We start from the raw sequence: 56,637 nt of genomic DNA, 5'->3' as shown, positions 1-56,637 counted from the left end.
CCGAGCTGGTCGAGCATGCGGCAGGCGGCGGCGGCAATGGCCGAAGCGCGGCCATCCCTTTGCCAGACGCCAGCGGGCGCGGCATCGACGAGAGCGATGGCGAGACCCGGGCGCGCCTGCTTCAACGACACGGCGCTGGCCAGGCCGACATAGCCGGCGCCGGCGACCAGAACATCGAGCCCGGACTTTGTTTTCGCGCTTGGCCTGGTTTTAGCGTCCGCCTTGCGTTCCATCATCTTCGCTCCTTGCGCGCCGGCCGGGTCTTCAACCCTTGACTGCATGTCCGTCCTGTCGGAAACCGCCATAACACTTCCGCGGCGAGGGCGAGAAATATGACGGCAGCCATGGACGAGCTTCTCGGCATTCTCGACCTCGAGAAGCTGGAACACAATCTGTATCGTGGTCGCAGCCCCCTGCTCGACTGGCAGCGCGTTTTCGGCGGCCAGACCATCGCGCAGGCGCTGGTCGCGGCGCAGCGAACCGTCGATCCCGATCGCCACGTGCATTCGCTGCACGGCTATTTCATGCGGCCCGGCGACACCAAGGTGCCGATCGTCTACGAGGTCGACCGCATCCGTGACGGCGGCTCCTTCACCACGAGGCGCGTGGTGGCGATCCAGCACGGCCAGGCGATCTTTTCGCTGGAAGCGTCGTTCCAGCAAGACGAGGTCGGTCTCGAGCACCAGGTGCCGATGCCGCAAGATATTCCGGGGCCAGACACCTTGCTGTCGCAGCGCGAATTGCTGGGCAAATTCGGCGAGGCTGTGCCCGAAGGCATCAAACGTTACTGGGACCGCGACCGGCCGATCGAGATGAAGCCGGTGATGCTGAAGCATTACACCAGCCGCGAAAAGCTGGAGCCGAAGCAGAACATCTGGATCCGCACCACCGGTCCGGTGCCGGCGGATCGCGCCATCCAGTCGGCGGTGCTCGCCTATCTCTCCGACATGACGCTGCTCGACACGTCGACCTTCGCGCATGGCCGCGCCATTTTCGATCGTGACATCCAGGCGGCGAGCCTCGACCATGCCATGTGGTTCCACCGCGGCCACGCGCTCGACGACTGGATGCTCTACACGCAGGACAGCCCGTCGACACAGGGCTCGCGCGGCTTCACGCGCGGGTCGCTGTTTGCCCGCGACGGCACGCTGATCGCCTCGGTTGCGCAGGAAGGGCTGATCCGGCTCAAGCGATCGCCTGCAGAGTAGGCATTTTGCGAAAATTGCCTAATTTTTAAGCAGATGCTTCGCCGCAGCTGTGGGCAGGTTGCATCGCGACACTTCCCAATCTCTTTGTTTACAACGGGTTAACCCCCTGCTTCGGCACTTGGCACGGAGCTTGAATCCTCGTGGGCACTCTCCGGCTCTTTGGGATCGGTGAAGTCGTACAAACGCGGGGGACCGCAACAGCAAAGGGTGAAACCTTATGAAAATCGTGATGGCAATCATCAAGCCGTTCAAGCTCGACGAGGTACGCGAAGCGCTTACCGCCGTCGGCATCCAGGGCCTGACCGTCACCGAAGTCAAAGGCTACGGGCGTCAGAAAGGGCATACGGAAATCTATCGCGGGGCGGAATACGCGGTCAGCTTCCTGCCGAAGATCAAGATCGAAGTCGCGGTTAGTGCCGACATGGTCGACAAGGCCGTCGAAGCCATCACCGCCGCCGCCAAGACCGGCCAGATCGGCGACGGCAAGATCTTCGTTTTCGGCATCGATCAGGCGGTGCGCATTCGCACCGGCGAAACAGACACCGACGCACTCTGAGCGGCGAACACGTATTCCAAATGGAGAGTTCAATGAATATTCCTTCCACCTTGAAGACGACGGGACGCGCCGCCCTCTTGGGCACGCTCGCTCTCGCGGCATTGGGCACGGTCGCCGCCTTCGCGCAGGAAGCGGCTCCCGCCGCCGCCGCGGCCGCGCCGGCTGCTGCCCCGACCCCGGTGCTCGACACCGGCAACACCGCCTGGATGCTGACCTCGACGGCGCTCGTGCTGATGATGACCGTCCCGGGTCTGGCGCTGTTCTACGGCGGCATGGTGCGCAAGAAGAACGTGCTCGCCACCATCATGCAGAGCTTTGCCATCACCTGTCTGGTGACGGTGCTGTGGTTCATGTTTGGCTATTCGCTGGCCTTCTCCGACGGCGGCGGCATGAACAGCTATCTCGGCGGCACCTCGAAATTCTTCCATAACGGCATCACCACTGCTTCGCTGTGGCTGCCAGGCGTCGCGAACATTCCTGAATTCGTCTTCTCGATGTTCCAGATGACCTTCGCCATCATCACCCCGGCGCTGATTGCCGGCGCCTTTGCCGAGCGCTTTAGATTCTCGGCGCTGCTGATCTTCATGGCGCTGTGGCTGCTCGTCGTCTACGTGCCGATCGCGCATTGGGTCTGGGGTGGCGGCTTCCTCGGCACGGCTGGCGTGCTCGACTTTGCCGGCGGCACGGTCGTCCACATCAATGCCGGTGTCGCGGGTCTCGTCTGCGCACTGGTTCTCGGCAAGCGCGAAGGCTACGGCACCACCAACATGGCGCCGCACAACCTAGTCTATTCGGTGATCGGTGCTTCGCTACTGTGGGTCGGCTGGTTCGGCTTCAACGCCGGTTCGGAACTGGCCGCGGACGGCCTTGCCGGCGCTGCCATGCTCAACACCCAGGTCGCTACCGCAGCCGCGGCGCTCGCCTGGATGTTTGCCGAATGGATCGTCGCCAAGAAGCCTTCGGTGCTCGGCATCATCTCGGGTGCGGTTGCCGGCCTCGTGGCGGTGACGCCTGCTTCCGGCTTCGTCAACCCGACCGGCGCCTTCATCGTCGGCATCGTTGCCGGCGTCGTGTGCTATCTCTCGGCGGTCAAGGTCAAGCACATGTTCGGCTATGACGACTCGCTCGATGCCTTCGGCGTACATGGCGTCGGCGGTGTGATCGGCGCCCTGCTCACCGGCGTGCTCGCCGACCCGGCGATCAACAGCCTCGGTGCAGGTGCTTCGCTCGGCAAGCAGATCTACGGCGTTGCCGTCACCATCGTGTGGACGGCTATTGCCACCTTCGTGATCCTCTACATCGTCAAGGCGCTGGTCGGCCTGCGTCCGACGACCCAGGAAGAGGTCGAAGGCCTCGACATCTCCCAGCATGGCGAAGTGGTGCCGTAAGGCCAGCTTAGCCGCGGGGCCGGTAGAACCTCCTCCCGCCGGCCCCAAGAATCCCGTCGTGACGCTCCCGAAAGGAGTTTCACGCATTGAGGCCCGGATCATTTCCGGGCCTCTTTTTTGGCAAACCGTTCCGGCAAGGCGTGTTTGGCGCAATCACGTGATCAAGATTTTTCAGGAACCGTCGACCGTATCGGTTCCGAACTGTGGGGACGATCGTCGTTCTGAACGGCCACCGTCAGGACCGCGGCGATCAGGATCCGCAGGCCGAGGTCCGGCATTCGAAGCGGCTCAACCGGTGGTAACGAGGTTTGATCACCTCAACCCCTTATAGTTAATGCGCCCTTAACCTTCCCGCCGATAGTCTGAGACCCGAATCTGCCGGAGTGCGCCACGCACCCGGCGAGTCCATGACAGACGGGGAAGAGCATGCGTTCAGGGGCTTCAGCACCGCTCGCGCTGGCCGATACGGGGCACGGCATCCAGGCGTTCGCGCGGCGTCAGGTCGGGCGGCTGGTCGGCGCCGGGCTGTTCGCGCTCACCGCCTTTGGCGTCGCCAGCCTTGCCACCTGGAACGTCGCCGATCCGAGCTTTTCCCACGCGACGAACAGCCCCGTCACCAACGCCATGGGCTATGCCGGTGCCGTGTTCTCCGACCTCGCCATGCAATTCTTCGGTCTTGCTGCCGTCGCGGCGCTGGTCCCGACGGTCATATGGGGGTTCCTGCTGTTTTCCGCGCGCGGCGTCGACAGGCTGCCCAAACGCGGGCTGTCCTGGTTCGGCTTCGCCCTGCTGGCCGCTGCAATGGCGGGCTGCGTGGTGCCGCCCAAGACCTGGCCACTGCCCACCGGCCTCGGCGGCGTGTTCGGCGACATGGTGCTGAAGATCCCCAGCATCGTCATCGGCGGCTATCCGACCGGGCTGATCGCCAGCATCATCGCCATCCTGCTGGCCGCACCCGCGCTGTGGCTCTTCGCCCATGGCTCGGCGCTGATCGGACGCAAGAACGGCTTTGCCGTCATGGAGGCCGGGCCCGCCGCCGATCCGCGTGAGGACGACCTTCTGTTCGACAATGACGAGGACGAAGGCGACGAGGGCATCCTGGCGCTCGGGGCAATTACTCATTGGTGGCTCTCGTTCCGCGCGTGGATGCACCGCCGCGCCGTGCGCCGCAGGCAGGAGCGCGACGAGTACGAGCCGGAGATGGAACAGCGCTCCACCGCCTGGCGGCGCGCCGCCGAACGGGTCGAATCGGCCGAGTTCGCCGAATTGCGAATGAGCCCGGATGGCCGCGCCCGCGTCGAGCCCGAATTCTTCGCCGCCATGGTCAATGACCGAGGCGCCTCGCTCGATCCCGACGATGCCGATATCTTCGAAGCCGACGACGACATGGATTTCGAGCCGGAACAGGAGCCCGTCAGGCGCGGTACCGCCAAGGTCCAGCCGTTCCGCTCCGATGCCGCCACCCGCGTCGAGGCACCGGCACCGCGCCCTGCTCCGGGCGCCCGCGTGCAGCGCGAGGCGCAGACATCGCTGATCGGCTCGGAAAAATTCGAAATGCCGTCGCTGCATTTCCTCTCCGAGCCGAAGAACGTGGTGCGCGACGCCAGCCTGTCCAAGGATGCGCTGGAGCAGAATGCGCGCTTGCTCGAAGGCGTACTGGAGGATTTCGGCGTCAAGGGTGAGATCATCGCCGTCCGTCCCGGTCCGGTGGTCACGCTCTATGAGCTCGAGCCGGCGCCCGGTATCAAATCGTCGCGCGTTATCGGCCTGTCCGACGACATCGCCCGCTCGATGAGCGCCATCGCCTGCCGCGTCGCCGTGGTGCCAGGCCGCAACGCCATCGGCATCGAACTGCCGAACGCCAAGCGCGAGACCGTATATCTGCGCGAGATTCTGGCCAGCCGTGATTTCGAGACGACCAAGGCCAAGCTGGCGCTGGCGCTGGGCAAGACCATCAATGGCGAGGCGGTCATCGTCGACATCGCCAAGATGCCGCACGTGCTGGTCGCCGGCACCACCGGCTCGGGCAAGTCGGTCGCCATCAACACCATGATCCTGTCGCTGCTCTACCGGCTGACGCCGCAGGATTGCCGGCTGATCATGATCGATCCGAAGATGCTGGAACTCTCGGTCTATGACGGCATCCCGCATCTGCTCACGCCCGTTGTCACCGATCCGAAGAAGGCGGTGGTGGCGCTGAAATGGACCGTGCGCGAGATGGAGGACCGCTACCGCAAGATGTCCAAGGTCGGAGTGCGCAACATCGACGGCTTCAATGCCCGCGTCAGCCAGGCCGACAAGAAAGGTGAAAAGATCTCACGCACCGTGCAGACCGGCTTCGACCGCCAGACCGGCGAGGCGATCTACGAGACCGAGAACCTCGATCTCGAGCCGATGCCCTATATCGTCGTCATTATCGACGAGATGGCCGACCTGATGATGGTCGCCGGCAAGGACATCGAGGGTGCCGTGCAGCGCCTGGCGCAGATGGCGCGCGCCGCCGGCATCCATGTCATCATGGCAACGCAGCGCCCGTCGGTCGACGTCATCACCGGCACCATCAAGGCCAATTTCCCGACCCGCATCTCCTTCCAGGTGACGTCGAAGATCGACAGCCGCACCATTCTGGGCGAGCAGGGCGCCGAGCAGCTGCTCGGCATGGGCGACATGCTCTACATGGCCGGCGGCGGCCGTATCCAGCGCGTGCACGGCCCGTTCGTCGCCGACGAAGAGGTCGAGAGGATCGTCGCGCATCTGAAGCTGCAGGGCGTGCCGGAATATCTCGACGCCATCACCGAGGATGACGGCGAGGACGACGACGAGCCGTCCGGCAAGGGCGGTTCCGGCGGCGGTGGCGGCAACAGCAATTTCGAGGATTCCGACGATCCTTACGATCAGGCGGTTTCCGTGGTGCTGCGCGACGGCAAGGCCTCGACGAGCTATATCCAGCGCCGGCTGGGCATCGGCTACAACCGCGCCGCCTCGATCATCGAGAAGATGGAGAAGGAAGGTATCGTCGGCCCGGCCAACCATGCCGGCAAGCGCGAGATCCTGGTGCCGACCGAAGAGGACAAGTTCTGACCAGAAGGCCTGACCCTTGTGACATCCCGGTCTCGCAACCTTGAACCTTTCAAGACGTTGAAGCGACTGAGGGACGCCCGACCCGCCAAACTTCAGCCTAACTGGGGGTCCAAGCACCAGAGCAACTCAGGAATCAGATGAGAGTGACCGACATGAGAAATGATCTTTCAGCACTCAGCAAATTTGCTCCCTCCCGGCGTCGGTTGCTGGGCCTCGGCTTGGCGTTCGCAGGGGCGGCAGTCTTCAACGCGGTGCCCGGCTTCCAGGTGCTGGCTTCGGCGCAGGCGGCCGTGCCGGCCGCGGCACAGAAGATCGCCGACCATTTTTCCTCGGTCAAATCGATGAGCGGCGAATTCGTTCAGTTCGGTCCCAAGGGCGAGCAAACCGGTGGCAAGTTCTTCCTCGAACGGCCGGGCAAGATTCGCTTCAACTATGACGGCTCTTCAAACTTCCGGGTGATTTCAGACGGCAAGTCGGTGGTCATCCTGAACAAGAGGCTCAACACGTCCGATCTCTATCCGCTGTCGAAGACGCCTTTGAAGCTGCTGCTCGACAACAGGATCGACCTCTCCGGCGACCGTGTCAAAAGCGTCAAGGAGGAGGATGACCTCACCACCATCCAGCTCGCCGACAAATCGGTGTTCGGCAATTCGAGGATCACGATGATGTTCGATCCGAAAACCTTCGATTTGCGACAGTGGACGATCACCGATGCGCAGGGCAAGGATACGACGGTGATGATCTTTAACACCAAGGAAGGCGTCAGCTTCGCGCCGGACACCTTTGCCATCGACTACACGGCGAACCGCGAACTCAACACCAACAAGCCGCGCTAGGACCAATCGCTCCAATAGCTGTGGAAAGCACCGGGCCGCGCCTTGTTGGGCGTTGCCCGGCTTGTCTTTGCGGCTTGTGGCTGGCAGTTTCCCAGACTGACTCCGTCAAAAGGCGTCTTCCCCGTCAGGGCCCACTGGTTCTGGCCGGCTGTACGCTGTCCTGGATTGCCAAATGCCCCTTTCCATCGCCACCTGGAACATCAACTCCGTTCGGCTGCGCATGCCGATCGTCGAACGCCTGCTTGTCGAGCATGCGCCCGACGTGCTCTGCCTGCAGGAAACCAAGGTTCCAGACGAGCTGTTTCCCGAAAAGGCCTTCCGCAAGCTCGGCTACGAGCACATCGCCTTCCATGGCCAGAAGGGCTATCACGGCGTCGCGACGGTAGCGCGGCGGCCGATCGAAGTGGTCGAGAAGCGACGCTTCTGCGAGATCGAGGACAGCCGGCATCTCTCGGTGAAGGTGCGGGCCGGCGGCAAGGCGATCCTGCTGCACAATTTCTACGTCCCGGCGGGCGGCGACGAACCGGATCCCGTCATCAACAGGAAGTTCAAGCACAAGCTCGATTTCGTCGCCGAGATGAATGCCATCCGGGCCGAGCATGACGAGGTGTCCGGCTCGGTGCTGGTCGGCGACCTCAACATCGCGCCGCTCGAACACGATGTCTGGTCGCACAAGCAATTGCTCAACGTGGTCAGCCACACACCGGTCGAGACGGAGAATTTCGAGGCCATGCGCCTCGCCGGCAACTGGGTCGACCTGATGCGGCTCAACGTGCCGCTTGAGCAGAAGCTCTACACCTGGTGGAGTTACCGCGCGCGGGATTGGGAAGCGTCGAACCGCGGCCGGCGGCTCGACCATGTCTGGTCGTCGCCAAATCTGGTGCCCAGCTTCTCCGGCTACGAGATCCTGCGCCTGGCGCGCGGCTGGGAGCGCCCGTCGGACCATGTGCCTGTCATCGCGCGGTTCGATCTGGATTAGGTGTGTCGATATTCAGGTGAGGCCTGCCTGACGCTGCGGCCAAACAAATTCAAACGGCGCGCCTCAAGTCCTTGTCTGTGTCAGTGTCCCGAAACTGCTGCGAAGGTAGGCCTTCTGTCTTGTCCGCGTGATCCAGCAGATTGGGATGGTCGCGGTGGCGCGTCGCCAGCATTCGCCGGGCCGCTTCTATGATCTTCGGCGCCGGGACATTGGCGACCAGGCCGGTTGGACTGGCATGGCGGGACTCGATCACGTCCACGTTGTTCGAAAGCGGCCTCCAACGGGCCATGTTGGCGCCGCCGCTGACGATAATCATCGGCGTCATCACCGTGGCCATGAGATGCGCGATACCGCCTTCGGCGCCAATGTAGAGATCGGCAAACTCTCCGAGCGCCAGCAGAACATCACTGACATCGACACCCTCGACCGTGCTGGTATCGAGAAGCCGCAGCTTCGGCACGCGTTGAGCCAGTTCAGCCATGTCCGGGCCGTCACCCGGGGTTTTCACATAGATAAGGTTCGCACCGTCGGCGATCATTCTGTCGGATACCGCGACAACCTGATCCGCGGTCAGTCGCTTGCCGCCGTCACCATGCGCCGCGATAATGATCAACGGAGCATGCTTGCCTTCCACCAGACCCCTGGCCGTCGCCCGCGCGGCCGGGGCGGGTTCCAGCCGGTGATCGAAAGGCAGCCGTCTGCCGGCAAGACGCTCGATGAGGCGGTGGTAGCGCCATGCATTGCGCTCGGGCCGTGCTTCGGGTTTCTGACCGGGGCGCCAGGAAAGTGCGAAGGCCGGAAAGTTGGCTTCATAGGCGATCCCGCGGCCGAGAAGCGAGCCCCAGGTCTGGATCAGCCAACGCCCCGAGATGCGAAAATCGACAACGGCCAACCGCTCCTTGCCCTTACGGTGGCTGGCCACGAGTTGCATCAGCGGCGTCCGGACATTGATGGCATCGACCAGATGGCCGGCATGGCGATTGAGGACATGTTCAAGGGTCGATGGCCCGGTGGTCCCGTAGACGATAAAGCTGTCGGGGAAAGCCGTTCTGGCGGCGCGCAGAGCCGGAATCCGGACCAGTCCGTCGCCGAACGCGTCGTTGCGGGCATACAGGATGATCGTCTCGTACCGAGCTGGCAGCATGCCTCGCTCCCCCGGGAGCCTGGTGGTGGCGGTGCCTGTTAAGCCGCCCGCCTTCGAGGGGTTCTGTAGGATTTCACCTCTGGCCTGTCAACGGAACCTCGGTCCTCGGGTCCGGGTAGCGGGATGACCGAACTGTCGGCTTTTCTCCCACTCGCCCCAGTGGCTGACAAAGGCATTATGAGCCTCGCCCCGTTCCGTCGCCATGAACAGCAGGTCATTTTCGGTAGCGCGTAAAAGCTGGAAGTCTATCTGCGCCTCCGCCTCAGCCGGAGAAGCGCGGCGCCAGCTTTTCGATGCGGCGGATCATCGCCTGGAAATCCTCCAGGATGCGCTGGTGCAACTGCACAGCCACTTCCGGGTATTCCTCCAGGATACGGCGGAACATCTTGCGGCTGAGCCGTATCACTTCCGAATCGATTTCGGCCGACGCGCTGGTCAGCCGGTTGGTGTCGGCGATCAATGCCAGTTCGCTCAGGATCGTGCCGGGGCCCGCCGTGCCTATCGGGATGCGTTCGCCATCATGCTCCCGATAGAGCACGATGCGGCCGCTGACCACGATATAGGCCGAATCGGCCTCGTCCTCCTCGCGGTAAAGCTTGTGGTTGGCACCCAGCCGGGTGTTCTCGGCGCCAAAGGCGAGCAGGCGCAATTGTTCCTGCGTGAAGCCCTCGAAGAGCCTCACGGCGGACAGGATGCGGATGTCGTCATCCAGCGCCATCTAGCTGTGTCCCCGAACGGTCAGTCCAATCCCTCCTTTGCGGGCAGATCCAGAAACCCCCTCCAACTGGATCGTACCCGAAAGCGGCCCCGCCCCGGCCGCTCATTGGATAATGAAATGTTTAAGGAACCAGCTTGTAGCCACCGCTTTCTGTCACAAGAATTTCAGCATTGGAAGGATCGCGCTCGATCTTCTGACGCAGCCGGTAGACATGGGTCTCCAGCGTGTGCGTGGTGACGCCGGAATTGTAGCCCCACACTTCCTCGAGCAGCACGTCGCGCGTCACCACCTTCTGGTCGGCGCGATAGAGATATTTGATGATCGAGGCCTCCTTCTCCGTCAGTCGCACCTTGGCGCCGCGCGGGTCGATCAGCAGTTTCTGGCTGGGCTTGAAGGTGTAGGGCCCAACCGAGAAGGTGGCGTCCTCGCTCTGCTCATGCTGGCGCAATTGCGCGCGGATGCGGGCGAGCAGCACGGCGAAGCGGAACGGCTTCGTCACATAGTCGTTGGCGCCGGCTTCAAGACCAAGAATCGTATCCGAATCGGTATCGTGGCCGGTGAGCATGATGATGGGCGCCTTGTAGCCGCCCTTGCGCAGGATCTTCACCGCTTCGCGGCCATCCATGTCGGGCAGCCCGACATCCATGATGAGCAGATCGATGAGGCCGCCGCGCGCGGCGGCGACACCTTTTGCCGCCGTCGATTCCTGCAGCACGTCGAATTCCTCGTAAAGGGACAATTGCTCGACCAGTGTGGCGCGCAAGTCGTCATCGTCGTCGACGATCAGAATGGTGCGTGAAGTCATGGATCAATCCGTTGTTTTGAAAAGAAAATTCAGTTGACCGCTGCCTGTTTATGCGGAAGCTGACCGGCACAACAGCCGATCACAGTGATTTGTTCCGTGGCACGATCATACAAGAAAAAACACGATCGCAATGCAGCCGGCGCAATTTTGCGAAAAGGGCTGCGCGTGCTCACCGTGCGCGCCAGGCCCGGCCATCCAAGCCAGGGCCTGCTGCAGGCCGGAAAAACGGTGTTTGCCTGCGCGCTGGGGCGGGGCGGTATCTCGGCCGACAAGCGCGAAGGCGACGGCGCGACGCCGCTGGCCTCGATGCGGATCCTATCGGGATATTTCCGGGGAGATCAGTTCTCCGGCGGCCGCAAGACCCGTCTGGCGATGACGGCGATCGGGCCTGATCTGGGCTGGTGCGAAGTGCCTGACGACCGCAACTATAACAGGCCGGTCAAGATTCCCTACGGCGCCAGCCACGAACGCATGCGGCGCGACGACCGGCTCTATGACGCCTGCCTGGTGCTCGACTGGAACCTGGCGCCACGCAGGCGCGGTCGCGGCAGCGCCATCTTTTTCCATCTGGCGCGCCCCGGCTTCACGCCGACGCAAGGCTGTGTGGCCGTGACGGCTCGAACGATGGCGCGGCTTCTGCCGCTGCTGTCGGATCGGACGGTGGTGAGGGTGGTGAGGTAGGGAGTAGGGAGTAGGGAGTAGGGAGTAGGGGCTACCCCGTCTGCGCTGACTTAATTTTCCCTACTGCCTACTGCCTACTGCCTATTCCCTGACCTTCGCGGCTGCTGCCAGCCGATGTCGAGAAGGCCGAGGCGGCCCATCTCGCGGTCCATGGCACGTGCGATGTCCTTGCGCCTTGCGCCAATGTCGCGCAGTTGCCGATCCGACAGGTCTTCGACGTTCTGGCGTGGGAGATTGATCGCGATCCGGGCGTGGCGCAGCCAGTCAAGGGCCTCGATCAGCCAGGCCGGACGGGGTGTCGATGAATTCAAAACGATGATGGACATGATGTGATCCGTTCTCTCCGGATATCAAATCCGGCTTGATGATGCCTCGATGGCTGGATCATGCCAGATTGAAATCGCTATGAGAAACGAGTAGTTTTCTCTTGATCATCAAGTTTTCTTTGAGGATACCATGGCTCGCCTGCTGCCCGGAACTCGCGCCTTGAGGACGCTGGAAGCAGCGGCCCGGCACCTCAATTTCACCCGTGCCGCCGATGAGCTGGGCCTGACGCCGGCCGCCGTCAGCCACCAGATCAAGGAAATCGAGGATCAGCTCGGGCTGGTGCTGTTTACGCGCACCAGCCGCACCATCCGGCTGACCGAGGCGGGCACGGTGCTGTTCGAGGCCTCGAACGATGCGCTCGACCTGCTTGGCCGCGCCGTTTCACGGGCGCAAAAGCTGACGCGCGGCACCGCGCTGCTGAAAGTGACTCTTGATGCACAGTTCGCGTCAAAATGGCTGATGCGGCGCGTCGACGATTTTCGCAAGCATCAGCCCCATATCGAGCTGAGATTCGACATCGCCTATGAAGTGCGGGATTTCGAACTCGACGACATCGATGTCGGCATCCGTTTTGGCGCCGGAAAATACCCGGGCCTTCGCGCCCACCGGCTCTTCGACAACATCCTCATTCCGGTATGCAGCCCGAGCCTGTTGACTTCCGGTCCGCCGTTGCGCGAGCCGCGCGATCTTTTCAATCACACGCTTGCCCATATCGAATGGTCGCGACAAGGCGTGACATGGCCGAACTGGCGCATGTGGATGGCGGCGGCAGGCATCAGCGATTTCGATGACAGCCGGACCGTGGTGTTCAAAAACTCCACCGATGCCGTCCAGGCAGCGCTCGACGGCAATGCCGTCGCACTCGCCGATTTCGCCATGGTGGCGAACGACCTTTCCCAGGGAAGGCTGGTGCAGCCTTTTGAACTCGGCCTGCGGGTGGCACCCGAGTTCGCCTATTTCCTGGTCTATCCCGAGAGTACCGCCGATGATCCGCGTATCATCGCCTTTCGCGAATGGATTCTCGAGGAAGTCGCCAAGACGCGGACCTGAAGGTCGTGGCGTCAGCTTGCCGCAGCGCCGAACCAGCCGATCACGGCGCCGATGATCAGCAGCACACCGAGCCAGTGGCCGCCGTCGATGAGGGTCAGGTCCCAGCCGAAATTCTCGTAGCGATGGTTGACCGAGAGCGTCGTGGCGACGAAGCCAAGCCAAAGCACGAAGCCGAAGACCAGCCCGGCGAGCAATGTCGGCTCGCCGCCGGTCATCGCGCCGACGACTAGGGCCATAATGTAGGCCATGACCAGTTCGGCGATGAAGCTGATGACGAAGGGCAGCGGCGTTTTTTTCATCGTGGCCGGATCAAGCTTGGCGGCTTTCAGCCACGGCTTGCTCAGGCCCATGTACCAGGCGGCGCCGAACAGCCATGCCAAGACAGCGGCGGCGATCACCGCCAGCCAGTTCACTGCTGAAAAATCCATGAGCTTCCCCCTCCAGATGCGGATGTGATGGAACGCCTGTTCGGCGATGGCGTCAAGCAAACCGCCAGACCGTCGTGCGCTTGACCAGCGAATCCTCCAATGCCCGCGTGACGGCCACCTCATAGATCGCAAGGGGTTCCAGCCCGGACTTCGGCATATACGACCGGCCGGGGTCGCCGACGAGTATCTCGGCGCCGCGCGCCTTCAGGGTTGAGAACCACGGCATCAGCCGGTCGGCGAAGGATTTGTCGTAGAAAACGTCGCCGGCCAGGATCACGTCCCAACCCGCATCGGTGCCGATGCAGTCCGTGCCGAGGAATTCGATCAAGACATCATTGGCCTCGCCATTCAGCCGGATCGCGGTCGCGCAGAACGGATCGATGTCGGTGGCGATCACCTTGGCAGCACCTGCCTTGGCCGCGGCAATGGCGACAAGGCCGGAGCCGGAGGCGAAGTCGAGGACGCGCTTGCCTCGCACCGTGCCGGGATTGTCCAGGACATAGCGGGCAAGGCCCTGGCCGCCGGCCCAGGCAAACGCCCAGAAGGGCGGCGGCAGGCCGATCTCGACCAGCTCATCCTCGGTCCGCTGCCACAGATCATGCGCCTCGTCGGCAAGATGAAGCAGTATTTCCGGCACATGCGGCGGCGCGATCAGCGCCGTGTTGTCGAGGATGAATTGTTTGGCGCTGTTCGGCGTCAGCGCCGTCACGGAGCAGGCGTCAGGCCGCCCATGCGGCAGACTTCCTTCCATTCGGCCGGCGTCACCGGCTGCACGGAAAGCCGTCCGAGCCGCACCAGCGCCATGTCGGCAAGTTTTGGATTGGCCTTGACCTCTTCCAGCGTTGGCGGGTTGGGCACATCCTGGACGGCGCGGATGTCGACGCATTCCCAACGTGGGTCATCCGACGTGGTGTCGGGATGGGCCAGCGCGCAGACCTCGGCGATGCCGACCACGTTCAGCCCCTCGTTGGAATGATAGAAGAAGCCGAGGTCGCCGATCCGCATCGCCTTCATGTTGTTGCGCGCGGCGTAGTTGCGCACGCCATCCCATTGCGTGCCGGCCTTTCCCTTGGCCTTCAGCGCCTCGAAGGAGAAGACCGAAGGTTCGGATTTGAACAACCAGTAGTTCATGTCTTTGCTCCTCCTTGCGGGTCATCCACCGGCGACCGGGAGTTAAGTAGCCGCCGGCTTGTTGAACGTCCAGTTCCACGGGCGGATTTCGACGCTCTCGAACAGGCCGGCCTTCGCGTACGGGTCGGCGGCCGACAAGGTCTGCGCACCCGCCATGTCGGGCGCCTCGACGACGACGAGGCTGCCGTTGGGCTTGCCTTCGGCGTCAAGGAACGGACCGGCGAAAGCCAGCTTCTTGTCGCCGTTCAGTTCTTCCAGGAAGGCGATATGCTCCGGCCGCGTGTCGAGACGCACCTGCACGCTTCCCGGCTTGTCCTTGCAAATCACAGCAAACAGCATGGTCTCTCTCCTGGTCGTTCGATCAAAATCGTGGGGATCAATCGTTGGTTTCGGTCTTCAGCGGCCGGGTCATCAAGGCCGTCACAGCCTGCCGGATGGTGATGGTGCCGTCCAGTATGGCGGCGACGGCGGCAATGATCGGCGCGTCGATGTTGCGCTCGGTGGCGATGCGGGCAGCGATCGCCGCCGTCGGCACGCCCTCGGCCAGCGGCAATCCGGAAAGCTCCTTGCCTTGTCCGAGCGCCAGCCCATAGGCGAAATTGCGCGACTGGGTCGACGAGCAGGTCAGCAACAGGTCGCCAAGGCCGGAAAGCCCCATCAAGGTCTCGGGCCTGGCGCCGAAGGCGGCACCGATGCGGCGCAGCTCGACAAAGCCGCGCGTCACCATGGCGGCCTGGGCGCTGGCGCCGAGACCGGCGCCGGTGACGGCACCCGCGGCAATGGCGAAGACGTTCTTCAAGGCGCCGCCGATCTCGACGCCGGTCAGGTCGTCGCTCGAATAACAGCGCAGGTTCTCGGCGGAAAAGCGGGCGGCGAGTTCGGCGGCCAAGGCCTCGTCGCGGGCGGCGACCACGACGGCCGTCGGTAGACCGCGCGCAACATCGGTGGCGAAGCTTGGACCCGACAGAGCGGCGACCGGGTTTTGCGGTAGGATTTCTTCGACAATCGCCGACAGCAAGGCGCCGGTATCGCTTTCGATGCCCTTGGCACAGAGAACGAGCGGGATACCGGCCGGTATATGGTCCTTCGCGGCGGCCAGGGTGGCCCGCAGCGACTGCGCCGGCGTCACCGCCAGCACACAATCGGCACCGTCGAGCGCGGCTTGGATGTTGTTCGTCGCCACGATGCCGACCTGGAGCGTAATGCCCGGCAGATAGCGTGGATTTTCGCCGCGGTCGATCGCGGCGACGGTCTCTGGGTCGCGCGCGTAAAGGCGGACGAAATGGCCGGCGCGAAGCATGGCCAGCGCCAAGGCAGTGCCCCAGGCCCCGCCGCCGAGCACGGCAACGCGCCAGCCGGTTGGCGCTGTGTCGTTGCCGCTCATTGCACCCTCGTTCATGCCTTTGCTCCGCGCCGGCCGGAGCCGACCATCGGGGTCGAGATGCTGTCCAGCGGCCAGCGCGAGCGCGGCACGAAATCGAAGCCGTTCTCCTGCGCCATGCCTTCACGCAGCCGCTCGATGCCGGCCCAGGCGATCATCGCCGCATTGTCGGTGCAAAGTTTTAGCGGCGGTGCGATGAAGGTGAAGCCGGACTCGGCGCACTGCCGCTCCAGCATCGCCTTGATCGTGTGGTTGGCGGCGACGCCGCCGGCGACGACCAGCGCTGGTGTCCTGGTGGCGGGAAAAGTCTCCCGAAAGCGCGTCAGCGCGCGAGAAACGCGGTCAGCCAGCGCGTCGGCGACGGCCGCCTGGAACGAGGCGCAGATGTCGGCGACGTCCTGGTCGCTCAAGGGCGCAATGGCGGTCGCCGCCTGGCGCACGGCGGTTTTCAGGCCGGAGAAGGAGAAGTCGGGCTGGGCCGAGCCCTTCATCGGACGTGGAAAGGCAAAGCGCGATGCGTTGCCGGCCTGCGCCGCCTTCTCGACATTCGGTCCGCCGGGATAGGGCAGGTCGAGCATCTTGGCCGTCTTGTCGAAGGCCTCGCCGAGCGCGTCGTCGATGGTGGTTGCCCAGCGCTGATAGTCGCCGACGCCGCGCACGGCGAGGATCTGCGTGTGGCCGCCGGAAACGAGCAGCAGCAGATAGGGGAAATCGAGCCCGTCGGTCAGCCGTGCCGTCAAGGCATGGCCTTCGAGGTGGTTGATGGCGATCAGCGGCTTGTTCGCGGCCGCGGCAATCGCCTTGGCCGTCATCAGCCCGACGATCAGCCCGCCGACCAGACCGGGACCGGCGGTGGCGGCAATCGCATCGATATCGGCCAGCGCCACGCCCGAATCGGCAAGCGCTGCCTCGATAATGCCATCCAGCGCCTCGACATGGGCGCGTGCCGCGATCTCCGGCACGACGCCGCCGAATGCGGCATGTTCCTCGATCTGGCTGAGCACGATGTTGGACAGGATTTTTGGCGCGGCATCGCCGTCCAGCACCACGACACTGGCGGCGGTCTCGTCACAACTCGTCTCAATGCCCAGAACGCGGATCAATTCGTCGCTGTCCCTAAAGATTGTATCATGAGGCTTTCCCCGTTAGGAGAAGCCCGGAAAAGCCTCGCTTGCCGGGGGTTATCACGGACCGCGCGCCATGCAAACAATCTTGAGAATCGGAACACGGGGCAGCCCGCTGGCGCTGGCACAGGCGCATGAAACGCAGGCGCGGTTGATGGCCGCGCACGGCATGCCTGCGGAAGCGCTCGAGGTCGTCGTCATTTCGACCACCGGTGACCGCATCCAGGACCGGCCGCTGTCGGAAGCCGGCGGCAAGGGCTTGTTCACCAAGGAGATCGAGGAGGCGCTGCTGGCGGGCCGGATCGACATCGCCGTGCATTCGTCGAAGGACATGCCGACGCAACTGCCCGACGGTCTCGAACTCTCGGCCTTCCTGCCGCGCGAGGACGCCCGCGATGCCTTTGTCGGCAAGGCCGCTAAGACGATCGCCGAACTGCCGCAGGGAGCGAAAGTCGGCTCGTCGTCGCTGCGGCGGCAGGCGCTGATCCGCCGCATGCGGCCCGATCTCGACGTGGTGATGTTCCGCGGCAATGTGCAGACGCGGCTGCGCAAGCTCGACGAAGGCGTCGCCGCTGGCACCATTCTCGCCTATGCGGGGTTGAAGCGGCTTGGGCTCGAGCATGTCGTCACCGACCTGATGCCGCTCGACATCTTTCCGCCGGCGCCGGGCCAAGGCGCGATCTGCATCGAAACTCGTATCGGCGACCGCGACGTCGAAAAGATGCTGGCGGCCATCCATGATGTTCCGACCGGCCAGGCGCTGGCCTGCGAGCGCGCCTTCCTGGCGGCGCTTGATGGTTCGTGCCGCACGCCGATCGCCGGCTACGCGGCGATCGAGGCCGGAAAACTGTCGTTCGCCGGACTGATCATCTCGCCCGACGGCGTGCAATCGCACACTGTCGAGCTGCAGGGACCGGCGCGGGATGCCGCCCGTGTCGGTGCCGAAGCAGCCCGGACAGTACGGGCCAAGGCCGGCGAAAAGTTCTTCGACGGCTGGCTCTGAAATGCTTCGCATCCTGGTGACGAGACCGGAACCCGGCGCCTCGCGCACAGCGCGGCAGCTTGAGAAGACAGGATTCCAGCCGATCCTTTTGCCCCTGACCGAAACGGTGGCGCTGCCGGTCGATGGCGGAGTGGTTCCACACGATGCCGTCGCCGTGGCCATCACCAGCGCCAATGCCGTGCGCCATGCCCCAAAAGAGCTGATAGCGGTACTCACAGCGTTGCCTTGCCATGCCGTCGGCGAAAGGACGGCGCAAGCCGCGCGCGAAGCAGGGTTTTTGTCGGTCAGCGAAGGCCCGGGCAATGCCGAAGCGCTTGCCGAGAGTCTTGCCGCGGATCACTCGGGCAAGACGATCGTCTATCTCTGTGGACGCGTGCGGTTTCCCGCATTCGAACGGGGGTTGGAGACGGCGGGCGTCCGGGTCCGTGCCGTCGAGACATATGACACATTCGCGGTGAGTTATTCGGACGAGGCCATTGTTGCGCTGTTGTCGGGCGAACCTGTCGATGCGGTGCTGTTCTATTCGGCCAAAGCGGCCGCCGCGCTACAGGTTTTGGCCAGGCGGCCTGCTCTGCAGGGGCTGTTTGAAAAGACATGGTTTTTCGCGCTTTCGGCGCGTATCGCGGCAGCCTTCGGCGATACCGCCCGTGAAAGGCTCCGCATTGCCGCGCAGCCTGACGAGGAAGCGCTGCTGGCACTTTTGCAGGCGCGGCTCTGAGCCGCGTCATCACACCGCCCCTTTTCACCGCTTGGTGATGTGCTAGACCCTTTCTGAACCATCATGCGCCGCAAGGCGTTGAGACGAAGCGAATTGTGCGGAGCCAGGCATGGTCAAGACGCCGAAGGTGCGACACTCGAAAAGCCGCCGCGAGCCGGTGACCATCGATCTGGAGCCGGGCGCCGTTTCACGCGTCGCCGATGAGGGCGCGGCCAGGGCTCAGACAGACGAGGCGAAGGCTGAGGAAGCAGAGAACGCTTCGCAGGCTGAGCTTCCCGAAGAGCCGGTGCATGCCGACCAGACCGACCTCGAGCCCTGGGAGCATGCCGATGCCAAGGCCGAATCGGAGCAGCCAGTGGCGGCGGGCAAGGGCGGCAGCGAGGCTGAGCTCCCCTATCCCGGATCGTCCGACGATCCCGGGTCGTCCGACGTGCCGGCCGACAAAACCAAAGCTTACGACTACAATTTCGAGGACGCATCGGCGAAGCCCCCACGGACCGGCGGCGACAAAGCCAAAACCGAGACACGGGACGAGAGAACGGCGCCGCCCCCGGCAAAGCGTGGCGGCTTCAACGGCATCGCCGCCGGCCTGCTCGGCGGCGTCATCGCGCTGGTTGGCGCCGGCGGGCTGCAATTTGCAGGCCTGCTCGGCGCGCCGGGCTCGGGCTCCAGTGTCTCGCTCGAGGGCGTCAATGGCGAGATCGCTTCGCTGAAGAGCGAAATCGCCGGTTTGAAGGAAGCTGGCGGCAACAGCGATGCGGCGGCCAAGGTGGTCGGGCTGTCCTCGGGCCTGGAGCAGGTCAAGGCCGATGTGGCGGCGCTGAAATCGGCGGTCGAAAAAGGTGGAGCAGGCGACACCGCCGGGCTCGCCGCACTGGGGGACAAGATCAAGCAGATCGAAACGGCGGTCGCGGCCCTTGGTAAGACAGGCGGCACGGCGCCGGTCGATCTCGGCCCGCTCAACGAAAAACTGGCTGGTCTCGACGCGCAGGTGAAATCCGCCGGCGAGGCGACGACGGCGCAGGATGGCCGGCTGACCGCACTGGAGCAGTCGGTGTCGCAGCTGGCCGGCAAGGTCGAGGCGGCGGCAGGACAGCCGAAGATCGCGCTCGCCATCGCCGCGTCGGCGCTCAAGGCAGCGCTTGACCGTGGCGCGCCGTTCTCGGCCGAACTCGAAACCTTTGCCGCGATTTCTCCAGACGCGCCGCAGCTTGCGACCTTGCGCCCCTACGCCGAAAAGGGCGTTCCGACCCGCGCCGAGATCGCATCGCAAGCGGATGCCGCCGCCAATGACATGGTCGGCGCGGCGACCCCTGTCGATGAGAGTGCCGGCTTCCTGCAGAACCTTTTGTCGAGCGCCGAATCGCTGGTCAAGGTCAGGCCAATCGGCGCTGTCGAAGGTGCTGGGGTGCCCGAAATCGTCGCGCGTATGGAGGCGGCGGTCAAACAGGGTGACTACGTCAAGGCACTCACTGAATACGACACGCTGCCGCAAGCCGCCAAGGCTGCAGGCGCCGACTTTGCCGGCAAACTGAAAGCGCGCGTCGAGATCGAAACCCAGGTCGACGCGCTGATTTCGGGCGCGATGAAGGCATGAGGGCAACACGATGATCCGCCTGCTCGCCTTCCTCGTCGTCGTCTTCGCGCTCGGACTGGGCTTTGCCTGGCTGGCCGACCGGCCGGGCGACATGGTCATCACCTTCAGCGGCTATCAATACCAGGTCAGCCTGATGGTGGCGGCGGTGGCCGTCGTTGCCGTCGTCGCCGCGGTGATGATCCTGTGGTGGCTGCTCAAGTCGCTGTGGAACAGCCCCTACACCATCTCGCGTTATTTCCGTGTCCGCCGCCGCGACCGCGGCTATCAGGCGCTGTCGACCGGCATGATCGCCGCTGGCGCCGGTGACGGCGCGCTGGCCCGCAAGAAGACCAAGGAAGCGGCCAAGCTGATCCGTTCCGACCAGGAGCCGCTGATCCATCTGCTGGAGGCGCAGGCGTCGCTGCTCGAGGGCGATCACGAGGGCGCGCGGCAAAAATTCGAGAGCATGCTCGACGATCCCGAAATGCGGTTGCTCGGCTTGCGCGGGCTCTATCTCGAAGCCGAACGGCTCGGTGATCGCAACGCCGCCAGGCACTATGCCGGCCGCGCCGCGGTAATGGCGCCGCAGCTGGCCTGGGCCGCCGAATCGACGCTTGAAGAGCTGGCGGCGCGCGGTGACTGGGACGGTGCCTTGAAACTGGTCGACGCGCAGAAGGCGACACGCCAGATCGAGCGCGAAGCCGCCAACCGCCGCCGCGCCGTGCTGTTGACCGCCAAGGCGCAGGCGCTCGCCGACACCGATCCCACCGCCGCCAGAACCGCGGCGATCGAGGCCAACCGGCTGCGGCCAGACTTCGCGCCCGCCGCCGTTGCCGCCGCTGCGGCGTTGTTCAAGCAGAACGACGTGCGCAAGGGCTCAAAGATCCTCGAGGCGGCGTGGAAGGCCGAGCCGCAGCCGGAGATCGCCGAGCTCTATACCCACGCAAGGCCTGGTGACGCCGTGCTCGACCGCCTCAACCGGGCGAAGAAGCTGCAGGAGATGAAGAAGAACCACGCCGAATCATCGATGACAGTGGCGCGCGCCGCACTCGACGCGCAGGACTTCTCAACCGCCCGCCGCGAGGCGGAGGCCGCGATCAGGATGGACCGCCGCGAGGGCGCCTATCTGCTGCTCGCCGACATCGAGGAGGCCGAGACCGGCGACCAGGGTAAGGTGCGGCAGCTGCTGTCGAGGGCGGTGCGGGCCCCGCGCGATCCGGCCTGGGTCGCCGACGGCGTGGTGTCCGAGCGCTGGGCGCCGGTATCGCCGATCACCGGTCGGCTCGACGCCTTCGAGTGGCGCGCGCCGATGGAGCGGCTCGGCCAGCTGATCGACAGCCATGAGGATGCACCAGCCAGCGCGGTGCCGGTCATTGAAGCACTGGCAACGCCGACGAGTGAAAAAAGGCCGGTCGAGGTGATCGATGACGCCGGTCAGGGCGAGGTGGCGGGCAAGGACGCCGAGAGCCACGAGGATCATGTCAGGCCGATCACGGCGGCGGCCTTCGCCGCGGTGCCGACCGATGCCGAGGGCGTCGATCCGGCCGAGGAGCATGCGCGGCTGCCGGACGATCCCGGCGTCGATCCGGACGAGGAAGCGGAAAAATCGTCGCGCCGGTTTCGGTTGTTTTGAATTGGGCCGGCCGTCAAGCCCCCCTCTGACTCAAGAAGATAGAGCATGATGTCTGGACAAACGGGTCCCGTTTGTCCGAGAAAACCGCTTCACACTTTTCGGCATCATGCTCTGAGGAATGGATCTATGTTTGAACGCGTTCTGTCATTTCTCAGGGATTTGCCGGCCGGCACTACCGCGCAGGCCAGCACGGACGATCCGCGCATCGCTGCATCGGCGCTTCTCTACCATGTGATGAACGCCGATGGCGTGCGCCAGGATGTCGAATGGGAGCGGTTCAAGGCGGTGCTGGCGCAGAGCTATTCGATCAGCGGCGCCGAACTCGAAGCGCTTGTCGCCGCCGGTGAGCGGGCCGACAATGAGGCGATCGATCTCTATGCCTTCACCAGTGTCTTGAAGCGCCATCTCGATGCCGATGCGCGCAAGGCTTTCATCGGCCTGATGTGGGAGATCGTCTATGCCGATGGCGAGTTGCACGAACTGGAGGACAACACGGTCTGGCGCGTCGCCGAGCTGATCGGCGTCGAACGCCGCGACCGTGTCGAGGCGCGCCGCAAGGCGGCCGCACTTGCACCTGGCGCCACCGGAACATCAAGCGACGAATAGGTTTTCGCCTTCCCATGCCGCGCCAAACGAGTTCGAAGCCAAAGATCCTGATCGTGCTGCATCAGGAGAATTCGAGCCCCGGACGCGTCGGCCACATGCTTTTGGAAGAGGGTTTTGACCTCGACGTCCGACGTCCGCCGCTGGGCGACACTTTGCCGGATACGCTGGATGGTCACGCCGGCACGGTGGTGTTCGGCGGGCCTATGAGTGCCAATGACGAGGATGAATTCGTCCGCCGCGAGACCAGTTGGCTGGAAATACCGCTGAGGGAGAACCGGCCGTGCCTCGGCATCTGCCTTGGCGCGCAGATGCTGGTCAACCATCTCGGCGGCAAGGTCGAGGGTCACGGCGAAGGGCTGGTCGAGATCGGATGGTACCCGCTGAAGGCGACCGAAGCCGGCAGGGAGCTGATGCATTGGCCGGAGATGGTCTATCAGTTTCACCGTGAGGGCTTTTCGCTGCCCAGGGACGCGACGCTGCTGGCGACGGCCGAGACCTATCCCAACCAGGCCTTCCGCTATGGCGACAATGCCTGGGGCATCCAGTTCCATGGCGAGCTGACCAGGGTGATGATGCAGCGCTGGGTGGTGCGCGGCGCGCATCGCTTCGAGCTGCCGGGCGCGCAGCCCGGCCGCGATCATCTCGGCGGCCGGCTGATCTGGGACATGCATCTCAAGCGATGGCTGGACGAGTTCCTGCGGCTGATTTTCGGCAAGCCGGCCGCTCGATAAGGCGGGTCAATTGCGCCCGCTGAGATGGCGCACCCTGCGTAGTTGAGGGAACAACACCACCCACAATCCGGCGACGGCGATCGCACCGACGCCGCCGACCACGACAGCCGGTACCGTGCCGATCAGTGCCGCCATCGTGCCGGCGCGGAATTCGCCCAGTTCGTTAGAAGCGCCGACGAAGACCTGGTTGACGGCGTTGACGCGACCACGCACATGGTCGGGCGTCCACAGCTGGATCAGGGTCTCCCGGATGTAAACGCTGAACATGTCGGTGGCGCCAAGGAAGGCGAGGGCGACGATCGACAGCCAGGTGATGGTCGACAGGCCGAACAGCACGGTAAAGGCGCCGAACGCGGCGACAAAGCCGAGCATGATCATGCCGGCGTGGTTGCGGATCGGATGGCCGGCCAGCCAGATGGCGACGCAGATGGCGCCGACGCCCGGTGCCGAGCGCAGAAGGCCGAGACCCCAGGGGCCGAGCTGGAGGATGTCGCGCGCGTAGACAGGCAGCAGCGCCGAGGCGCCGGACAGGAGCACGGCGAACAGATCGAGCGAGATGGCGCCCAGCACGATCTTCTCGCTCCAGATGTAGCTGAATCCCCCGAAAAGGTTCTGCATCGTCGGCTTTTCGGTCTCCGTGCGTTGCGACGGCTTCGGGATGGTGAAGATCAGCAGCCCGGACACGAGCATCAGGACGGCGGCCGTGCCGTAGGCCACTTCCGGCGACACGCCGTAGAGCAGGCCGCCAGCAACCGGTCCGACGATGGTCGCCGTCTGCCAGGCCGATGAATTCCAGGCGATGGCATTGGCGAAATCCTCAGGCGGCACCAGATTGGCGAACAGCGAGGCGGAGGCCGGACCGAAGAAGGCGCGGGCGACGCCAAACATGGCAAGTACGGCGAAGATCGGCAGCGGCCCGCTGACGCCGCGCAGCGTCAGAAGCAGCAGCGTCAGCGCGCAGATCGCTTCCAGCACCACCGCCAGCGCCATGATCAGCCGCCGCCCGAAGCGGTCGGCGACGACGCCGGTGACCAGCACCAGCAGCAGCGAAGGCAGGAACTGGACGATGCCGACCAGGCCGAGATCGAGCGGGTTCCGGGTCAGGTCGTACATCTGCCAGCCGACAGCGACGGACACGATCATGGTGGCGAAGGTGGTGAGGAAACGCGCCGCCCAATAGCTCAGGAAGGAGCGATGGCGGAACGCGGCATAGCGCTGGTCGGGCAATATCTGTTCGGTTGTCATGGATTTAAGAGGCCCGTTGCGATGGCATTGGAGCGACGTGCGTCCAATTGGACGCACAAAATACGCTCCAACACTTGTTAGCTTTCGCATCGTGGCGGGGGCACTTCCACGATGGGCGCTGGTCCGGCTGGCGGAACTGTTTGTCCAGATTCGATGCGGATATGCGTTAAAATCGGTGCTGGATCAAGGAATTTTCAACCTGATCCATCGATCGCATGGGGAGCTTACTGCTTCAGCGCGGCGGAGATTGCGTCGAGGCCGCCGCGTAGTTCGGCTTCCGTCGGCCAGCCAAAGCCGACGCGGAAGAAGCGCTTCTCCATCTCGAACCAGTGGCCGGGCCCGACATACGTGCCGTGGTTCTCGAGCAGGTTTACATAGAACCGGTCGAGGTCGAAACCGCGATCGACATTCAGGCGGGGGAAACCGACGACACCACCTTCGGGCCGCACCCAGTCTACCAGTGGCTCGCGGTCGATCCAGGCCTGGACGATGTCGCGGCGCTTCGCCATTTCGGGCAGCAGCGTCGCCAGGAAGATATCCCGGCGCTCAAGCACGCCGCGTGCGATGCCTTCGTCGATGACGCTGCCGCAGATGCCGATCTGCTCCTTGGCGGCGAGGAACTTTTCCTGAAGCTCCGCATCCCTGGTGATCAGCCAGCCGATGCGGATGCCGGGAATGCCGAAGGACTTGGACAGTGACGAGACGCTGATCGCCTTCCGGCTCAGCGATGCCGCCGACGGCAGCCGCTTGCCATAGGAGAGGTCGCGGTAGGTCTCGTCGACCAGCAGATGGCAGTTGCTGCTTTCGGCGAGCGCCACCAGCGCATCGAGATCGGTCCGGCTCATCATCGTGCCGGTCGGATTGTGCGGGCAGGTGACGCTGATCAGCCTGGTGTTCGGCTGCATCGCCGCCTTGACGCGCTCGACATCGATGGCGAAGTCTTCCTCGAAGGCCAGGTCGACAAAGCCGATGGCGCAGCCGATCGCCCTTGGGGTTTCGATGTTGGTGGCGTAGTTGGGCCTGATGACGACGAGATGGTCGTTCGCCGACAGAAGCGAGGTCGAGATGATGAACAGCGCGCCTGCGGCACCGGCGGTGACCAGGACATCATCAGGCGAGATGCCGGCGTCCTGCGCCGCAATCAGCGCGCGCAGCTCCTTGTCGCCGCGATGCTCACCATAGAAAAGCGTGAGATCAGGCAGCGACAGGCCGATGTCGGAGAGCTTCTGGTCGGCGATCGAACTTTCGGAGAGATTGTAGCGGATACGGTCGTAGCCGTACTCTTCCGGCGCCTCTTTCTCGATCACCATCCGGGTGTAGTTCATGACTTCCCCCTCAAAGAACCCGTCCGGTTCATCCAAGCCATAAAAACATGAAGCCTGCCAAGGCGATTCGCCGGCAGGCTTCAATCAATCTATTGGCTCAGCGCCGAATTCGGTCCTTGCCTCAGGAGGTCGTTGTCCCAAACCGTTGGACACCCTCGGTCAAGCCCGAGGGCATGCTCTTGGGGGACATGCCTCAGGCTGAAACCTTGGCCTTCCTGCCCTTGACAGGTGCCTTCACGGGGGCGGCCTTGCGGCCGAGACCGATCGATTTCGCCAGCAGCGAGCGCGAGGCGGCATAGTTGGGGGCGACCATCGGATAGTCCGACGGCAAGCCCCATTTGGCGCGGTAGGCGTCCGGCGTCAGGCCGAAATGCACGCCGAGGTGACGCTTCAGCGATTTGAACTTCTTGCCGTCTTCGAGGCAGATGATGTAATCGGGCGTCACCGACTTCTTGGGGTTGACCGCCGGGACCAGCGGAGCAGCCAATGGGGCCACCGGCTTGCCGAGCCCGCTTATCGAGGCGCTGACGCTGGCGATGAGGTCGGGCAAGCCGGAGGCGGGCAAGCGGTTCTTCTCGACGTAAGCGGACACGATGTGAGCGGTAAGCTCGAGCAGGTCGATGTCTTTACGGGCGCTGTTGCTATCGTCGGTCACTCTATCTCTCCGTCTAAAGCGAATGACCTGAAAATCGGATTCGATTCCCGGAAAGGATCATGCGCAAAATCAAAATGCTAAAGCGTCCTTTGTGCATCCACGGGACGGGCAGCGTTGTTGTGGCGCGGAATTCCTAGTCGGGGAATCTGCGCAATGCAATGACTTGGCGTCATATCACACGTTATTTTGAACAACTATATTAAACAATAACAATATCAGACTATCAGCGCCTTGTCGCGCCACAATCGAAATCCGCCCTCGAAGGCGCGTGTGTTGTCGCCGCGCCTGGAGTCGGCGGGCAATTCATCGAGCTTGTCGACATTGCCGCCGCCAATGACGGCATAGTCAGGCTGCATCGCGGCACGGAGCCGGTCGACGACGTCGAAGACATATCGGCGCCATTTCTTCTTGCCGCGCTTTACCAGGCCGCGTTCGCCGACCGGGCCCGGGATAGCCCCATCGAGATGACGTCATAGGACAGGCCCCCGGCGAGTTCTTGACCGCATCGATCATCTGCCGAGGCGTCAGGTCCGGCCCGGAGCCGGCGCGGCGCTCCTCGCCGCCGGCGCTTGGTGAGGATCTTGACGTGCGAGCCGCCAATATCGATCGAAAGCACGATCTTTTCAGGGCCTGACTTCTCAGGACCCGATGCCGGTTGTTTCACCGCCTTGGCCATCATGTCACCCTCTCACTTTACCGGATCGATCCAGCCGTTGGGCGGCCCGAACCCGGCCATGACGTCCGCGGGACCCCATGTGCCCGGCTCGTAGAGATGCGGTGGCGTGGTGTCGCCAAGCACCGGGCCGACGATGCGCCAGGCCAGTTCGCTGGCATCCTGGCGGGTGAACAACTGACCGTTGCCGTTCATGGCGTCGCCGATCAACCGCTCATAGGGCGGCATGTCGCCCTTACTGTCGTCGAGCGCCGTCAACTCAACCTGCTCGCCGATCATGTCGTCGCCCGGCGCCTTGCGCTGGGCGCCGATGGCGATCACCACTTGCGGATCGATACGGAAGCGGACGTAGTTCTGGTCAGCGGGCTTGATCGGGTCGAAGACGTCGAGCGGCGGCCGCTTCAGCCGCACCACCACTTCGGTGACATGCACCGGCATGTTCTTGCCGGCGCGGATGAAGAACGGCACGTCCTGCCAGCGCCAGGTGTCGACGAAGAAACGCACCGCCGCGAAGGTCTCGACCGGCGAGTTCGGCGCCACGCCCGGTTCAGTGAGATAGCCGGTGAACTGGCCGCGCACGACATCGTCCCTGGTCAGCGTGCGGATGGCGCGCAGCACCTGCACCTTCTCGTCGATCAGGTCGTCGGCGGAACGGCCGACGGGCGGCTCCATGGCAAGCAGCAACAGGATGTTGAGCAGATGGTTCTCGATGACGTCCCTGATGCAGCCGACATCGTCATAGAAGCGACCACGACCCTCGACGCCGAAATCCTCGGCCATGGTGATCTGCACGCTCTCGACGAAATTGCGGTTCCAGATCGGCTCAAGGAAGGAATTGGCGAAGCGGAAATAGAGCAGGTTCTGGATCGCTTCCTTGCCGAGATAGTGGTCGATGCGAAAGATCGACTGTTCGTCGAACACCAGATGCAGAACCCGGTTCAGCCAGCGTGCCGATTGCAGATCATGGCCGAAAGGCTTTTCCACCATCAGCCGCGCGCCCTGGGCCGTGCCCGATTGCTCCAGCCCCTGGACGACGATCTCGAACATGGTCGGCGGCACCGCCATGTAGTGCAGCGGCCGCTGCGCCGTGCCGAGCGCGCTTTTCAGCTTCTCGAAGGTCGCTCCATCGCGGTAGTCGCCGCTGACATAGCGCAGTTGCGAGGCGAACTGTGCGAACACCTTCTCGTCGATCTTGCCGAGCGCATTGACGATGCCGTCGCGGGCACGGGCGTGCAATTGCTTGATGTCCCAGGCGTCGAAGGCGACGCCGATCACCGGCTCGGTGAGCGTGCCCTTGGCGACCATCTGATAAAGCGCTGGAAATATCTTCTTGTGGGCAAGGTCGCCGGTCGCTCCAAAAAGCACCAGCGTGTCGGAGCGTTCCTGGCTCATGCGTGTCTCCCCCGCCGCCGTCACTTGCCGGCCTTTTCGACATGGCCGCCAAAGGCATAGCGCATTGCGGACAACAGCTTGTCGGCGAATTCGGATTCGCCTTGTGAGGAGAAGCGGTCGAACAGGGCCGAGGACAGAACCGGCGCCGGCACGCCGGTGTCGATCGCCGCCTTCAGCGTCCAGCGGCCTTCGCCGGAATCCGAGACGCGACCGCCGAAATTCGCCAGGCCCGGATCGCTCTTCAATGCGCCGGCCGTCAGGTCGAGCAGCCAGGAGCCGATGACGCTGCCATGCCGCCAGACCTCGGCCACCTGGGGAAGGTCGATATCGAACTGGTAGTATTGCGGGTTTTCCAGCGGGCTGGTCTCGGCGTCCGCCGTTCGTTGCCGCTTGCCGGCATTGGCCGACTTCAGGATGTTCATGCCTTCGGCATAGGCGGCCATGACGCCATATTCGATGCCGTTGTGCACCATCTTGACGAAGTGGCCGGCGCCGCTCGGTCCGCAATGCAGATAGCCAAAGGCCGCGGTCCCGGCATCCTTGGGCGGATTGGAGCCGGCGTCGGCGCCCGGCGCCAGCGTGGCGAAGACCGAATCGAGATGTTGCACCGCCACATCGGGACCGCCGATCATCAGGCAGTAGCCACGCTCCAGTCCCCAGACACCGCCGCTGGTGCCGACATCGACAAGATGGATACCCTTGCCAGCCAGCTTCGCGGCCTGGTCGACGGCGTCGTGATAGTAGGAATTGCCGCCGTCGATGAGGATGTCGCCGGGCTCCATCAGCGCCGCCACCTGATCGATGATCCTGCCGGTGATGGCCGCCGGCAGCATCAGCCACACACAACGCGGCTTGGCGAGCTTGCCGACGAATTCTTCCAGTGAGGCCGCCCCTAGCGCGCCGTCGGTCACCAGAGCCGCGACGCTGGTGGGATTGATGTCGTAGACGACGCATTCATGGCCGTCGCGCATCAGGCGCCGGACCATGTTGGCGCCCATCCGGCCCAGTCCCATCATTCCGATCTGCATGGTGTCGTCCCTGTTTCCTAAGAGATTTGCGGGGTTTATCGAGGAAGGATCGCCTGGCTATTCCTGGGCGCCCGATATGACGGAGAAGTCGACATTCTCCCAATCGCCGGTCCCGGGCCAGAAAAAAGTGAAGATCAGCGTGCTTCCCTGCGGGAGGCTGGCCAAGTGACGTTTCGACGCCACTCGTGGCGCTCGGCGTCCATCGTGCCGGAATTCCCGGGGCGCCGGAGCAATGGTTGGCGTCCAAGTCACTGGCATTCTGTGTCGGTCTCCTGACCCGTCTCCCTAGACCAGGACGCGAAACCTTTTCAATCACCGCACCGCAAGTTGATCGGGCTCCGCCAGCCCAGCCGTCGTTGACAGCGGTGCCGGCATGCGTCCACTATTTCCCTGCACGGGAGGATCGTGAAAGCCATGCCGGAGGTGTCCCTGGTCCTGATCGACCGGCTGTTGGCGATTTCGCGGGCGCTTGCCGGCCATATCGATCCCGGCACGGCGTTCCGCGCGACAGCAATCGAGATCGGCTCGCTCATTCCGCACGACCACATGGATCTGGCGGTGCTGTCGCACGACGGCCGCCGCCACGCCTGTTATGAAGCCGGCTTCCACACCAGCTGGAGCGAGCTTGCCCAGCATCCGCTGCCGACCGAAGTCAGCCCGATACGCTCCGTGCTGTGGGGCGAGGTGCCCTATCTGCTCGCCGATGATGCGCTGCGCGACGAGCGCTTCCATTTCGCCACCGCCATCGATGGGCCGATCTTCGCCGCCCGATTGCGCAGCCGCATCGTCGTGCCGCTCAGGGCACGCGGCGGCATCATCGGCGCGCTCAACATCAGCCGGCATGAGATCGATTGCTACACGCTTGCCGATGTCGCCGTTGCCCAGCAATGCGCGGATCTGATCGCGCCCTATATCTTCGCGCTGATCCAGACCGAGGAGGCGCGCCGTGCGATGCTGGCCGAGAGCGAGGCGCGCAACCGCGTCGAACTGCTGCGGGTCGGCGCCTCGCAATTGACCGAAGGCATGGAGCGCGAACGCCGGCGCATGGCCATGGACCTGCACGACCAGACGCTCGCCGACCTCGCCCGGATCGCGCGCCAGCTTTCGGCCTTGCGTGGCCAGGGCGTGGCGCGGGCAGCGCAGCTTGCCGATCTCGAGCAGGAGGTCGCCGGTTGCCTGACGGAACTGCGCCACATCGTCGACGACATGCGGCCGAGCGTGCTTGAACTGTTCGGCCTGCGGGATGCGGTCGAGGCGCACCTCAACCGCAGCGTCGCCAGAGCCAAGCCGCCGATCGCCGTGCGTATCGCCGATACCAGCGACGGCGGTGCCGACAGCCTGCCCGAGCCTGTCCGCACCGCGCTCTACCGGATCGTGCAGGAAGCGATCAACAATGCCGTTCGCCATGCCGCGCCGCACCGCATCGATGTGCTGCTGGCGTCGACAACGAGCGTGCTTCGGGTCATCGTCACCGATGACGGCCAGGGATGCGGCGCTATCGATCCGGCGGCCCATGGCGGCATCGGCCATATGCACACGCGGGCCGCCCTTATCGGGGCACGGCTGAGAATCGGCCAGGCCAGCCGCAAGAGCGGCGGCACGCGTGTCGTCGTCGAGATCGACCGCCAGCCGTTGCCAGAATTGGCCATGACGGCGGCTGCAACAATACCCGGCGAGCTCGCCGTGTCGGAGGCCATGTGATGCTTGTGATGATCGCCGAGAATGACGGGCTGCACCGCACCTTCGCGCGCCGGACCGTCGAGCAATTGTGGCCCGGCGACGTCGAGGTGATCGAAGCGAGCGACGGCGAGGACGCCATCAACCTGGCGGCCGAGCGTGAGCCGCCGCATGTCGTGCTCGACCTGCAGATGCCGAAGGCGACCGGGATCGAGGTCGCCAGGGCGATCTGGAACCGCCGCGCCGGCACGCACATCCTGTTTTGGTCCAATTTCGCCGACGAGGCCTACGTGCGCGGCGTGGCGCGTATCGTGCCGCCCGGTTCGGTCTATGGCTATGTGCTCAAATCGGCGACGGAGGAAGGCATGCGCTCTGCCTTGCGCGGCGTTTTCCGCGATGGCCACTGCATCATCGACCGCGAGATCCGTGGCATCCAGCACCGCGTGCAGGATAGGTTCGAGGGTATCACGGACGGCGAATATGAAAGCCTGATCGACATCGCGCTCGGCCTGACCGACCGGGCGATCGCGGCACGCCGCGGCCTGTCGATCCGCGGCGCCCAGAGCCGCATCAAGCATGTCTACGACAAGCTCGGCATCGTGCCGGCGGAGGACGGCGCCAGCGATGCCTCCGTGTTCAACTCTCGGACGCGGGCGATCTATCTCGCGATGGCACGCGGCCTGATCAACATCGACGCGCTGCGTCGCGAGCAGGACCGGCTCGACGCCTGGCTGGCGAAGCAAGAGTAGGCCTTCCCCTACACGCCTCACCTCACGGCTGGGAGTCCGCACCAGATTCCGATCCAATTCCTGAACCAGCGGCGCGCCAGACCGGAACATCGGAAGGTCTGGTGCATTGCTAATGAACGCCGTTCCAACCCACTGCCCGCGGACCCGAAGTGCGACCCTCAATCACAAATTCGTGGCACTTGGTGCGTGAAAGCGTAGCCGGCTTCATCAACGACAATGCTCTTAGTCATGGTGCCGCGATGGCTTTCTATGCCGCCACCTCGCTGGCGCCGATTTTGCTGATCGTGGTTGCTGTCGCTGGTCTCGTCTTCGGTCATGACGCCGCGCAACTGGCTTTGTCGGCCCAGATCTCCGGGCTGATGGGGCCGGAAAGCGCCGATCTCCTCCAGGCTGCGCTGGAAAATGCATCCAGCAAGCTGTACGGGACCTGGGCCGCGGTCATCGGGCTCGTCACCTTGTTGGTGGCCGCGTCTGGCGTCTTTGGTGAAATGCAGCAGTCGTTGAACACAATCTGGAAGGTTGAACCACAGGGCAACTCCTTGTCGCGTCTGGTGCGGGCACGAGCCGCCAGTCTGGGGTTGGTGGCCGCGCTCGGGTTCCTGTTGCTGGTCTCTCTCATAGCAAGCGCCGCGATTTCGGCGCTGGGCGACTTTATCAACGTCCATCTGCCGTTCGGAACGATCATACTCGGCGCGATCAACGGCGTCGTTTCGTTTGCCCTGATCTCCCTGATGTTCGCCGCCATTTACAAAGTTTTGCCCGATCGAACCCTGGAATGGCGCGATGTAGGGATCGGTGCTGTTGTGACGGCTGCCCTGTTCACGTTGGGAAAATCGCTGGTCGGCTGGTATATCGGAACCAGCGCGATTGCGTCCTCGTATGGCGCCGCCGGTGGACTGCTCGTCATACTGCTCTGGGTTTACTACTCATCGGAAATCTTCCTTCTCGGCGCCGAGTTCACGCGCGCCTATTCAGTTCGGCACGGCAGCAGGTCCGATCTGAAGGCCTTGGTTCACAGTGCTTTACCCGCGCGGCGCGACGCGTTTCGCGCAGGGCAAAAGTCCAACTCTGCTGGCGTGGTCGCGCTCGTGGCGGTGGCGTGCGCGAGCGCAACATTGACCGCGTTTTTGCTGGGTGTTCGCCGGCCCTAGTCCGACGTCGCCGCGTCGCAACCCGATTTGACAAGGTGTTCGCCAATTCTATCGGGCTTATTGCCGCTATCGCTACGCCGCAATTGGGCCCTTTGCGACTGTGCAAACGCACAGTCGGCCGTGCGCTTTGACCCGTATCGCCATGCCGGCACCGCAACTACGCTCGACCCATAAAAAGACCATATCGGGAGAGCGCTCATGTCATTCGTCGCCATGCGGGTTCGAACGACTGTCGGCGCCGCCGGGAGCCAGTGATGTCGGTTTCGGCGCGCGCCCGCCATTCCGGCTTCGACGATGTCGTTGGCGATGCAGCGATCGAAACGCTGGCGAGCGGCTTCGGCTTCCTCGAAGGGCCGGCCTGGCACCCCTACGAGAAATGGCTGGTCTTCTCGGACATTCCGGAAAGCCGCATGTATCGCCGTGGCGTGGCGGGCGAGATCGAGCTGTTCCGCGAGCCGAGCCACAAGGCCAACGGCAACACGTTGGACCGCCACGGGCGGCTGGTCACCTGTGAGCACGCGACGAGCCGCGTGACCCGCGCCGAGGCCAACGGCAGCGTGACGGTGCTTGCCACACACCACAAGGGCAAGCAGCTCAACAGCCCCAACGACATTGTTATTGCCACCGGCGGATCGATCTATTTCACCGATCCGGGCTATGGCCGGGTGGAGTTCTATGGCGTGCCACGCCCTCAGGAACTGCCGTTCCAGGGTGTCTACCGCGTCGATGGGGACGGCGCACAACTGACATTGCTGGCCGACGATTTCGTCCAGCCGAACGGGCTTTGCTTCTCGCTGGACGAGTCGCGGCTGTTCATCAACGACACCGAACGCGGACACATCAGGGTGTTCGGCGTCGAAGCGAATGGCGATCTCAATGGCGGCGCGGTGTGGGCGGTGACCGAGGGCGACGGACCGGGAGCGCCCGACGGCATGAAGATCGACAGTCGCGGCAACCTTTACTGCACCGGGCCCGGCGGCATCCATGTCTTTGACGCGTCGGGCGGCATTCTTGGCGTCATCCGGACGCCCGAAGATTGCGCGAATTTTACCTTCGGCGACGACGACCTTCAAAGCCTCTACATTACCGCGTCGACGTCATTGTACCGGCTCCGGGTGCGCGTGCCGGGATTGAGACTGTTTTGAGCCCGCGACAATTCGTGCTCAAATCAGAGTTGGGAGTGAGGCCGGGGTCAAAGCCGGCGGGAATTGCAGCAGTCAACACATCTGGGAGGATTACGACATGAAGAAACTGTTCGTTCTGGGCGCTCTGGCGGCAATGCTCGCCTCGGGCACGGCGCTGGCCGACACCAGTGGCAAGAAGATCGCCTTTTCCAACAACTATGCCGGCAATTCCTGGCGGCAGGCCATGCTCGACAGCTATGGCATCGTCACCAAGAAGGCGGTCGCCGACAAGATCGTCGGCGCGGCCGACATCTTCACCACCGCCGACAAGGAAGTGCCGACGCAGGCGGCGCAGGTGCAGAACCTGATCCTGCAGGGCTATGACGCGATCGTCATCAACGCCGCCTCGCCGGATGCGCTCAACGGCGCCATCAAGCAGGCCTGCGACGCCGGCATCGTCGTCGTCTCCTTCGACGGCACCGTCACCGAACCTTGCGCCTACCGCGTCGTCGTCGACTTCAAGGACATGGGCAAGCAGGAAGTCGAGCAGATGGCCAAGTTCCAGCCCAAGGGCGGCAACCTGCTGGAAATCCGCGGCCTCGCCGGCACCTCGATCGACGATGCCATTCATGCCGGCATCCTTGAAGGCGTTGCCGCCCATCCCGAGTTCAAGATCGTCGGTTCGGTGACCGGCGACTGGGATCAGACGACGGCGCAGAAGGCGGTGGCGACCATCCTGCCGTCGCTGCCCGAGATCGTCGGCATCGTCGACCAGGGCGGTGACGGCTATGGCGCGGCACAGGCCTTCGCCGCCGCCGGCAAGCCGCGCCCCACCATCATCATGGGCAATCGGCAGGACGAACTGCAGTGGTGGAAGGAACAGAAGGACAAGGACGGCTACCAGACCTGGTCGGCCTCGATCGCGCCCGGCGTGTCGTCGCTCGCCTTCTGGGTGGCGCAGCAGGTGCTCGACGGCCGCACGGACATTCCGCACGATCTGCTGGTGCCGTATCTGGCCTTCACCCAAGACGATTTCGAGGCCGAGCTGCCGAAGATCCCCAAGGGTGGCGTTGCCAGCCACGAATACACGCAGGAAGATGCAATCGCGGCCATCAAAGCCAACATCAAGTGAGCATCACGGCAGCGTTGCCGTCCGTATCGCCGAGCGGATATCGTTGAGCATGCCTGAAGGGAACGCTGACATCATCAGACTGAACGGCGCCGAAAAGCATTTCGGCGCCGTTCGCGCACTGGGCGGCGTCGATTTTCGCGTCGGGCCCGGTGAATGCGTCGGTCTCGTCGGCCACAATGGCGCCGGCAAATCGACGCTGATGCACATGGTGGCGGGCACGCTGGTGCCCGACAGCGGGCAGATCGGCGTGCATGGCGGCACCGAGGACAACTACTCGGTGTCGCGGGCGCAGCAGCTCGGCATACGCTGCGTGTTCCAGGAGCTGTCGCTGTGCCCCAATCTCAGCGTCGCCGAGAACACGCGCATCAACCATGCTTCGCTGCGCGGGCTCGGCTGGCGGCGCAAGGCGGCGGATCTGATCGCGGCCAAGCTCGACGAGATTTTTCCGGGCCACAGCATTTCGCCGTCGGACATTGTCGGCGATCTCTCCATTGGCCGACGCCAGATGGTCGAGGTGGCGCGCGCGTTCACGGTCACTCAGGATCGGCTTGACCTCGTCATCCTCGACGAGCCGACATCGTCGTTGGACGCGCATACGGCTGGCCAGCTGCTGGCCTTCGTGCGCCGCTTCGTCGCCGGCGGCAAAAGCTGCATCCTGATTTCGCATGTGCTGGGCGAGGTGCTGCGCAACGCCGACCGCATCGTGGTGATGCGCGACGGCAAGGTGGTTGTCGCAGACGCCGCCAGTGCCTTCGACCGCGACCGGCTGGTGACGGCGATGGGCGGAGCGGAAGCGCGCCAGAAGATCGCCGCCGAAATCGCTGCCGCCAAGATCGGCGCCAGCCCGCTGCGGGTTCGGGCGCGGCCCGCCGCGCAGAAGGACGGTACCGACCTTGTCGCTTGCGCCGGCGAGATCATCGGCCTTGCCGGGCTGGCCGGCCATGGCCAGACCGATCTGCTGCTGGCGATCTTCGCGGCGGCGTCGCGCGCCCGGACCGGCATCGAGGTGACGGCACCGGTGGCACTGGTCGCCGGCGACCGCCAGGCGGACGGCATTTTTCCGCAATGGTCGATCGCGCAAAACATCGGCATCCGCTCGCTGGCGCGCCTGCGCAACGGGCTGTTGATCTCGCCGCAGCGCGAGGCGGAGCTTGCTGCATATTGGCAAAAGAAGATCGGCATCCGCACGCCGGACATGAACAACAACATCTTCTCGCTATCGGGCGGCAACCAGCAGAAGGCGTTGTTTGCCCGCGCCCTCGGCTCGGATGCACAGATCGTGCTGATGGACGATCCGATGCGCGGCGTCGACATCGGCACCAAGCTGGAAGTCTACGACCTCGTGCGCGAGGAAGCAGGCCGCGGCCGTACCTTCCTCTGGTACACCACCGAAACCGAAGAGCTCGACAATTGCGACCACATCTATGTTTTCAAGAACAGCCGCATCGTCGCCAATCTGCGCCGCGACGAGTTGACGGAAGAGAAGATCATCCAATCCTCGTTCGGCGATGCGGCCTGAGATGACGGCCGCCAGTCTCGAAACCGCTGCCAGGACTTCCGCCGAGCGTGGCGCGCTGGCCCGCGCCCGCCTGTTGCGCGGGCTGCTGCCGGCGCTGTCGTTGGCACTGGTGCTGCTTGCCATCGCCTGGCTCAACCCGCGCGCCATCAGCTATTTCGGCTTCAGCTTGATGCTCAATTTGGCGATCCCGATCGCGCTGGCGACGATCGCGCAGATGTTCGTCATATCAGGTAACGAGCTCGACCTGTCGATCGGCACTTTCGTCGGCTTCGTCGGCTGCGTCACCGCGACCTGGCTGAAGGACGCGCCGCTCATCGGCGTCGTCATCCTGCTCGGGTCGATCGGCGTCTATGCGCTGCTCGGCGCGCTGATCCATCTGCGCAACCTGCCTTCGATCGTGGTGACGCTCGGCATGAGCTTCGTCTGGCAGGGGTTGGCGATTCTCATTCTGCCCAAACCAGGCGGCAAGGCGCCGGACTGGCTGCTTGGGCTGATGGCGTTCAAGCCGCCTTTCGTGCCGTTCCCGATCATCGCCGCGCTGCTGATCGGGCTCATCGTTCATTTCGGCCTCATGCGCACCTCCTATGGCGTGATCCTGCGCGGCTCGGGCGGCAATCCGGCGGCACTCGGCCGCGCCGGCTGGTCGCTGCTCAAGACCAAGATCGTGCTGTTTTCGTTGGCCGGCCTGTTCGGCGTGCTGTCGGGCATGGCGCTGATCGGCATCACCACCTCGGCCGACGCCAATATCGGCAATGGCTACACGCTGCTGGCGATCGCCGGCGTCATCCTCGGCGGCGGCGAGTTCGTCGGCGGGCGGGTGTCGCCGATCGGCGCGGTAATCGGCGCGCTGACGCTGGCGCTGGCGGCCTCTCCGCTGCTCACCTTCATGCATATCCCACCCGACTGGCAGGTGGCCGCCAACGGCGCCATCCTGATCATCGTGCTGGCGGCGCGGGTGCTGATCAGCCGCAGGGAGAGGTGAGCGATGGCATCGGTGAAATCGCTGCTCAACAAACCCTGGATCTGGTCTTTTCTCGGCGCGCTTCTGGTCTGGCTGGCGACGATCGTCTTCACCGGCGGGTACGGCGGAGGCGGCATGGTCACCGCCGCCCTGTCGCTTGCGGTGTTCACTGTCATCGTCGGTGTCGGGCAGATGTTCGTCATCACGCTCGGCCCGGGCAATGTCGACCTGTCGCTGCCGGCCAATATCGGCCTCGCCAGCGCCGTCGCCATGAAGGTGATGGACGGCAACGACGCCATGATCGCGGTCGGGCTGCTGGCGGCGCTTGCCTGTGGTGCGGCGGTCGGCGCCGTCAACTATCTGCTGATCTGGGCGCTGCGCATTCCGCCGATCATCGCAACGCTGTCGGCCAGCTTCATCATCCAGTCGATCGACATCAGCTATGGGCGCGGGCTGCAGATCAAGCCGCCGCCGGGCTTCGCCGATTTCGCCAACTGGCAGGTGCTGGGCATTCCGGTGCTGGCGATCCTCACCGTGCTGTTCACCATCGGTGCGGCCATCGCCCTGCAGCGCATGATCTATGGCCGCTCGGTGCTGGCGATCGGCCAGAACATCCGTGCCGCGTGGCTCGCCGGCGTCAATGTCGGCCGCATACGCTTCCTAACCTACACGCTGTCGGGCGCGCTCGGCGGCATCGACGGCGCGCTGCTCGCCGGCTATTTCCGCGGCGCCAATGTCGACATCGGCAACGAGTACCTGCTGGCTTCGATCGCCGTCGTCGTCATCGGCGGTACGTCGGTGGCCGGCGGCAAGGCGAATGTCCCCGGTGTCTGGGGCGCGGCGCTGTTCCTGGTGCTTTTGCTGACCATGCTCAACACCTTCGGCGTCAGCGCCGGCGTGCGATTGCTGCTGACAGGGCTGATTATCGTCGGGGTGATTACGGCGGCGGGCGGGCAGAAGGCGCTGCGGTGAGGTGGTGGTGGGATAAACGTCGATGCTGGCGGGACAGCACCCCCCTCTGTCCTGCCGGACATCTCCCCCGCAAGGAGGGAGATTGGCAGCCTTAGCGCCTCGCTCACTCTTACAGCGTTGGAGATTGGCGAAAGCCGAGGCGACGTCCAATCTCCCCCCTTGCGGGGGAGATGCCCGGAAGGGCAGAGGGGGTGTGTGAAGGATCGCTACTTTCGGAGATGATGGCGGCCAGGCACCTCGAACGGCTAATCATTGTGCCAGGCCGGCATCCGGTTCCCATCCGCGCCATGGCGCTGTAAATCCGGCTTGCGCGGCCATGGCTGCTGATTAGTGCTGGGAGGTTTTGCTTGTCCGATTTCCTCAGGATCAACCGCGATGGCGGTGTCGCCATCGTCACCATCGACAATCCGCCGGTCAATGCGCTGAGCTTCCACCTTCGCGAACCGCTGATGCAGGCGCTGGTTGAGCTGCGCGACGATGCGTCGGTTGCTGCCGTCGTCATCGTTTGCGCCGGCCGGACCTTTGTCGCCGGGGCCGACATCACCGAATTCGGCAAGCCGGTGCAGCAGCCCGATCTGCGCGCCATCGTGGCGACACTGGAATCGATCACCAAGTCGACCGTTGCCGCCATTCATGGCACCGCGCTTGGCGGCGGCCTGGAATTGGCGCTCGGGTGCCATTTTCGCGTTGCCGATACCGGCGCCAAGCTCGGCCTGCCGGAGGTGAAGCTTGGTCTCTTGCCAGGCGGCGGCGGCACGGTGCGGCTGCCGCGCCTTGTCGGCGCGCTGAAGGCCTTGAAGATGATCGTTTCCGGTGCCCCGATCAGTGCGACCGAGGCGCATGCCGCCGGTCTGGTCGATGCCGTCTTCGAAGGCGATCTGACCACGCATGCCGTCAACTTTGCCAGGGAGCTAGCCCGCAAGGGTGGCCCCTTCACCCCGGTGCGCGATCGCGATGACGGGCTCAAGGAGACCGACCTGGCGGCTCTCGACGCCGAGGCGGCGGATCTTGCCAGGAAGGCGCGCGGCCTCGATGCGCCGATCGCCTGCGCACTGTCGGTGCGCAATGCCGTCACGCTGCCCTTCGACACGGCGCTGGCGGCGGAGCGCGCGCTGTTCGTGAAACTGGTCGCCAGCGACCAGTCGCGAGCGCAGCGCCATCTGTTCTTCGCCGAGCGTGAGGCGGCGAAGATTTCGGCCAAGGATGTCGTCAAGCGCAGGATCGCCCGCGTCGGCGTCATCGGCGCCGGCACGATGGGCGGCGGCATCGCCATGGCCTTCGCCAATGGCGGCTACCCCGTCATCCTCCTGGAAACCAGCCACGAGGCGTTGCAGCGCGGATTGGCGACCATCGACAAGAACTACTCGGTGTCCGTCACGCGCGGCTCGTTGACCGAAGATGCCAAGCGCCAGCGGCTCGCCCAGTTCACAGGTTCCACCGACTATGCCGACCTCGCCGATTGCGACCTGATCGTCGAGGCGGTGTTCGAGGACATGGCGGTCAAGAAGGAGGTGTTCGGCAAGCTCGAAGCGGTGGCGAAGCCCGGTGCGATCCTCGCCACCAACACATCCTATCTCGACATCGACGAAATCGCCGCCTCGACCTCACGGCCGCAGGATGTGGTCGGGCTGCATTTCTTCTCGCCGGCCAATGTCATGAAGCTGCTGGAGATCGTGCGGGCCGACAAGACCGCGCCCGATGCACTGGCGACCGTCGTCGACCTGGCGCGGCGGATCGGCAAGGTGGCCGTGGTCGTCGGCGTCTGCCATGGTTTCGTCGGCAACCGCATGCTGGCGGCGCGTGGTTCGGAATCGGAAGCGCTTCTTTTGGAAGGCGCCACACCGCGCCAGATCGACCAGGCGTTCACCGATTTCGGCTGGCCGATGGGGCCGTTCCAGATGGGCGATCTGGCCGGCCTCGACATTGGCTGGCGAAACCGCAAGGCGCGCGGCCAGACAGCCGTCATCGCCGACACGCTGTGCGAGCAGGGACGGTTCGGCCAGAAGACCGGCAAGGGGTTTTATCTCTATGAGAACGGTTCGCGCACACCGGTTCCGGACCCGCAAGTCGAGGCGCTGATCCGCGCCAAGGCGGACGAAAAGGGCATCGCTCCGCGCGCGATCAGTGCGGAAGAAATCATCGAGCGCACGCTCTATCCCCTGATCAACGAGGGCGCGAAGATCCTGGAAGAAGGGATCGCGGCCCGCGCGTCCGACATCGATGTCGTCTGGGTCAATGGCTACGGCTTTCCCATCGGCAAGGGCGGCCCGATGTTCTGGGCCGGTCTCGAAGGGGCGGGCAAGATTATCGAGCGGCTCGAGTACTGGCATCAGCGCACCGGCAAGGACATTTTCAAGCCGGCGCCACTGCTCAAGACAATGGCCGAGACGGGTTCCTGGGAAGCCGGCGCAACAGCCTGATCGAGCGGTGGTTCAAGGCCGGAGGAATTATCGGATCCGCGCGTCGATGATCTCGACGAAGCGGGCGAAGAGGCCGGCCTGCGACTTGATCTTGAGCTTGCGGTAGATGTTGCGGCGATGGACCTTCACGGTTCCCGGCACGATGCGCATGGCCCGGGCGATCGACTCGGTGGAGTGCCCCTGCAGCACTAGGTCGACGACATGCTTTTCGCGCGGCGTCAGCGACAGGCTCTGCCAGATATGGGCGCGATCGAATTCGTTGACGGACGCTATCGTCTCGTCCTGCTTCACTTCCGCCGGTTCGTCGGCCGGAAGGGCGGGCCAGCGCAACCTGGCGAAGCTGATCACCGCCGACGCCATGTCGCGCAACAATCTGGCATCGGCGGTGCCGAACGGGCCCGAGGCGCGCAGCCGCATCAGTGAGAGCACCAGCGCATCCTTGCCGGGCAGCGGCACGAAGAAGCCGACCTCCTCGGCCAGCCTGGTCTGGCTGTAGTAGGAGCGAAAATACTCGCTGGCGTAGAAGCGGTCCGGCGCCAGTTCGCGCATGCGCCAGAACCCTTCCTTGCGCTCGACCGCCGCGTGATGGAACGGGTCGAGCAGATACGGCCCCTCCTGATAGAGCGCGACGAAGACGTGGCTTTCGGCTGGCGAGAACGTCTCGAAGAGCAGAGGCGGGCGCGAGGCGCCGCGATAGCCGAAGATCACGCAGTGATCGAAGCTGACATGCTGCCGCAGCCAATCGACCAGCGCCTGGCCGAACAGGTCGCCGCTGGTCTCTCGCGTTGCCGCGACCAGCGTGGCGAGCCGGCTGTATTCGTCGCTGCGGGACAATCCATACCCCCTTAAACGAGAAAATAGATCAGATATACCACCTGCGAGGTATATACTAGCCGGCATTGGCTCTGGTAGCGTCTTGAAATTGCCCCGGGGAGTCCGCAGCCTTTGACCGCAGTGCCCGACATCGAGTTTCGCGGCGTCACAAAGCGCTATGGCAGCGTGACGGCAGTGAGCGGCATCGATCTTGCCGTCCCGCCATCCGCTTTCGTCGCTCTGCTCGGGCCGTCCGGCTGCGGCAAGACCACCTGCCTGCGCATGATCGGCGGTTTCGAACAGCCGAGCGAAGGCCAGGTGTTCATTCGCGGCCAGGATATGGCCGGCACGCCGCCCTACCGGCGGCCGGTCAACATGGTGTTCCAGCAATACGCGCTGTTTCCGCATCTGGATGTCGAGGACAACGTCGCCTACGGGCTGCGCCAGGCAAGGCCGCGGTTGTCGTCGCGCGAGATCGGCCTGAGAGCCGGCGAGGCGCTCGAAATGGTGCGGCTTGCCGGCTATGGCCGTCGCAAGATCCACGAACTGTCCGGTGGCCAGCAGCAGCGTGTCGCGCTGGCACGCGCGCTGGTCAACAAGCCGGCGGTGCTGCTGCTCGACGAGCCGCTGGCGGCGCTCGACAAGAAGCTGCGGACCGACATGCAGATCGAGCTGCAGAACCTGCAGCGCGAGATCGGCATCACTTTCGTGCTGGTCACCCACGACCAGGAGGAAGCGCTGTCGATGAGCGATTTCGTCTGCGTCATGAATGGCGGCCGTATCGTCCAGCTCGGACAGCCGAGCGAGATCTATGACGAGCCGGCCGACCTGTTCGTCGCTGACTTCGTCGGTAAGACCAACCTCTTGAGCGGCAAGGTCGCCGGGCATACGGGCGATCTGGTGGAGGTGGCGCTAGCGGACGGCACCGTGATTGCCGCGCGCAAGCGCACCGCCTTGCAGCAAGGCGAGGCCGTGTCGGTCAGCCTTCGTCCTGAATCGCTCAGTCTCGGCACTTCAGGAAGCGGCCGCTTCAAAGGCATCGTCCGCAATCGGATTTTCCTGGGTTCGACAGCGGAATACGCGATCGAGGTCCAGGGCATTGGAACGCTGCTCGCCAAGGCCGATCATCTGATCGGCCACGGCAATCTCTTCAAGCCGGGTGAACCCGTCGCCATCGGCTTTACCTCCGGAACGCCGCTGGCGTTTCCGGACCCCAAGAACAACGGGACCAACCAGAGGGTAGATAAACATGTCGAAATCATATCGTGATGGACTGCCGATAAGCCCCGAGAAGTTTGTCGACCAGCTGATGCGTCTGAAGCGCGGCTCGATCGGCCGCCGCGATTTCCTTGGCCTCACCGGCCTTGGCATCGCGACGGCGGTGATGGCGCGCGAGATCGGAATCATGCCGACGCCGGCCTTTGCCGCTGAAAGCCTTGGCGACCGCATGTCGATCGCCACCTGGCCGAATTATCATGACCCGGCGACATTCGAAAATTTCAAGAAGGACACTGGGGTTGCCGTCGAGGTCAACGTGTTCGGCTCCAACGAGGAGATGCTGGCCAAGCTGCAGGCGGGCGCCTCGGGCTGGAGCCTTTTCGTGCCGACCAACTACACGATCTCGACCTACAAGAAGCTCGGCATCATCGAGCCGCTGGAGATGGCGAAGCTGCCGAATTTCGACGGCTCGCAGGAAGACCCGCGCTTCACTGGGGAAGGCACGATCGACGGAGTGGCCTACGCCGTACCGAAGAACTGGGGCACCACCGGCTTTGCCGTCAACACCAAGAAGCTGACCAAGCCGATGACCAGCTGGAAGGAGTTCTGGGACACCGCCATGGCGGAAGGCGACAGCCGCACCATGGTGCACGACTACCAGCTCACCACGATCGGCAATGCCCTGAAATATTACGGCTACTCGTTCAACTCGCTCAAATCAGACGAACTAGCCAAGGCGGAGGAACTGCTGCTGAAGGTCAAGCCGCATCTGTTCGCGGTTTCATCCGACTACCAGCCGGGAATGCGCGCTGGTGACGCCTGGATGACCATGTGCTGGACGAACGATGGCGCGCAGTTGCATCGCGACATTCCCGAGATCGCCTATGTGCTGGGCAAGGAAGGCGGCGAGATCTGGACCGACTTCTACGCCATCCCGAAGGACGCGCCGAACAAGCCCGCCGGTTACGCTCTGCTCAACTACCTGATGAACCCGCAGGTGGCGGTGAAGGAGCATCTGGCCAATGGTGCGCCATCGACCGATGCGCGGGTCAACAAGCTGCTGCCGAAGGAGGTGCTCGACAATCCGATCCTTTATCCGGCGGCGGACCTGTTGACGCCGCTGGAATTCGGCGCGGCGGCAACGCTGACCGATCCCGGCCGTGCCGAATTGATGGCGCGCTTCAAGTCGGCCTGAACCGCGCGGCCTCAAATTCGACTCAGATAACTTGACCGGCGGGTTCATTCCCGCCGGCACCGGGGCAATCTCTCCATGCACGGCAGCCGTCTTCGCAAGAACCTTCTGACCGCCATGCTGCTCGGTCCGGCGGCCGCGTGGCTGGTGGTGTTTCTGGTGCTGCCGTTCATCGCCATCGCTGTATTCAGCGTCGGCGAACGGGCGCCGGAAGGCGGCTATCAGGCGGCTTTTACTTTCGCTCAATATGCCAATCTTCCAGCGCGGGCGACCGCCTTCTGGAACACAATGGTGCTGGCGCCCGTAGGGGCGCTCGCCTGCCTGCTCGTCGCCTATCCGGTTGCCTATTACCTTGCCTTGCAGGCGCCGCAGCGCTGGCGGCTGATCCTGCTGGCGCTGGTCGTCATTCCGTTCTGGACCAGCCTTCTGATGCGGACCTATGCCTGGATGTATGTGCTGGGCGGGCGCGGCATTCCGGCATTGCTCGCCTATATCGGGTTCGAGGATGTCAGACTGATCAACACGCCGGGCGCGGTGCTGCTCGGCATCGTCTATGGCTATCTGCCGCTGATGATCCTGCCGATCTATGTCAGCCTCGAGCGGCTCGACCGCCGGCTGCTTGAAGCCTCCGCCGATCTCGGTGCAACACCGATTTCGACTTTCCTCGGCGTGACCCTGAAACTGTCGCTGCCCGGCGTGATGACCGGCTTCTCGCTGGTGATGATCCTGCTGCTCGGCGAATATCTGATCCCGACGCTGCTCGGCGGCGGCAAGGTGTTCTTCATCGGCAATGCGCTGGTCGACCTGTTCCTGCAGTCGCGCAACTGGCCGTTCGGATCGGCCATCGCGATCACGCTGGTGCTGGTCTCGGTGGTGGTGCTGATTGCCGCCAACCGCATCTCGACCCGGGTTTCGGGCGCGCGCCGGGTGGATCTGATCTGATGCGCGCCTTCGTCATTGCCGTCTTCGCCTTCCTTTATCTGCCGATCGCACTGGTCGTGCTGTTCTCTTTCAACGCCGGTCACCATGCGAGCGAGTTCACCGGCTTTTCGGTGCAATGGTATGGCAAGGCGCTGGCAAACCCGTTCCTGGTCGAAGCGCTGAAGAACAGCCTGTTCATCGCCGCCACCAGTGCGTCGCTGGCGGCGTTATGCGGCACCGCGGCCGCGCTCGGCCAGGCGCGCGTCGGCGTGCGGACCCGTGCTATCTTCGATGCGCTTCTGGGTGCCGCGATCGTCGTTCCGGGTGTCGTCATCGGCATCTCGACGCTGGTCGCGCTCGTCCAGCTGTTTACGGTCGTCAACCCGTTTCTCGCCTCGATCTGGCCCGATGACAAACCGCCGCGCTTGGCGCTCGGCTATGGTTCGATCATCGCGGCGCACGGGCTGTTCTCCATGGCGCTGGTGACGATGATCGTCGGCACGCGCCTCGGCAGCCTCGACCGCAATCTGGTCGAGGCCTCGAGCGATCTCTACGCCACGCCGCTGACGACGTTCCGGTCGATCGTGCTGCCGCAGATCATGCCGGCGGTCGTCGCCGGCTTCCTGCTCGCCTTCACCTTCTCCTTCGACGATTTCATCGTCGCCTTCTTCGTCGCCGGCGCGCAGACGACGCTGCCGATCTATGTCTTCGCGTCGATCCGGCGCGGGGTAACTCCGGAAATCAATGCTATCGCGACGATCGTGCTCGTCGCCTCCGTGCTGATTGTGGTGCTTGCCCAATGGCAGCTGCGCCAGCGCAAACCATCGAACTGAAAGTCGCATCATGATCCTCAAAGACCGCATCGCCGTGGTGACAGGCGCCGGCTCCGGCATCGGGCGCGCCGGCGCCATGATCATGGCCAGGGAAGGCGCGGTGGTCGTCATCGCCGACAGGGATGAGGCCGCTGGCGAAGCAACGGCTTCGGATATCCGGGCATTGGGCGGGCAGGCCGAGGCGATCGCGACCGATGTCGCGGAGGACGCGGCGGTCGAGCAACTCGTTGCCGGCACGCTTGACAGGCATGGGCGCATCGACATCCTGCACAATCACGCCGGTATCCAGGTCGGCGGCACGCTGACCGAAGTCGAGACCGAAGGCATGGATGCCTCGTGGCGGGTCAATGTGCGGGCGCAGTTCCTGGCGGCGAGGTTGGTCATGCCGTCGATGGTCGCACGAGGCGGCGGTGTCATCCTCAACACCGCCTCCAATTCCGGCGTGTTCTACGACCGCGAGATGATCGCCTACGCCACCTCCAAACATGCGGTGGTGGCGATGACGCGGCAGATGTCGCTCGACTATGCCCGGTACAATGTCCGCGTCAACGCGCTCTGCCCAGGCTGGGTCGACACGCCGTTCAACGAACCGTTCATCGCCCAGATGGGCGGCCGCGAGGCGATCGAAACCTATGTCCGCACCAAGATCCCGATGGGGCGCTGGGCCAGCGCCGAAGAGATCGCCGAAGCGATCCTGTTCCTCGTCTCCGACCGCTCCTCTTTCATGACCGGCCAGGCGCTGGTGATCGATGGCGGCGAAAGCATCGGCTGAGACTATGATCTCGCCGCCAGGCCCTTTATTTCAGCGCCTTTCCGATACACTGCCCCACGACTTTTCCCTGCTGCCGGTCGGTAGCCAGGACTATGGTCCGATCGGCATGGGACTTCAGTGCCACGGCGGTCCACGAGCGTAGATTTTCCTATAATATCAAATGGTTACGAGTCTTGACGGTTGCCAGCTCGCGTATTGAGACCGCATTTGTCTAAAGTTTACTCTGTACAATTAGTAATTCCTCATACGACGGTCGCCTAGCGGTTGGGCGAAGGGTGGCGATTCCCCGAGGAGGTTACCATGACAAACCGAAAGACTCTGTTCGCGGCGCTTGCCGCATTGGCGCTTCTGGCGTCTCCGGCGATAGCCGGAGCCGGCGGCAACGGGCACGGCGGCGGCAACGGCAATGGGGGTGGAAATGGCCACGGTGGTGGCAACGGCCATGGCAACAGCGGCGCTTCGCACGGCAAGTCGTCGGCTCCTGGGCAAGTGGCCAAGGCCGAAGCGGACGACTCCACGGTCGATAAGACCGCAAAGGTCTCGTCCGTGTCCAAGGAGAAGAACATCCACGCCAAGCTTGGCCGGCTGAATTCGCTGCAGCGCAACATCAACGCCTACATGAACTCCAAGAGCAAGAAGTTCGCCGCCATCCAGGCTTTCGTGACGCAGTCCGCGAAAGCCAAGGTCGCCCAGGCCGCAGCTGAGGCGGCTCAGGATAAGCTGGATGCGCTGAATTCGCAGTTGAGCGCCTTGACGTCGCTGACGGCCGAACAGATTGCGGCCATGACGCCCGAAGATCAGGCGGCCTTGCCTGGGAAGATAACGGATCTGCAGGCCGAAATCACCGCCCAGGAGGCAGAGGTCGCCGCCGCCAATGACGCGGCGACGGCGGCAGCGACCGGCACCGATGATGCATCGCTCGACGCGGCGCTGACGGACATGGCCAACAAGCCCGTCGATGCCGATGTCACCGCCTGGGCCCAAGGCGTCCTTGCCGACAAGATCGACCAGACGGCGGCCGCGATTGAAGCGGAAACGACGCCGTAGCGAATCGTCGCCGAAACGGCAGTAGCCAGTCAAGGATGCCGCCGGGTCTCGCCCGGCGGCATTGCTGTTTCGCAGCCATGATCGGGCTGGGTCCCAGCCCGGCCGTCTTCAACCAGTCTACGAAGGCGGTCACTGCCTGCGAGTTCTGACACCTGCACCGCACCGGCCGACATCGACCGTGACATCGTCGACGTCTTCCGGTTGCAGCAATCGCTGCGCGAACACCTGAATATACTCGACCATCTTGAAAGCCGGCAGTATGAGTTGGCTGCCGATCTGCTTCGCATTCGTCTGCGGCTCTCCCGCAACCCGCGACCATAGCGCTGTTCGGCATGATCAGCCGGCCGGAATGACGAGGATTAATTGACGCGTAAAGCCAGCCCGACCATCGCGCTGTTTCCCGAAGCGAGTTTCGAACCAGCGTTGAATTGTGTCGGCTTCGCGCAGGCGCTGCGTGCGAGAGGCGCCCGACCGGGGGCCGGGCATGACAATGCTCGCCGTGCCGGCGAGACCGGCGTTGGTGACCATATCGACCGTGATGCCTGGACCGAAGGAGTATTGGAGAAAGCCATTCTCGGCCTGCTGGCCGATGACCCCATGCGCGCCCGCCTGAAGCGGAATGCAGCCCAAATGGTGCTGAAACCTGGAACGGATGTGGCCGCGCAAGCCATACTCTCTCTGATACGGACATGAACGAAATGCCTGACCAAATCACGACGAATAGCTCCGCCCTGAACAACGCCGATCCGAAAAGCTGGCTGGCCCTGCACGGCATCAACGAGGTCGAGTGCCTGGTGCCCGACATGAACGGCGTGCTGCGCGGCAAGGCCTTGCCGGTGGCCAAATTCCTCCAGGCGCTGGAAGACCGCGCGCTCTATTTGCCGAGCAGCGCCTTCCTGGTCAGCATCGACGGCCGCTATTCCGGCGCGATCGACGAGGGTTTTGCCTATTCGGACCCGGACATGCGCATGGTGCCTGATGTTTCGACGCTCTGCCTCGCGCCCGGCGCCGCTGCTGGCAAGGCCTATGTCTTCGCCGATGCCTTCCACATGGACGACCGGCCCTGGATGGCCTCGCCGCGCCATGCGCTGCGGGCCGTGCTCGATCTCTACCGCCAGCGCGGCTGGCGGGCGGTGGTGGCGCCGGAGCTCGAATTCTATCTCACCGCGCCCAATCCCGATCCCGACCAGCCGTTGACCGCACCGATCGGCGCCAACGGCCGGGCTGAAACCGTGCAGCATCCCTATGACATGGTGGCACTCGAGGAGTTCGAGCCGGTGATCCGCCGCATCTATGATTATGCGGCGGCGGCCGGATTGCCGCTCGACACGTTGATCCATGAATCGGGCACGGCGCAGCTGGAGATCAATTTCCTGCATGGCGATGCGCTGCCGCTGGCCGACAAGGTGCTGCTGTTCAAGCGGTTGACGCGCCAGGCCGCACAGCAAAGCGGCATGCATGCCACCTTCATGGCCAAGCCGATCGCGGCACAGGCGGGAAGTTCGATGCATCTGCACATGTCCATCATCGACGAGGCCGGCAAGACGCTGTTTGCCGGCGGCGACGATGCCGACACCGAAATGTTCGGTCATTTCATCGGTGGCCTGCAGAAATATGTCCCGGAAATCATGCTGCTGTTCGCGCCGAACGTGAACTCGTTCCGCCGCATAAGGCCGAACCACAGCGCGCCGGCCAACATCGAATGGTCGCATGACAACCGTTCCTGCGGCTTGCGCGTGCCGGCTGGTGGCCGCGCCGCGCGGCGGGTGGAGAACCGATTGCCGGGTGCCGATTCCAATCCTTACCTGGCGATCGCCGGCTCGCTGCTCGCCGGCTATCTCGGCGTCGAACAGAAACTGGCGCGGTCGACCGAGGCGTCTGGCAATGCCTATAAGATCAAGAGCACGCTGCCGAAGACCATGGAGGAGGCGCTTGACCGTTTCGCTGCTTGCGACCCGGTGCGGGCGCTGCTCGGCGAGGATTTCTTCCAGACCTATCTGCGCGTCAAGAGCGTCGAACTCGACCTGTTCCAGGGCGTCGTGACGAGTTGGGAACGCGACCACCTGCTGCTCAAGGTGTGATGATGGCCTCCAGTTCAACGGGTTTCAATTCGGGCCTCGATATCGGCAGATCCTACTATGTCGCCACCGCCAATCCATCGCCGGACCATCCGGCGCTGGTGGGAGATGTCGACGCCGATTTGGTGGTGGTCGGCGGCGGCTGCACCGGGCTGTCAGCCGCCCTTCACGCCGCCGAGCGCGGATTGAAGGTGGTGCTGCTCGAGGGCGGCAAGATCGGCTGGGGCGCCTCGGGGCACAATGGCGGCCAGATGATCCCCGGCCTGCGCAAGGGCGCCAAGGGTCTGGTCAAGCTCTACGGGCCCGAGCGGGCAAAGGCGTTGTTCGATCTCGCCTTCGAGGCGCGCGGGCTGGTGCTGGATATCATCGAGCGCCATGCCATCGATTGCGATCTCAGGCTGACCGGCCATCTCGTCGGCGCGGTCAACGGCTCCGATCTTAGGGATCTAGAGGAGGAGGCCGAGTGCCTGGCCACGGTGATGAAGTTTCCGCATGCCGAAATCCTTTCGGCGGCGGAAGCCCGCGGCAAGGTCGACACGCCCTATCACGGCGCGATGTACGAGCCGCTTGGCGGCCACATGCATCCGCTCAATTACACGCTCGGCCTTGCCCGCACCGCGATAGCTGCCGGCGTCACCATCCACGAGAATTCGGTTGCCGTGCGGCTGGAGCGCGAGCCTTCGATCCGGGTCTCGACATCAAAGGGTTCGGTCCGCGCTAAACATGTCGTGCTGGCGGGCGATGCGCTGCTCAGTGGGCTGGAGCCGCGCGTCAACAGCCGTATCATGCCGGTCGGCAACTACATCGTCGCCACCGAGCCGCTGGAAGGCAAGCGCAATGTCATCCCAGCCGATGTCGCAGTGTCGGACACACGCTTCGTCGTCAACTACTACCGGATGTCGGCGGACGGACGCCTGCTGTTCGGCGGCGGCGAGCGCTACACCCCGTCACCGCCGGCGGATATCGCCGGCTTCGTGCGGCCGCATATGGAAAAGACCTTCCCGCAACTTCAGGGCTGCCGCATCGATCACGCCTGGGGCGGACTGGTGTCGGTGACGACGTCGCGGCTGCCGCATGTCGGGCACTATGGCGAGGTCTATTTCGCGCATGGCTATTCCGGCAAGGGCGTCATCCTGTCGACGCTGTCGGGGAAGCTGTTGGCCGAAGCGATCACCGGCGACGCCTCGCGGCTCGACCTGTTCTCGACGCTGACCCCGATGCCGTTCCCCGGCGGCACGGCGCTGCGCGGTCCGCTCTATGTGCTGGGGATGCTGTGGTACGCCATGCGGGATCGCATCAAGCATTGAGGCCGCGCTGCAACGGCACAAAATAGTACCCCTAGCGATCCTTCACACCCCCCTCTGTCCTGCCGGACATCTCCCCCGCAAGGGGGGAGATTGGCAGATTCAGCGCTGCGCCCACCTACATCGGCGGAGATTGGCGAAAGCTGAGATGACAGCGATCTCCCTCCTTGCGGGGGAGATGGCCGGCAGGCCAGAGGGGGGTGCTGGCCCGCCGACGCATGGACTTTGCATGCCGCGGCAGTTGCGATTGGCGGGCGAGAATACCTTACTAAACCACAAAGAAATCCTCGATGCGCTGCCTGGCTCCAAGCAGCGCTGGCAGGATTTCCCGCTCCATCTCCGCGACGGAGAAGCGGGCGGACTGGGTCGAGATGTTGATTGCCGCGACCGTGCTTCCCGAGCGGTCGCGGATCGGCACGGCGATCGAGCGCAGGCCAAGCTCCAATTCCTCGTCGACGATGGCAAAGCCGGCCGCTTTCGCCTTCGCGATAGCCTCGGCCAGCAACGGCTTTTCGGTGATCGTCTTCGGCGTCCGCCTCTCGATCGTTGCCTGGCCGAGAAATGCGTCCAATTCCTGGGGCGTCATGCCAGCAAGCAGGATGCGCCCCATCGAGGTGCAATAGGCCGGCAGTCTGGTGCCGACATCGAGCGACACGCTGAGGATACGACGACCGGGAATACGGGCGACATAGACGACATCCTGTCCCGACAGGATCGCGGCCGAGCAGGCCTCGTTCAGCTGTGCCGCCACCGCGCGCATGATGGGGGCGGCGAAGGTCCATAGCGAGGCGCCACCGAGCCAGGTGCGGGCGACCGTCAGCAGGCGCGGCGACAGCGAGAACACGCGGCCGGCCTGTGTTGCAAAGCCGGTGGCGGTCAGCGTCAGCAGGAAGCGGCGGGCACCGGCGCGGGTCAGGCCTGCTTCCTCGGCCATTTCGGTCAGCGTCATACCCGAGGGATGCCGGGCCAGGATCTCCATGACGGCAAGGCCGCGCTCGAGCGAGCCGACATGATCACGGGAAACAGCCTCTTCGCCCATCTTGTCTCCGCAGAACGGCATCGGCGTCAGGATTGACTCTATGCCCTCTCCGAGCGTAAAAAGTATCGCATATAGAACACATGTTCGCAATACGAACTTTTTGAATTTGGAGCCGACGCGATGGTCAAGTTCCTGCCGCTCAAACAGGCCGTGGCGGAGAATTTGAACAATGGCGACATGGTCGCCTTCGAGGGCTTCACCCATCTGATCCCGACCGCGGCGGCGCATGAGGCGATCCGCCAGGGGTTTCGCGACCTGACCCTGATCCGCATGACGCCGGATCTGATCTACGACCAGATGATCGGCATGGGCATGGCGAAGAAGATCATCTTCTCCTATGTCGGCAATCCCGGCGTCGGCCTGCTGCGGCGCGCCCGCGATGCCATCGAGAACGGCTTTCCGCGCCCGCTCGAAATCGAGGAACATAGCCATGCCGGTATGGCCAATGCCTATGAGGCGGGTGCTGCCGGCCTGCCTTGCGCGGTGTTTCGCGGCTATCGCGGCGCCGGGCTGGCGGCGGTCAATCCAAACATCAAGTCTGTGACCTGTCCGTTCACCGGAGAGGTGCTGGCGGCTGTCCCTTCGATCCGGCCTGACGTCACCTTCATTCATGCACAGAAGGCCGACAAGAAAGGCAATGTGCTGGTCGAAGGCATTATCGGCATCCAGAAGGAAGCAGTACTGGCGGCCAAACGCGCGGTGGTGACGGTCGAGGAAGTGGTCGACAATTTCGACGATCTGCACCCCAATCTGACGGTGCTGCCGCGCTGGACGATCGCGGCGATATCGGTCGTGCCCGGCGGCTCGCATCCGTCCTACGCGCATGGCTATTATGCGCGCGACAATGCGGCCTATCTCGAATGGGACGAGATCGCCGCCGACCGCGAGAAATTCCAGGCGTGGATGCAGGCCAATGTCATCGAGAAGAGCGCCGACGATTTCGCTGCTCGGGTCGAGTATCTGAGGAAAGCGGCATGAGCGACGATCAGACCCGCTTGGGCTTCACCCCGAACGAGATGATGACGATCGCCGCCAGCCGCGCGCTGCGGAATGACGATGTCTGCTTCGTCGGCATCGGTGCGCCATCGGCCGCCTGCAACGTGGCGCGGCTGACGCATGCGCCCGACATCACCTTGATCTACGAGAGCGGCACGATCGGCACCGCGCCCGACGTGCTGCCGCTGTCGATCGGCGACGGCGAATTGTGCGAAACCGCGGTCACCACCGTCGCGGTGCCGGAGATGTTCCGCTATTGGCTGCAGGGCGGGCGCATCTCGATCGGCTTCCTCGGTGCGGCGCAGCTCGACAAGTTCGGTAACATCAACACGACGGTCATTGGCGACTATTTTCATCCCAAGACCCGGCTGCCCGGCGGCGGCGGCGCGCCGGAGATCGCGACGTCGTCGAAGGAGATCTACATCACCATGGCGCAGACCAAGCGAGGGATGGTCGAAAAGATCGACTTCTTCACCTCCTTCGGCCATGGCGAGGGCGGCGATCATCGCAAACGGCTTGGCATCGAGACATCAGGCCCGACCTTGCTGATCACCGATCTCGCCATCTGGAAGCCGGATCCGGTGAGCAAGGAATTCACCGTCGTGTCGCTGCATCCAGGCGTCACGCGCCAGCAGGTGCAGGAGAGCTGTGGCTGGGTGGTTAAGTTCACTGATACGCTTGACGAAACGCCGGCGCCAAGCGAACTCGAACTCAAGACATTGCGCGACCTGCAGGCCCGCACCAAGGCGGCGCATGAGGGAACCGGAAAAGCAAAGGCTGCATGACATGGCCGAGGCCTATATCTGCGACTACATCCGCACGCCGATCGGCCGTTTTGGCGGTTCGCTGTCTTCGGTGCGCGCCGACGACCTTGGCGCGATACCCCTGAGGGCGCTGGTCGAGCGCAATCCCGGCATCGACTGGCAGGCGGTCGACGACGTCGTCTATGGCTGCGCCAACCAGGCCGGCGAGGACAACCGCAACGTGGCGCGCATGGCGCTGCTGCTGGCCGGCCTACCGAAGGAAGTTCCAGGCTCGACCGTCAATCGCCTGTGCGGCTCCGGCATGGATGCGCTGACCATTGCCGCGCGCGCCATCAAGGCCGGCGAGGCGGAGTTGATGATCGCGGGCGGTGTCGAATCGATGAGCCGGGCGCCCTTCGTCATGCCCAAGGCCGACACGGCGTTCTCGCGCAACGCCGAGATCTACGACACCACCATCGGCTGGCGCTTCGTCAACCCGCTGATGAAGAAGCAATATGGCGTCGATTCGATGCCGGAGACCGGCGAGAACGTGGCAGAAGAGTTCGCCATCTCCCGCGCGGCCCAGGATGCCTTTGCCGTGCGCAGTCAGGACAAGGCGGTCGCCGCACAAGCCAGTGGCCGCCTGGCGAAGGAAATCACAGCAGTGACCATCCCGCAGCGCAAGGGCGATCCGGTTGTCGTCACCAAGGACGAGCATCCTCGTGCCGGAACCACGGTCGAGGCGCTGGCCAAGCTGCCGACGCCGTTCCGGCAGGGCGGCACGGTGACGGCCGGCAATGCCTCCGGCGTCAATGACGGGGCGGCGGCGCTGATCGTCGCCTCGGAGGCCGCGATCAAGAAGTACGGCCTGACCCCGATCGCCCGCATCCTCGGCGGGGCCGCCGCCGGTGTGGCGCCGCGCATCATGGGCATCGGCCCGGCGCCGGCGACGCAGAAACTCTGCGCGCGGCTTGGCCTGACGCCAAAACAGTTCGATGTCATCGAACTCAACGAAGCCTTTGCCTCGCAAGGCATCGCCGTGCTGCGCCAGCTCGGCATCGCCGAGGACGCGGAACACGTCAACCGGAATGGCGGCGCCATCGCGCTCGGCCATCCCTTGGGCATGTCGGGTGCGCGTATATCCGGCACGGCGGCGCTGGAGCTTCGCGAACGCGGCGGCCGTTATGCGCTGGCGACGATGTGTATCGGCGTCGGCCAGGGTATCGCGGTCGCGCTGGAGCGGACCTGACGAGCAGTCCTCGCTTGGCCGGCCAAGATCAAGAATCCGGCGCGTGGTTAAATTTGACCACGTGGACAAAAGTCCGGACCCGTTCCATAGTTCCCTGTCTGATTTTTAGAACGGCCGGCTCGACACGGCTGTCAAACAGAGGGGCACGAAATGGAAGACCGGAAGAACAAATCTAATTCGACACGCGAAGGGCTTTCGCGACGTAATGTGCTGGAGCTGGGCGCGCTCGGCCTGGCCGCTGCCATGCTGCCGGGCGCTGCCTTCGGCAAGGATAAGAAGCTGAAGGTGGCGGCGATCTTCGCCACGCCGATCGAGGAGCCATGGGACAACCAGATCCATGTCGCCCTGCAAAAGGCCGAGAAGGAACTCGGCATCGAGTACAAATGGTCGGAGAAGGTGCAGACCGCCGATTTCAGCCGCGTCATGCGCGAATATGCGCAAGGCGGCTATCAGCTGGTGTTGGGCGATGCCTTCGCCGCCGAGCGTGAATCGCGTCGCACCGCCAAGCAATTTCCGAAGACCGCCTTTCTGTTCGGCTCGGGCGCCGGGCCGGCGGAACCCAATTTCGGCGTCTTCGACAACTGGATCCACGAGCCGGCCTATCTGTCCGGCATGATCGCCGGCAAGATGTCGAAGTCGGGCACGATCGGCGCCGTCGCGGCGATGGGCATTCCGGAAGTGAACCGGCTGGTCAACGCCTTCTTCGCCGGCGCCAAGGAGGTCAATCCGAACATCAAGAAGAAGGTCGCCTTCATCGGCTCGTTCTTCGATCCGCCAAAAGCCAAGGAAGCGGCGGTCGCGCAGATCGACGCCGGCGCCGACGTCATCTATGCCGAGCGCTTCGGAGTCATCGAAGCCGCGGTGGAGAAGAAGGTACTTGCCATCTCCAACATGTCCGACCAGTCGAGCCTCGGCCCCGACACGGTCATCACCGGTCCCGTTTGGGACATGTATCCGACGGTCGAGCAGGCGATCAAACTGGTCAAGGCCGGCGTCTTCACCGCGCAGGACTATGGCGATTTCTCGCGCATGGCCAAGGGCGGCTCGTTCCTGGCGCCCTACCACAAGTTCGACAAGACGTTGCCGGCGGACGTCAAGGAACTGGTCGAGAAGAAGAAGGCCGAAATCCTCGAAGGCAATTTCCGCGTCGACGTGGATGAGAACACGCCGGTTTCGGATTGAGTTTTACCCTCCCCCTTGTGGGGAGGGTCGATCCGCGAAGCGGAGCGGGGTGGGGGGTCTTCGGCGCCGGGGCCCCCGCCCCACCCCCCCACCAAATAGAGACCGACGAGCCGGGACACCCGC

General features: G+C 64.0%; 54 protein-coding genes and 1 pseudogene (1 of these 55 only partly in view). 36 read left to right on the top strand and 19 right to left on the bottom strand.

Features of this window, described 5'->3' with window-relative positions; translation table 11 throughout:
• On the bottom strand, window positions 1–233 hold the 5' end (the start) of the coding sequence (locus NKH19_RS09415; protein ID WP_352866594.1) for a ubiquinone biosynthesis hydroxylase. It extends 1,045 nt beyond the left edge of the window; only the first 233 of its 1,278 coding nucleotides appear in the window; the start codon lies at window positions 231–233; its stop codon lies beyond the left edge, outside the window.
• A 99-nt stretch (window positions 234–332) separates the two neighbouring features.
• Here NKH19_RS09415 and tesB point away from each other — a divergent pair, with 99 nt between their 5' ends.
• From tesB to NKH19_RS09385, 6 genes are all read left to right on the top strand, one after another.
• Window positions 333–1,208: an acyl-CoA thioesterase II gene (tesB, locus tag NKH19_RS09410; RefSeq protein ID WP_352866249.1), complete on the top strand. Its 876-nt coding sequence runs from the start codon at window positions 333–335 to the stop codon at window positions 1,206–1,208.
• A 217-nt stretch (window positions 1,209–1,425) separates the two neighbouring features.
• Window positions 1,426–1,764 carry a P-II family nitrogen regulator gene (locus NKH19_RS09405; protein ID WP_013528889.1) on the top strand — a complete coding sequence of 113 codons (339 nt, stop codon included), beginning with the start codon at window positions 1,426–1,428 and terminating at the stop codon, window positions 1,762–1,764.
• A 32-nt stretch (window positions 1,765–1,796) separates the two neighbouring features.
• A complete protein-coding gene (locus tag NKH19_RS09400; protein WP_502910892.1) occupies window positions 1,797–3,152 on the top strand; it encodes an ammonium transporter in 1,356 nt (451 codons plus the stop codon).
• Between the two features lie 426 nt (window positions 3,153–3,578).
• Window positions 3,579–6,233 carry a DNA translocase FtsK gene (locus tag NKH19_RS09395; RefSeq protein ID WP_352866248.1) on the top strand — a complete coding sequence of 885 codons (2,655 nt, stop codon included), beginning with the start codon at window positions 3,579–3,581 and terminating at the stop codon, window positions 6,231–6,233.
• 152 nt (window positions 6,234–6,385) lie between these two features.
• Window positions 6,386–7,069: an outer membrane lipoprotein carrier protein LolA gene (locus NKH19_RS09390; protein WP_352866246.1), complete on the top strand. Its 684-nt coding sequence runs from the start codon at window positions 6,386–6,388 to the stop codon at window positions 7,067–7,069.
• A 172-nt stretch (window positions 7,070–7,241) separates the two neighbouring features.
• Window positions 7,242–8,048, top strand: coding sequence for an exodeoxyribonuclease III (locus NKH19_RS09385; RefSeq protein WP_352866244.1), 807 nt, complete (start codon window positions 7,242–7,244; stop codon window positions 8,046–8,048).
• 49 nt (window positions 8,049–8,097) lie between these two features.
• Here the strand turns inward: NKH19_RS09385 and NKH19_RS09380 are convergent, their stop codons facing one another.
• From NKH19_RS09380 to NKH19_RS09370, 3 genes are all read right to left on the bottom strand, one after another.
• Entirely contained in the window at window positions 8,098–8,979 is an 882-nt protein-coding gene (locus NKH19_RS09380; RefSeq protein ID WP_352982098.1) for a glycosyltransferase family 9 protein, read from the bottom strand.
• A gap of 475 nt (window positions 8,980–9,454) precedes the next feature.
• Window positions 9,455–9,910 (bottom strand): Crp/Fnr family transcriptional regulator, encoded by a 456-nt coding sequence (locus NKH19_RS09375; RefSeq protein ID WP_352866241.1) that lies wholly within the window; start codon window positions 9,908–9,910, stop codon window positions 9,455–9,457.
• A 121-nt stretch (window positions 9,911–10,031) separates the two neighbouring features.
• Window positions 10,032–10,715 carry a response regulator transcription factor gene (locus tag NKH19_RS09370; protein WP_352866240.1) on the bottom strand — a complete coding sequence of 228 codons (684 nt, stop codon included), beginning with the start codon at window positions 10,713–10,715 and terminating at the stop codon, window positions 10,032–10,034.
• Window positions 10,716–10,859: 144 nt separating this feature from the next.
• Between NKH19_RS09370 and NKH19_RS09365 the strand changes: the two genes are divergently transcribed.
• On the top strand, window positions 10,860–11,396 hold the full coding sequence (locus tag NKH19_RS09365) for a L,D-transpeptidase family protein (protein ID WP_352866590.1): 537 nt from the start codon (window positions 10,860–10,862) through the stop codon (window positions 11,394–11,396).
• A gap of 74 nt (window positions 11,397–11,470) precedes the next feature.
• On the opposite strand, the gene NKH19_RS09360 is transcribed toward NKH19_RS09365, so the two are convergent.
• Complete coding sequence (locus NKH19_RS09360; RefSeq protein WP_352866238.1) at window positions 11,471–11,722, bottom strand: hypothetical protein; 252 nt, start codon at window positions 11,720–11,722, stop codon at window positions 11,471–11,473.
• A 130-nt stretch (window positions 11,723–11,852) separates the two neighbouring features.
• Between NKH19_RS09360 and gcvA the strand changes: the two genes are divergently transcribed.
• Complete coding sequence (gcvA, locus tag NKH19_RS09355) at window positions 11,853–12,773, top strand: transcriptional regulator GcvA (RefSeq protein ID WP_352866237.1); 921 nt, start codon at window positions 11,853–11,855, stop codon at window positions 12,771–12,773.
• Window positions 12,774–12,784: 11 nt separating this feature from the next.
• Here gcvA and NKH19_RS09350 read toward each other — a convergent pair whose 3' ends face one another.
• Genes NKH19_RS09350 through tsaD form a run of 6 tightly spaced genes read right to left on the bottom strand, consistent with a single transcriptional unit; the run spans window position 12,785 to window position 16,813 of the window.
• A complete protein-coding gene (locus NKH19_RS09350) occupies window positions 12,785–13,201 on the bottom strand; it encodes a DUF1761 domain-containing protein (RefSeq protein ID WP_352866236.1) in 417 nt (138 codons plus the stop codon).
• Window positions 13,202–13,253: 52 nt separating this feature from the next.
• A complete protein-coding gene (locus tag NKH19_RS09345) occupies window positions 13,254–13,952 on the bottom strand; it encodes a class I SAM-dependent methyltransferase (protein ID WP_352866235.1) in 699 nt (232 codons plus the stop codon).
• On the bottom strand, window positions 13,907–14,332 hold the full coding sequence (locus NKH19_RS09340) for an EVE domain-containing protein (RefSeq protein WP_352879847.1): 426 nt from the start codon (window positions 14,330–14,332) through the stop codon (window positions 13,907–13,909). Before NKH19_RS09340 ends, NKH19_RS09345 begins: the two co-directional genes overlap by 46 nt.
• 42 nt (window positions 14,333–14,374) lie before the next feature.
• A complete protein-coding gene (locus NKH19_RS09335; RefSeq protein ID WP_352866232.1) occupies window positions 14,375–14,671 on the bottom strand; it encodes a YciI-like protein in 297 nt (98 codons plus the stop codon).
• Window positions 14,672–14,708: 37 nt separating this feature from the next.
• Window positions 14,709–15,731 carry an NAD(P)H-dependent glycerol-3-phosphate dehydrogenase gene (locus NKH19_RS09330; protein WP_352866230.1) on the bottom strand — a complete coding sequence of 341 codons (1,023 nt, stop codon included), beginning with the start codon at window positions 15,729–15,731 and terminating at the stop codon, window positions 14,709–14,711.
• Window positions 15,728–16,813 (bottom strand): tRNA (adenosine(37)-N6)-threonylcarbamoyltransferase complex transferase subunit TsaD, encoded by a 1,086-nt coding sequence (gene tsaD / locus NKH19_RS09325; RefSeq protein ID WP_352866587.1) that lies wholly within the window; start codon window positions 16,811–16,813, stop codon window positions 15,728–15,730. Before tsaD ends, NKH19_RS09330 begins: the two co-directional genes overlap by 4 nt.
• Before the next feature lie 100 nt (window positions 16,814–16,913).
• Here tsaD and hemC point away from each other — a divergent pair, with 100 nt between their 5' ends.
• The 6 genes from hemC to NKH19_RS09295 all read left to right on the top strand — a co-directional run bounded on the left by hemC (window position 16,914) and on the right by NKH19_RS09295 (window position 23,104).
• Window positions 16,914–17,840: a hydroxymethylbilane synthase gene (gene hemC, locus NKH19_RS09320; protein ID WP_352866228.1), complete on the top strand. Its 927-nt coding sequence runs from the start codon at window positions 16,914–16,916 to the stop codon at window positions 17,838–17,840.
• 1 nt (window position 17,841) lies between these two features.
• Complete coding sequence (locus NKH19_RS09315) at window positions 17,842–18,558, top strand: uroporphyrinogen-III synthase (RefSeq protein ID WP_352866227.1); 717 nt, start codon at window positions 17,842–17,844, stop codon at window positions 18,556–18,558.
• A gap of 109 nt (window positions 18,559–18,667) precedes the next feature.
• The gene (locus NKH19_RS09310; RefSeq protein WP_352866226.1) at window positions 18,668–20,155 is read left to right on the top strand and encodes a COG4223 family protein; all 1,488 of its coding nucleotides are present in this window, start codon (window positions 18,668–18,670) and stop codon (window positions 20,153–20,155) included.
• Between the two features lie 10 nt (window positions 20,156–20,165).
• Window positions 20,166–21,767 carry a heme biosynthesis protein HemY gene (locus NKH19_RS09305; RefSeq protein ID WP_352866225.1) on the top strand — a complete coding sequence of 534 codons (1,602 nt, stop codon included), beginning with the start codon at window positions 20,166–20,168 and terminating at the stop codon, window positions 21,765–21,767.
• 126 nt (window positions 21,768–21,893) lie between these two features.
• Window positions 21,894–22,373 carry a tellurite resistance TerB family protein gene (locus NKH19_RS09300; protein ID WP_352866223.1) on the top strand — a complete coding sequence of 160 codons (480 nt, stop codon included), beginning with the start codon at window positions 21,894–21,896 and terminating at the stop codon, window positions 22,371–22,373.
• Window positions 22,374–22,387: 14 nt separating this feature from the next.
• A complete protein-coding gene (locus NKH19_RS09295; RefSeq protein WP_352866222.1) occupies window positions 22,388–23,104 on the top strand; it encodes a glutamine amidotransferase in 717 nt (238 codons plus the stop codon).
• Between the two features lie 6 nt (window positions 23,105–23,110).
• Here NKH19_RS09295 and NKH19_RS09290 read toward each other — a convergent pair whose 3' ends face one another.
• The 6 genes and pseudogenes from NKH19_RS09290 to gnd form a co-directional block, all read right to left on the bottom strand.
• Entirely contained in the window at window positions 23,111–24,349 is a 1,239-nt protein-coding gene (locus NKH19_RS09290; RefSeq protein WP_352866220.1) for an MFS transporter, read from the bottom strand.
• Between the two features lie 224 nt (window positions 24,350–24,573).
• A complete protein-coding gene (locus NKH19_RS09285; RefSeq protein ID WP_352866219.1) occupies window positions 24,574–25,674 on the bottom strand; it encodes an aminotransferase class I/II-fold pyridoxal phosphate-dependent enzyme in 1,101 nt (366 codons plus the stop codon).
• A 193-nt stretch (window positions 25,675–25,867) separates the two neighbouring features.
• Complete coding sequence (locus NKH19_RS09280) at window positions 25,868–26,329, bottom strand: Ros/MucR family transcriptional regulator (RefSeq protein WP_352866216.1); 462 nt, start codon at window positions 26,327–26,329, stop codon at window positions 25,868–25,870.
• A gap of 215 nt (window positions 26,330–26,544) precedes the next feature.
• Window positions 26,545–27,005: pseudogene (locus tag NKH19_RS09275) on the bottom strand (hypothetical protein).
• Window positions 27,006–27,017: 12 nt separating this feature from the next.
• Window positions 27,018–28,394, bottom strand: coding sequence for a glucose-6-phosphate dehydrogenase (zwf, locus tag NKH19_RS09270; RefSeq protein WP_352866214.1), 1,377 nt, complete (start codon window positions 28,392–28,394; stop codon window positions 27,018–27,020).
• 20 nt (window positions 28,395–28,414) lie between these two features.
• Window positions 28,415–29,422 carry a phosphogluconate dehydrogenase (NAD(+)-dependent, decarboxylating) gene (gene gnd, locus NKH19_RS09265; protein WP_352866213.1) on the bottom strand — a complete coding sequence of 336 codons (1,008 nt, stop codon included), beginning with the start codon at window positions 29,420–29,422 and terminating at the stop codon, window positions 28,415–28,417.
• A gap of 414 nt (window positions 29,423–29,836) precedes the next feature.
• Here gnd and NKH19_RS09260 point away from each other — a divergent pair, with 414 nt between their 5' ends.
• From NKH19_RS09260 to NKH19_RS09220, 9 genes are all read left to right on the top strand, one after another.
• Complete coding sequence (locus NKH19_RS09260) at window positions 29,837–31,123, top strand: sensor histidine kinase (RefSeq protein WP_352866211.1); 1,287 nt, start codon at window positions 29,837–29,839, stop codon at window positions 31,121–31,123.
• Window positions 31,123–31,848 carry a response regulator gene (locus NKH19_RS09255; RefSeq protein ID WP_352866210.1) on the top strand — a complete coding sequence of 242 codons (726 nt, stop codon included), beginning with the start codon at window positions 31,123–31,125 and terminating at the stop codon, window positions 31,846–31,848. The genes NKH19_RS09260 and NKH19_RS09255 overlap by 1 nt, the downstream gene beginning before the upstream one ends.
• 149 nt (window positions 31,849–31,997) lie before the next feature.
• A complete protein-coding gene (locus NKH19_RS09250; protein ID WP_502910891.1) occupies window positions 31,998–32,999 on the top strand; it encodes a YihY/virulence factor BrkB family protein in 1,002 nt (333 codons plus the stop codon).
• A 254-nt stretch (window positions 33,000–33,253) separates the two neighbouring features.
• Window positions 33,254–34,144: an SMP-30/gluconolactonase/LRE family protein gene (locus NKH19_RS09245; RefSeq protein ID WP_352866205.1), complete on the top strand. Its 891-nt coding sequence runs from the start codon at window positions 33,254–33,256 to the stop codon at window positions 34,142–34,144.
• Between the two features lie 97 nt (window positions 34,145–34,241).
• Entirely contained in the window at window positions 34,242–35,255 is a 1,014-nt protein-coding gene (locus tag NKH19_RS09240) for an ABC transporter substrate-binding protein (protein ID WP_352866203.1), read from the top strand.
• 49 nt (window positions 35,256–35,304) lie between these two features.
• Entirely contained in the window at window positions 35,305–36,774 is a 1,470-nt protein-coding gene (locus NKH19_RS09235) for a sugar ABC transporter ATP-binding protein (protein WP_352866202.1), read from the top strand.
• A 1-nt stretch (window position 36,775) separates the two neighbouring features.
• Window positions 36,776–37,756: an ABC transporter permease gene (locus NKH19_RS09230; RefSeq protein ID WP_352866199.1), complete on the top strand. Its 981-nt coding sequence runs from the start codon at window positions 36,776–36,778 to the stop codon at window positions 37,754–37,756.
• Window positions 37,757–37,759: 3 nt separating this feature from the next.
• On the top strand, window positions 37,760–38,707 hold the full coding sequence (locus NKH19_RS09225; RefSeq protein ID WP_352866197.1) for an ABC transporter permease: 948 nt from the start codon (window positions 37,760–37,762) through the stop codon (window positions 38,705–38,707).
• 347 nt (window positions 38,708–39,054) lie between these two features.
• Window positions 39,055–41,127, top strand: a complete 2,073-nt coding sequence (locus tag NKH19_RS09220) for a 3-hydroxyacyl-CoA dehydrogenase NAD-binding domain-containing protein (protein ID WP_352866194.1) — start codon at window positions 39,055–39,057, stop codon at window positions 41,125–41,127.
• A 27-nt stretch (window positions 41,128–41,154) separates the two neighbouring features.
• On the opposite strand, the gene NKH19_RS09215 is transcribed toward NKH19_RS09220, so the two are convergent.
• A complete protein-coding gene (locus NKH19_RS09215; protein WP_352866192.1) occupies window positions 41,155–41,961 on the bottom strand; it encodes a LuxR C-terminal-related transcriptional regulator in 807 nt (268 codons plus the stop codon).
• 111 nt (window positions 41,962–42,072) lie between these two features.
• On the opposite strand from NKH19_RS09215, the gene NKH19_RS09210 reads away from it, so the two are divergent.
• The 9 genes from NKH19_RS09210 to NKH19_RS09170 all read left to right on the top strand — a co-directional run bounded on the left by NKH19_RS09210 (window position 42,073) and on the right by NKH19_RS09170 (window position 51,308).
• Entirely contained in the window at window positions 42,073–43,209 is a 1,137-nt protein-coding gene (locus NKH19_RS09210; RefSeq protein ID WP_352866190.1) for an ABC transporter ATP-binding protein, read from the top strand.
• On the top strand, window positions 43,190–44,353 hold the full coding sequence (locus tag NKH19_RS09205; RefSeq protein WP_352866187.1) for an ABC transporter substrate-binding protein: 1,164 nt from the start codon (window positions 43,190–43,192) through the stop codon (window positions 44,351–44,353). Before NKH19_RS09210 ends, NKH19_RS09205 begins: the two co-directional genes overlap by 20 nt.
• 75 nt (window positions 44,354–44,428) lie before the next feature.
• A complete protein-coding gene (locus tag NKH19_RS09200) occupies window positions 44,429–45,292 on the top strand; it encodes an ABC transporter permease (protein WP_352866184.1) in 864 nt (287 codons plus the stop codon).
• The gene (locus NKH19_RS09195; RefSeq protein WP_352866181.1) at window positions 45,292–46,104 is read left to right on the top strand and encodes an ABC transporter permease; all 813 of its coding nucleotides are present in this window, start codon (window positions 45,292–45,294) and stop codon (window positions 46,102–46,104) included. The genes NKH19_RS09200 and NKH19_RS09195 overlap by 1 nt, the downstream gene beginning before the upstream one ends.
• Window positions 46,105–46,114: 10 nt before the next feature.
• Window positions 46,115–46,876, top strand: a complete 762-nt coding sequence (locus NKH19_RS09190) for an SDR family NAD(P)-dependent oxidoreductase (RefSeq protein ID WP_352866178.1) — start codon at window positions 46,115–46,117, stop codon at window positions 46,874–46,876.
• Between the two features lie 300 nt (window positions 46,877–47,176).
• Window positions 47,177–47,923, top strand: a complete 747-nt coding sequence (locus NKH19_RS09185; RefSeq protein WP_352866176.1) for a hypothetical protein — start codon at window positions 47,177–47,179, stop codon at window positions 47,921–47,923.
• Window positions 47,924–48,286: 363 nt separating this feature from the next.
• Window positions 48,287–48,616: a hypothetical protein gene (locus NKH19_RS09180; protein WP_352866174.1), complete on the top strand. Its 330-nt coding sequence runs from the start codon at window positions 48,287–48,289 to the stop codon at window positions 48,614–48,616.
• A 5-nt stretch (window positions 48,617–48,621) separates the two neighbouring features.
• Window positions 48,622–50,004 (top strand): glutamine synthetase family protein, encoded by a 1,383-nt coding sequence (locus NKH19_RS09175; protein ID WP_352866172.1) that lies wholly within the window; start codon window positions 48,622–48,624, stop codon window positions 50,002–50,004.
• On the top strand, window positions 50,004–51,308 hold the full coding sequence (locus NKH19_RS09170) for an NAD(P)/FAD-dependent oxidoreductase (RefSeq protein WP_352982097.1): 1,305 nt from the start codon (window positions 50,004–50,006) through the stop codon (window positions 51,306–51,308). Before NKH19_RS09175 ends, NKH19_RS09170 begins: the two co-directional genes overlap by 1 nt.
• Window positions 51,309–51,573: 265 nt before the next feature.
• On the opposite strand, the gene NKH19_RS09165 is transcribed toward NKH19_RS09170, so the two are convergent.
• Complete coding sequence (locus tag NKH19_RS09165) at window positions 51,574–52,344, bottom strand: IclR family transcriptional regulator domain-containing protein (RefSeq protein ID WP_352866167.1); 771 nt, start codon at window positions 52,342–52,344, stop codon at window positions 51,574–51,576.
• Window positions 52,345–52,464: 120 nt separating this feature from the next.
• On the opposite strand from NKH19_RS09165, the gene NKH19_RS09160 reads away from it, so the two are divergent.
• From NKH19_RS09160 to NKH19_RS09145, 4 genes are all read left to right on the top strand, one after another.
• Window positions 52,465–53,322, top strand: coding sequence for a CoA transferase subunit A (locus NKH19_RS09160; RefSeq protein ID WP_352866165.1), 858 nt, complete (start codon window positions 52,465–52,467; stop codon window positions 53,320–53,322).
• Window positions 53,319–54,125 (top strand): CoA-transferase subunit beta, encoded by an 807-nt coding sequence (locus NKH19_RS09155; RefSeq protein WP_352866162.1) that lies wholly within the window; start codon window positions 53,319–53,321, stop codon window positions 54,123–54,125. The genes NKH19_RS09160 and NKH19_RS09155 overlap by 4 nt, the downstream gene beginning before the upstream one ends.
• 1 nt (window position 54,126) lies before the next feature.
• Window positions 54,127–55,332: a 3-oxoadipyl-CoA thiolase gene (gene pcaF, locus NKH19_RS09150; RefSeq protein WP_352866585.1), complete on the top strand. Its 1,206-nt coding sequence runs from the start codon at window positions 54,127–54,129 to the stop codon at window positions 55,330–55,332.
• A 150-nt stretch (window positions 55,333–55,482) separates the two neighbouring features.
• Window positions 55,483–56,514 carry a BMP family protein gene (locus NKH19_RS09145; RefSeq protein WP_352866160.1) on the top strand — a complete coding sequence of 344 codons (1,032 nt, stop codon included), beginning with the start codon at window positions 55,483–55,485 and terminating at the stop codon, window positions 56,512–56,514.
• Window positions 56,515–56,637: the final 123 nt, after the last annotated feature.

This window comes from Mesorhizobium sp. M1338, assembly GCF_040318045.1.
In the GTDB taxonomy this organism is placed as follows: domain Bacteria; phylum Pseudomonadota; class Alphaproteobacteria; order Rhizobiales; family Rhizobiaceae; genus Mesorhizobium.
This window is presented reverse-complemented; position numbering and strand designations above follow the sequence as displayed.

Excerpts from the sequence above, each read along its gene's own strand:
- NKH19_RS09245 (WP_352866205.1), top strand. The coding sequence starts at position 33,254 with ATGTCGGTTTCGGCGCGCGCCCGCCATTCCGGCTTCGACGATGTCGTT.
- zwf (WP_352866214.1), bottom strand. The coding sequence starts at position 28,394 with ATGAGCCAGGAACGCTCCGACACGCTGGTGCTTTTTGGAGCGACCGGC.
- NKH19_RS09155 (WP_352866162.1), top strand. The coding sequence starts at position 53,319 with ATGAGCGACGATCAGACCCGCTTGGGCTTCACCCCGAACGAGATGATG.
- NKH19_RS09385 (WP_352866244.1), top strand. The coding sequence starts at position 7,242 with ATGCCCCTTTCCATCGCCACCTGGAACATCAACTCCGTTCGGCTGCGC.
- NKH19_RS09165 (WP_352866167.1), bottom strand. The coding sequence starts at position 52,344 with ATGGGCGAAGAGGCTGTTTCCCGTGATCATGTCGGCTCGCTCGAGCGC.
- NKH19_RS09405 (WP_013528889.1), top strand. The coding sequence starts at position 1,426 with ATGAAAATCGTGATGGCAATCATCAAGCCGTTCAAGCTCGACGAGGTA.
- NKH19_RS09295 (WP_352866222.1), top strand. The coding sequence starts at position 22,388 with ATGCCGCGCCAAACGAGTTCGAAGCCAAAGATCCTGATCGTGCTGCAT.
- NKH19_RS09335 (WP_352866232.1), bottom strand. The coding sequence starts at position 14,671 with ATGCTGTTTGCTGTGATTTGCAAGGACAAGCCGGGAAGCGTGCAGGTG.
- NKH19_RS09370 (WP_352866240.1), bottom strand. The coding sequence starts at position 10,715 with ATGACTTCACGCACCATTCTGATCGTCGACGACGATGACGACTTGCGC.
- NKH19_RS09175 (WP_352866172.1), top strand. The coding sequence starts at position 48,622 with ATGCCTGACCAAATCACGACGAATAGCTCCGCCCTGAACAACGCCGAT.
- NKH19_RS09305 (WP_352866225.1), top strand. The coding sequence starts at position 20,166 with ATGATCCGCCTGCTCGCCTTCCTCGTCGTCGTCTTCGCGCTCGGACTG.
- NKH19_RS09315 (WP_352866227.1), top strand. The coding sequence starts at position 17,842 with ATGCTTCGCATCCTGGTGACGAGACCGGAACCCGGCGCCTCGCGCACA.
- NKH19_RS09235 (WP_352866202.1), top strand. The coding sequence starts at position 35,305 with ATGCCTGAAGGGAACGCTGACATCATCAGACTGAACGGCGCCGAAAAG.
- NKH19_RS09205 (WP_352866187.1), top strand. The coding sequence starts at position 43,190 with ATGTCGAAATCATATCGTGATGGACTGCCGATAAGCCCCGAGAAGTTT.
- NKH19_RS09240 (WP_352866203.1), top strand. The coding sequence starts at position 34,242 with ATGAAGAAACTGTTCGTTCTGGGCGCTCTGGCGGCAATGCTCGCCTCG.
- NKH19_RS09345 (WP_352866235.1), bottom strand. The coding sequence starts at position 13,952 with ATGGAAGGAAGTCTGCCGCATGGGCGGCCTGACGCCTGCTCCGTGACG.
- NKH19_RS09185 (WP_352866176.1), top strand. The coding sequence starts at position 47,177 with ATGACAAACCGAAAGACTCTGTTCGCGGCGCTTGCCGCATTGGCGCTT.
- NKH19_RS09390 (WP_352866246.1), top strand. The coding sequence starts at position 6,386 with ATGAGAAATGATCTTTCAGCACTCAGCAAATTTGCTCCCTCCCGGCGT.
- NKH19_RS09160 (WP_352866165.1), top strand. The coding sequence starts at position 52,465 with ATGGTCAAGTTCCTGCCGCTCAAACAGGCCGTGGCGGAGAATTTGAAC.
- NKH19_RS09395 (WP_352866248.1), top strand. The coding sequence starts at position 3,579 with ATGCGTTCAGGGGCTTCAGCACCGCTCGCGCTGGCCGATACGGGGCAC.
- NKH19_RS09360 (WP_352866238.1), bottom strand. The coding sequence starts at position 11,722 with ATGTCCATCATCGTTTTGAATTCATCGACACCCCGTCCGGCCTGGCTG.
- NKH19_RS09380 (WP_352982098.1), bottom strand. The coding sequence starts at position 8,979 with ATGCAACTCGTGGCCAGCCACCGTAAGGGCAAGGAGCGGTTGGCCGTT.
- NKH19_RS09255 (WP_352866210.1), top strand. The coding sequence starts at position 31,123 with ATGCTTGTGATGATCGCCGAGAATGACGGGCTGCACCGCACCTTCGCG.
- NKH19_RS09330 (WP_352866230.1), bottom strand. The coding sequence starts at position 15,731 with ATGAACGAGGGTGCAATGAGCGGCAACGACACAGCGCCAACCGGCTGG.
- NKH19_RS09190 (WP_352866178.1), top strand. The coding sequence starts at position 46,115 with ATGATCCTCAAAGACCGCATCGCCGTGGTGACAGGCGCCGGCTCCGGC.
- hemC (WP_352866228.1), top strand. The coding sequence starts at position 16,914 with ATGCAAACAATCTTGAGAATCGGAACACGGGGCAGCCCGCTGGCGCTG.
- NKH19_RS09310 (WP_352866226.1), top strand. The coding sequence starts at position 18,668 with ATGGTCAAGACGCCGAAGGTGCGACACTCGAAAAGCCGCCGCGAGCCG.
- NKH19_RS09300 (WP_352866223.1), top strand. The coding sequence starts at position 21,894 with ATGTTTGAACGCGTTCTGTCATTTCTCAGGGATTTGCCGGCCGGCACT.
- NKH19_RS09400 (WP_502910892.1), top strand. The coding sequence starts at position 1,797 with ATGAATATTCCTTCCACCTTGAAGACGACGGGACGCGCCGCCCTCTTG.
- NKH19_RS09200 (WP_352866184.1), top strand. The coding sequence starts at position 44,429 with ATGCACGGCAGCCGTCTTCGCAAGAACCTTCTGACCGCCATGCTGCTC.
- gnd (WP_352866213.1), bottom strand. The coding sequence starts at position 29,422 with ATGCAGATCGGAATGATGGGACTGGGCCGGATGGGCGCCAACATGGTC.
- NKH19_RS09195 (WP_352866181.1), top strand. The coding sequence starts at position 45,292 with ATGCGCGCCTTCGTCATTGCCGTCTTCGCCTTCCTTTATCTGCCGATC.
- NKH19_RS09230 (WP_352866199.1), top strand. The coding sequence starts at position 36,776 with ATGACGGCCGCCAGTCTCGAAACCGCTGCCAGGACTTCCGCCGAGCGT.
- NKH19_RS09145 (WP_352866160.1), top strand. The coding sequence starts at position 55,483 with ATGGAAGACCGGAAGAACAAATCTAATTCGACACGCGAAGGGCTTTCG.
- pcaF (WP_352866585.1), top strand. The coding sequence starts at position 54,127 with ATGGCCGAGGCCTATATCTGCGACTACATCCGCACGCCGATCGGCCGT.
- NKH19_RS09290 (WP_352866220.1), bottom strand. The coding sequence starts at position 24,349 with ATGACAACCGAACAGATATTGCCCGACCAGCGCTATGCCGCGTTCCGC.
- NKH19_RS09170 (WP_352982097.1), top strand. The coding sequence starts at position 50,004 with ATGATGGCCTCCAGTTCAACGGGTTTCAATTCGGGCCTCGATATCGGC.
- tesB (WP_352866249.1), top strand. The coding sequence starts at position 333 with ATGACGGCAGCCATGGACGAGCTTCTCGGCATTCTCGACCTCGAGAAG.
- NKH19_RS09340 (WP_352879847.1), bottom strand. The coding sequence starts at position 14,332 with ATGAACTACTGGTTGTTCAAATCCGAACCTTCGGTCTTCTCCTTCGAG.
- gcvA (WP_352866237.1), top strand. The coding sequence starts at position 11,853 with ATGGCTCGCCTGCTGCCCGGAACTCGCGCCTTGAGGACGCTGGAAGCA.
- NKH19_RS09285 (WP_352866219.1), bottom strand. The coding sequence starts at position 25,674 with ATGAACTACACCCGGATGGTGATCGAGAAAGAGGCGCCGGAAGAGTAC.
- NKH19_RS09375 (WP_352866241.1), bottom strand. The coding sequence starts at position 9,910 with ATGGCGCTGGATGACGACATCCGCATCCTGTCCGCCGTGAGGCTCTTC.
- NKH19_RS09225 (WP_352866197.1), top strand. The coding sequence starts at position 37,760 with ATGGCATCGGTGAAATCGCTGCTCAACAAACCCTGGATCTGGTCTTTT.
- NKH19_RS09350 (WP_352866236.1), bottom strand. The coding sequence starts at position 13,201 with ATGGATTTTTCAGCAGTGAACTGGCTGGCGGTGATCGCCGCCGCTGTC.
- NKH19_RS09260 (WP_352866211.1), top strand. The coding sequence starts at position 29,837 with ATGCCGGAGGTGTCCCTGGTCCTGATCGACCGGCTGTTGGCGATTTCG.